Below are 55,135 nucleotides of genomic sequence, written 5' to 3' on the forward strand. Positions count from 1 at the left end.
AGATGTGTATAAGAGACAGGCCCGACCGCGTCTGCCGCGGTCGCACGACTTGCCGCTCACGTCCGCCGTGGTTCCGCTATCGCGGGATCTCGACGCGCGAGATGCGCGAATTCCGGAACCTGGGGGGAGGGGGGGACGGCTCAGACGGACGCGCGCCAGTCCTCGTCGTCCTCGTCCTCGCCGTCGAGCGGCAGCGCGATCGACGACGTCGGCGGGTTGATGAGCGTGCGCTCGTCCCGCCGGTGCCGCAGCACGTCGTTGATGTAGGCGGTCGTGGCCTCGGGGAGCGACACCGAGCGCTCCTCCTGCTGCGACATGAACCAGCGGTGCTCGAGCAACTCGTGGAACACCTCGGCGGGTTCGAGCCGGCCGCGCAGGTCCCGCGGGATCGCCCGCACGACGGGCTCGAACACCCGCGAGACCCACTCGTGCGCGACCATCTCCTCGTCGAGCTCCTCGCGGCCGTTGCGGGCACGGTACGCGTCCAGGTCGTTGAGCAGTCGTCGGGCCTGGTTCTCCTCGGCGTCGAGGCCGGTCAGACGCAGCAGACGGCGCTGGTGGTGTCCGGCGTCGACGACCTTCGGCTGAATGCGGACCTGTGCGCCGGACTCCGCGGTGCGGATCGACAGCTCCTCGATGTCGAAGCCGAGTGCGTTGAGCCGCTCCACGCGGTCGTTGATGCGCCAGCGCTCCGCCGCGTCGAACTGCTCGGTGCCGGTGAGCTCCGTCCAGAGGGTCCGGTACTGCGCCACGATGCGGTTCGACACGTCCACGGGGTCGGCGTTCTCGTCGAGACGTCCGCCGGCCTCCAGGTCGAGGAGCTCGCCGGCGATGTTGACGCGCGCGACCTCGAGGTCGTTCTCCCGCTGCCCGTTCGACAGCCCGCCCGGGTAGAGCTTCCCGGTCTCGGCGTCCACCAGGTACGCGGCGAACGAGCCGGCGTCGCGGCGGAACAGCGTGTTCGAGAGCGAGACGTCGCCCCAGTAGAAGCCGATGACGTGCAGCCGGACGAGCAGGAGCGCCAGGGCGTCCACCAGGCGGGTGGCCGTGTCCGGGCGCAGCGTCTGCGAGTACAGCGCGCGGTAGGGCAGCGAGAAGCGGAGGTGGCGGGTGACGAGGACGGGCTGGAGCTCCTCGCCCTCGCGGCCGACGCGGTTCGTGATGACCGCGACGGGGTCCACGCACGGCACGTCCATGCGCTGCAGGGTCCGGAGCATGTCGTACTCGGAGCGCGCGAGTTCGGCGCTCGTCTCCTTGACCGCGACGACGTAGCCGCTGAGGTGCACGAACCGCACCAGGTGCCGCGAGATGCCCTTCGGCAGCGCGACGATCGTCTCGTCGGGCCAGGCCTCGAGCGGCAGGTCCCAGGGAAGGTCGAGCAGGCCGGGGTCGACGGTGGCGGCGGTGATGGTCATGGAGTCGGGCACGACGGGTCCTCAGGTGCTCGGCGGTGGGTCTGGAGGACGGGAGGCTCGGTGCGGGCCCGCACCGAGCCTCCCGTCCCGCAGGTGGGAACGACGGGAGCCCGCCAGGCGCCGGTGACGGCGGATGACGGGCTCCCGGGGGTGGTGATCAGGCGCTGACGACGGCCTTGTCGTCGAGGCGCTCGCCCGACTCGGCGTCGAACACGTGCACGTGACCCTGCTTCGGGCTCACGACGATCGTGTCACCGATCGAGGGGTGGTTGCGACCGTCGACGCGCGTGACGATGTCGGTGCGCGTGCCGTTCACGTCGGCGTGGCCGTAGAGGTAGCCGTCCGCGCCGAGCTCCTCGACGACGTCGACCGTCACGGGCAGGCCCTCGCCGGACTGGGACACGATGATGTCCTCGGGGCGGACGCCCACCGTGACGGCACCCGAGCGGGCGTTCGACAGGGTGTCGCGGTCGATCGGGTGGTTGAGCGACCCGAAGCTGATGCCGCCTTCGAGCACCGACGCCGGCAGGAGGTTCATGGCCGGCGAGCCGATGAAGCCGGCGACGAACACGTTGTTCGGCTTCTCGTAGAGGTCGCGGGGGGTGCCGACCTGCTGCAGGATGCCGTCCTTGAGCACCGCGATGCGGTCGCCCATCGTCAGTGCCTCGGTCTGGTCGTGCGTGACGTAGACCGTGGTGACGCCGAGACGACGCTGCAGCGACGCGATCTGGGTACGGGTCTGGACGCGGAGCTTGGCGTCGAGGTTCGACAGCGGCTCGTCCATGAGGAACACCTGCGGCTGACGGACGATCGCACGGCCCATCGCGACGCGCTGACGCTGACCACCGGAGAGCGCCTTCGGCTTGCGACCGAGGTACTGCTCGAGGTCGAGGAGCTTGGCGGCCTCCTGCACGCGGGTGGCGCGCTCCTCCTTGCCGACGCCGGCGATCTTGAGCGCGAAGCCCATGTTCTCGGCGACGGTCATGTGCGGGTACAGCGCGTAGTTCTGGAACACCATCGCGATGTCGCGGTCCTTCGGCGGGACGTCGGTGACGTCACGGTCGCCGATGCGGATGGCGCCGGAGTTGACCTCTTCGAGGCCGGCGAGCATGCGCAGGGACGTGGACTTGCCACAGCCCGACGGGCCGACGAGGACGAGGAACTCGCCGTCGGCGACGTCCAGGTCGAGGGAGTCCACCGCGGGGCGGTTGCCCCCGGGGTAGAGACGGGTTGCCTTGTCATAGGTGACGGACGCCATGAGCGTTCGGTCCTCTCCACCGGCAGGTACGTGCCGGACGATCCGTGGTGAAGCGGCGGCCCAGTCGGGCCCCGGACGGTCGCCGTCGACCGTCACGCCTCATACAACACGAGTTCTCCGGCTGGCGCCAGTGCGGGGGGCACGCGGGCTCCGGGCGTCGTCTGCTGGTTGGCTGGTTCCCATCGGCCGCCACTACAATCGCCGGGTCCGTCCGCCGACCGGGGGGAGGCCGGCGGACACCGACCAGGAGGACGACCGCACGATGACCAACCGCCCCGAAGGCGACGCCCGCGCCGAGCGCAACGCGCGTCGTGCCGCCGCGCGCGAGCGAGCTCAGCGAACCCGTACCCAGCAGAAGCGACGCCAGCGGGGTGTCCGCATCGGGCTCCAGGTCGGACTGGGCGTCGTGCTGATCGCCGCCGCCACCATCGTCACGCTGGTGCTCGTGAACTCCTCGCGTCCGGCCGGCCCCGGGCCGGACACCATGGCTGACGGCGGGATCACGATCGGCGCCGGGCTGAAGGCCGTCGAGCCCGGCGCTGCGTCCACGCCGTCGCCGAGCTCGACCGCCTCGGCCGAACAGGTCCGGATCACCCTCTACGTGGACTACCTCTGCCCGATCTGCGGTTCGTTCGAGCAGACGAACAGCGAGTACATCGAGGGGCTCGTCGACTCCGGTGCCGCGACCCTCGACGTGCACCCCGTCGCGATCCTGACGAACCGCTCCCAGGGCACGAAGTACTCCCTCCGTGCCGCGAACGCGGCGGCCTGCGTCGCGCAGGAGTCCCCGGACTCGTTCTTCGCCGTGAACCGCGCACTGTTCGCCGCGCAGCCGGAGGAAGGCACGCCGGGCCTCACCGACGAGCAGCTCGCCGACGTCGTCACGACCGTGCCCGGTGTGCGCAAGGGCTCGACGATCGAGCAGTGCATCGAGGACCAGCGGTACGGCAAGTGGGTCGACGAGCGCACCACCGCCGTGACGGGCGGGGACATCCCCGGCTCGGAGCTCACGACCTTCCCGGGGACCCCGCTCGTGCTCGTCAACGGCCAGCAGTACCCGTACTCCACCGCCTCGACGAACGACGAGTTCCGGACCTTCGTCGTCAGCGCCGCGGGCAGCACCGAGACGACCCCCACGCCGACCCCGAGCGCGACCCCCACCGCGTCCGCGACGCCGTCCGGGTCCGCGTCGCCCACCGCCGGCTGACACCGCACACGAGCTGACCAGCACGACCGACCACGTGTCGGACGCGCACGACGGCCGGGACGCCTCCACGAGACATCCCGGCCGTCGCCGTTCAGAGGGCCGACGCGGGCACGGTGAGCGTGTCGCAGCTCGTCGCACCCCGTTCGTAGCCCCGCTCGAACCAGTCCTGACGCTGCTCGCTCGTGCCGTGCGTGAACGAGTCGGGGTCGACCCGGCCGGTGGCGCGCTCCTGGATGCTGTCGTCGCCGACCGCGCTCGCCGCCGACAGCGCGTCCGCGACCTGGGCGCGGGTGACGGGCTCGAAGAACGTCTCCCCGTTCGCAGACTCCGTGGTCGCCGCGTCACCGACCCAGGCGCCGGCGTAGCAGTCCGCCTGGAGCTCGACGCGGACGCTGTCCGACGCGGCCCCGCTGCCGCTGCGGTCGGTCTCGGCGAAGGTGCCCTCGAGCTGCTGGACGTGGTGGCCCCACTCGTGCGCGACGACGTACATCTCGGCGAGCGGTCCGCCGGACGCCCCGTACGTGGAGCGGAGCTCGTCGTAGAAGTCCGTGTCGACGTAGAGGGCACGGTCGGGCGGACAGTAGAACGGCCCCGTCGACGCCGAGGCCGTCCCGCACCCGGTGTCGGTCGACCCGGTGAACAGGAAGAACTCCGGCGTCGAGTAGCTGACCCCGAGATGCTCGGCCTCGGCGGACCAGTACGCGTCGAGGGACTCCGCAGCGCCCTCCATGCGGCAGTCGATGCTCGCGTTCGCGTCGCGACCGGTGCGGCACTCGGCGACCGGCGAGGCCTCCGCGCCGCCCTGCTGGATGGTCGTCAGTCCGCCGCCACCGCCGACGACGCCGCTGAGGTCGACCCCGGTGAACTGTGCGATGAGGAACACCACGATCACGGTGCCGATGGACCCGCCACCGATCGCCACACCACGACCGGGGCCGCGCCGCTTGACCTTGCCGCCACTGAGCTGCGAGTCGTCGTTGAACGTCATGGCGTCGAACCTACGGACGTGCAGCGGGGGACGTGTGCACCGGCGCGACCGCCGGGCGTGGCGCGAGTAGACCGGGGGCATGCCGATCCTCGACGAGACCCACCCCCTGTTCCTGCTCGCGATGGACCAACGGTCCTCGCTCCTCGAGCACACCTACGACGAGGACTCCGGAGAGCCCGCGGACGAGGCCGAGGCCCAGCGCGTCCGTGCCGGCAAACAGCTCGTCTACCGTGGCCTGCTCACCGCCCTCGCCGCCGGTGCAGCGCGCGAGCACACGGGTGTCCTCGTCGACGAGCGGTACGGCGCCGACGTGGCCCGGCTCGTCAAGGAGGCCGGGCTGCAGCTCGCGATGCCGGTCGAGCGCTCCGGCCGCGAGTGGTTCGAGCTCGAGTACGGCGACGACTGGGTCGCCCACGTCGACACGTTCGACCCGGACTGGGTGAAGGTGCTCGTGCGGGACAACCCGGCGTTCGACGCCGAGCACCGCGCGCAGCAGGCCGCCGCGCTCGCCGACGTCGCGGCGACCCTGCACGACGCGGGCCGTCCGTTCCTCGTGGAACTGCTCGTCCCGGCGACCGACGAGCAGCGCGACGCGGTGGAGGACTACGACCGCGACCTCCGCCCGGACCTCGTCGTGCAGGTCCTCGAGTACCTGCAGGACCACGGCGTCGAAGCCGACGTGTGGAAGCTCGAGGGGCTCGACCGCACCGAGGACGCCGAGCGCGTCGTCGCCGCCGCCCGCCGCGGTGGTCGGGACGCCGTCCGGTGCATCGTCCTCGGGCGGGACGCCCCCGAGGAGCAGCTCGACCACTGGCTGCGCACCGCGGCGCCGGTCGACGGGTTCGTCGGCTTCGCGATCGGACGGAGCAACTGGGAGGAGGCGCTCGAGGACGTCGTCCGCGAGCACCTCGACACCGAGGCCGCCGAACAGCTCATCGCGGCCAACTACCGCCACTTCGTCGACACCTGGCTCGAGGCCCGCGGAGGGGTCGAGCACGGTGTGGACGCGGGCGCCGTCTGAGCTGACCGGACCCGGCCGGTCGACGCGGGTCAGGTGCGGACCAGCGGCTCCACGGACGCCAGGTCCGCGCCGATCCCGACGTCCACCAGTTCGATGCGCCCGGCGAGCGTCGCCGCCGGGCCGCGGAGGAGCCCGGCCTTCACCCCGCCGAACGTCACGGTGACGTCGGCGTGGAGCACGTGGTCGTCCGCGATGCCGCCGGTGTCCACGTCGATGCCGCTCGGCACGTCGACGGCCACGACGAACGGGGCCCGCTGTTCGCGGGCGAGCTCCCGGAGCGCCGCGACGACGTCGCGCGCGGGGGAACGCAGCGGTCCTCCACCGCCGATCCCCAGGATCCCGTCGAGCACCAGGTCGGCCTCGAGCGCCGCCTCCCGCGCGGCCGACGCGAGCCGTTCCCCCGCCGGGGGCGTCGCCGCACGCAGGATGTCGGCGGCCCCCGCCGCGGACGGGACCGGGCCGCCGTCCGCGGGGTCGTCCAGGAGGCGCGCCCCGGCCTCCCGGGCTGCGGCCAGGCCCGCCTCGTGGACACGGGAGCCGACGCGGAGGACCGTCACGTGCCTCCCGGCCGCCGCCAGCCGCGCAGCGGCGAAGAGCGCGTCACCGCCGTTGTCACCGCTGCCGACCAGGACGAGGACGGAGCCGGGGCCGTCCCCCGGGCGGATCGCGGGGTCGTCGAGCAGGTCCGCGACGATCGCGGCGAGCCCGTCCGCGGCCCGCTGCATGAGCGGCTCACCCGCCTCGAGGTGGGGGCGTTCCGCCGCTCGGATCTGGTCGCCGCCGTAGCCGTCCATACCGGCCACTGTGGCCCCACTACCCTGGACGGGCCATGTCACTCGTCCCCGAAGCGCCCCGTCCCCGCGTCGTGATGTCCCCGGACGGTCTGCCGCTCGCCACCTACGACTTCGGCGATCCCGACGCGCCCGCGGTCCTCGCCGTGCACGGCTTCGCGTCCGGGGCCGTCCTCAACTGGCACGCCTCCGGCTGGACCCGCGACCTCGTCCGCGCCGGCCACCGCGTCCTCGCGTTCGACCAGCGCGGCCACGGCGCCAGCGGGAAGCCGCACGAGCCGCACAGCTACTCCATGGACCTGCTCGTCGACGACGTCACGGCGGTGGTGGACACCTACCTGCTCGACGACGTCGCGTTCCTGGGGTACTCCCTCGGCGCCCGGGTCGGGTGGCACGCCGCCGAGCGGATGTCGGACAGGATCTCGCGCGCGGTGCTCGGCGGGATCCCGGACGCGGACCCCATGCGGCGCGTCCGCGTCGACCAGGCGTGGGCGTTCATCACCGACGGCACCCCGGTCGAGGACCGCGTCACGAACGGGTACCTCACGATGGCGGCGAACGTCGAGGGCAACGACCTCCGCGCGCTCGTCGCGATGGTGGAGGGGATGCGCGACAGCGTCGAGCCGACGCCGGCGAACGCGCCGACGCAGCCGCTGCTGCTGGCCGCCGGCAGCGAGGACGGGATCAAGGACAGCGCGCTCCGGCTCGCCGAGACAGCGCCGCACGCGACCTTCGTCGAGATCCCGGGGCGGAACCACTTCAATGCCCCCACGTCGCGGCACTTCCGGGAGGCGGCGATCGCGTTCCTGGGGCAAGGGTGGTAGCGGGGCGCTCGCGTCTGCAGACCGTTGACCGGTACTCGTGGACCCTCCCGCCGTCGAGGGGGCGCGGCGTAGCGTCCGCCGCATGGACTACAGACTCCTCGGCAACAGCGGGACAGTGGTGTCGTCGCTGACCCTCGGCACCATGACGTTCGGCAGCGAAGCCGACGAACCGACCTCCCACGCCATCATCGACGCCTTCGTCGCGGGCGGTGGCACGTTCATCGACACCGCCGACGTGTACTCGGGCAACGAGTCCGAGCGCATCATCGGACGGTGGCTCCGCGACCACCCCACCGACGCGCAGCAGGTGGTGCTCACCACGAAGGGCCGCTTCCCGCAGGGCGACGGCCCGAACGACCTCGGCCTCTCGCGCCGGCACCTCCGCGTTGCCCTCGACGCCTCGCTGGAGCGGCTCGGCGTCGACCACATCGACCTCTACCAGATGCACGCGTGGGACGCCCTCACCCCGATCGAGGAGACCCTGCGCTTCCTCGACGACGCCGTGTCGGCCGGCAAGATCGGCTCCTACGGGTTCTCGAACTACCTCGGCTACCAGGTCACGAAGGCGGTCTACGAGGCCCGCCTGCACAACTGGGCACCCCCGGTCACGCTCCAGCCGCAGTACAACCTGCTCGTCCGCGACATCGAGCACGAGGTCGTGCCCGCCTGCCTCGACGCCGGGATCGGACTGCTCCCGTGGTCGCCGCTCGCCGGTGGCTGGCTCTCCGGTAAGTACCAGCGCGACGAGGCCCCGACCGGGTCGACCCGACTCGGTGAGGACCCGAAGCGCGGCATGGAGGCGTGGGAGGCCCGCAACGCCGACGAGCGCACGTGGAAGGTGCTCGACGCGGTGTCCGCCGTCGCGGACGCGCACGGCGCCTCGCGCTCCCAGGTCGCCCTGGCCTGGCTCCTCGCCCGGCCGGCGGTGACGAGCGTCATCCTCGGCGCACGGACCGTCGAGCAGCTGCAGGACAACCTCGGCGCCGCGGACCTCGTGCTCGACCAGGCCGAGCTGCAGACGCTCACCGAGGCGAGCGCTCCCCGCATCGACGACTACCCGTACGGCACGGCCGGCGTCGCCCAGCGCGAGCGGAAGACCACCGGCGGTCGCTGACGGCGCCACGCGGTCGCCGGGGCCCCGCCTTCGCGGCGTGCCCCGGTGACGCGTGGGGCCTACCGCCGCACCGGGCCGCCGCGCCGCGGCATGCCAGGTGGGGCCGCCGTGCCGGGGTCGGGCCGCCGTGACGGGCCCTGGCCGCCGTGCTGCGCCGGGGTGTGGCCGCCACGCCGCCGCCCGGCCTCCTCGGCGGGAGACGCCCGGGGGCTGCGTAGGATCTCGGGGTGCCCAGTCGCCGCGCCCCCTGGTCCCCGGACCGCCGGTCGGTCGACGACCCCGACGCGGCACGAACGCTGACCGACCACCGCGCCACGGAGGTTCCGGTGCAGCACCGCGGAGCGCCGCACCGCGGGGGCGCGGTCCGGCGAGCGCTCGACCGCGGCGTGCTCGACCGGGTGTGGCTGCGCGTCACGGCCCTCGTGCTGCTCGCGGTCGCGGCCGCCTACCAGTGCTTCTGGCGCATCGGCGCCGGCAACATCGGTGGGGACGAGGCCACCTACGTCAAGGCCGGCCTCGCGTACGTGCACGGGGCGTTCGACCAGAACCGCGAGCACCCACCGACCGCCAAGTACCTGTTCGGCCTCGCGCAGCTGGTCGGTGGGCCGGGCGCCGTCGCACCCCGGGTCCTGGTCGCGTCGCTCGTCGTCCTCGGTGCGGCGGTCATGTTCGTCTGGCTGCGCGCGGAGGTCGGCTTCTGGACCGGGTTCGCGGCCGCCGCGCTCTGGACCCTCACCCCTCGCGGCGGTGCCGGTGCCCGCCTGGACCGGGTGGCGCTGCTCGACCCGGTGATGGTGTTCTTCGCCCTGGCGGCACTCTTCGCTATCTGGGTGTGGATCCGTACCGACCGCTGGTGGTGGGTGCCCGTGTCCGCGGTGCTCATGGCGGCGTCGGTCACGTCGAAGGCGTCGACCCTCGTGCTGCTGCCGGTCTTCGTCCTGGCCCCGGTGCTGTTCGGCCGGTGGCGTGCGCTCGTCGTCGGCGGAGCGGTGTGGGCGGCCACGTTCGTCGTCGCCGTCGTCGCGCTCTACGCCCCGATGGGGATGCGCTCCGCGGTGCAGTACATGCTCACCTTCCAGTCCGGACAGAACGAGCACGGACACCTCATCTCGATCGCCGGCCACACGTACCAGTTCGCTCCGTGGTGGGCGAACTGGTGGTTCCTGCTCCGCGGGGTCGGCACGCCCGTCGTGGTGGTGCTCGCCGTCGCCGTGGTGCTCGCGGTGGTCGTGCGTCCGGGCAGGCTCGTGGTGTTCCTCCTCGCGCCGCTGGTCCTGCTCGTGGCGTTCTACTCGCTCGCCGCCGAGATCGCGCTGCCGACCTACTACGCGGCGTGGATGCCGTTCATCGTGATGCTCGCCGCCGTGGGGCTCGGGCAGCTCAGCCGCGTGCGACCACGGTGGCTGACGAGCAGCATCGCCGTCGTGCTCGTCCTGGTGGCACTGGTCGGGAGCATCCCGACCGCCCGGACGATCTGGGAGGCACGTGCCACCGGCGTCGCCCGGCTGCTCCCGCTCCTGCGGCACGAGGGCATCCGGGACGGTCAGGTCTTCTTCGGCGCGATCACCCCGAGCGACTACGACCAGTACGTCGGGGACCGCGGGGTCCGTGACGTGGTCGATGCACCGTTCGTCGCGATCGTCGTCGGCCGGGACCGTCGCTTCCCGCTGCCGCCGGAGGTGCAGGATCTGCTGACGTCCGAGCGGTCGTCGTTCGAGCGGGTGCGACTCGACCGCGTCGTGGCGTGGATCCCGGACGGGGAGATCGTCCGGACGTCCGACGGCGGGCTGACCGTCCGGCACTGACCGTCGGGCGCCCCGGTGTGGGTGGCCGTGAGCGACGGCTCCGCCTTCGGCTGCACGGGAAGCCGTGATCTGGGGCCGGCAGCGGGACTTGAACCCGCAACCCCCGTATTACAAGTACGGTGCGCTACCAATTGCGCCATGCCGGCTGACCCGCCCATCGTACCGGGCGGACACGACGACGGCGCCCGGGCCGCAGCCCGAGCGCCGTCACACCCGCCTACTCCTGCGCCGAGAAGTTGAGCGAGATCGAGTTCATGCAGTAGCGGTCGCCCGTGGGCGTCCCGAAGCCGTCCGGGAACACGTGGCCGAGGTGGCCGCCGCAGTTCGCGCAGCGGACCTCGGTGCGAGCCATGCCGAGCGAGTTGTCCTCGATGAGCTGCACCGCGTCGGGATCGACCGACTCGTAGAACGACGGCCAGCCGCAGCCGGAGTCGAACTTCGTGCCGCTCTTGAACAGCTCCGCACCACACGCGGCACACGTGTAGACGCCGGCACGCTCCTCGTCGAGGAGTTCACCGGTCCACGGGCGCTCCGTCCCGGCCTGGCGCAGCACGGCGTACTGGTCAGGGGAGAGCTCCTCGCGCCACTGGGCGTCGGACTTGTCGACCTTGTAAGCCATGTGCGTACCTCCTGGTTCCGACCGGGGCTCGTGCCCGCCGGTCATCGTGCGTCACACCAGTAAACTCCGACCGATGTCCGAGCATTCCGTCCGCCGTGCCCGCTGGGAGCACCTGACGACCGACGAACTGTACGACATCGTGCGGCTCCGGAACCGGGTGTTCGCCCTCGAACAGCGGGTCTCGGCCGAGGACTTCGACGGCCGTGACCGCGACCCGGACACCGAGCACTGGTGGGTCGGGGGCGCGGACGGACCGGTCGTCGGGTACCTCCGCCTGGTCCGGTCGGCCCCGGACGAGCCGCACCCCGCGGGGACCGCTGTGCCGACCCGCGTGATCGGCCGTGTCGCCACCCACCCCGACCACCGCGGCCAGGGCATCGCCGGCGGCCTGGTGGCGGCGGTGCTCGGGTCGCACGGCGCCGAGCCGTTCGTCCTGCACGCCCAGCAGTACGTCGCCGGACTGTACGAACGGCACGGGTTCGTCCGCTTCGGCGCCCCCTACGACGAGGCCGGCATCACCCACGTCGGCATGTACCGCCCCGGGGCCTGATGGACACGCGGGACCGCTACCGCGCCTACGCCGACCGGATCGACGGGGTCTCCCCGACGTACGCCGCCTGGGCGCGCTCGGTCGAGGGTCCGCTCGTCGACCTGCTCGACGCCGTGCCGGAGCCGAAGCGCCAGCCCGAGCTCCTGTTCGCGGTCGCGCGACGGCTGGGTGCCGACCCTGCTGACCCGGCAGCGCTCCGCGCACTCGGCCGGGAGGCCGGCCCCGCCCTCGTCGCGGCCCTCACCACCGCCACGGTGCAGGCCAACGACCCGCGACGGCTCGCCCCCGTCGTCCCGGTGCTCGCCGCGCTCTCGGCGGCCTCGGCGCGACCCCTCGGTCTGCTCGACGTCGGAGCGGCGGCCGGACTCTGCTCGATCCCGGACCGCGTGACGCTCGACCACCGGCTCGTCGACCGTGCGCGTCCGGCCGGTCCGGTCCCGGGCGGTCCGGTCCCGTCCGGTCTGTTCCCGTCCGGCCCGGGGCCAACGCAGCGCGGACGACGGAGCGCGACGGCGGGCGACCTCGTCCGGGTGCACACGGCGGTCGAGGGGCCCGCGGTGCACCTCGTCGCCGAGGTCGTGGGGACACCACCCGCTCCCGCGACGACCCCGATCCGGATCGGTGCCCGCGTCGCCCTCGACCCGAACCCGATCGACCCCGCGGCGCCGGACGCGTTCGCCCGACTCGCCGAGGCCGTCCCGCCCGAGGCGACGGACCGGACCGCCCTGATGCGGGACGCGCTGCGGGCGACGCTGGTCGAGCCTCCCGTCCGGGTCCGCGGCAGCGTGCCGGACGACCTCGACCGGGCCCTCGACGCCCTGCCGGACGACTGCGAGCCGGTCGTCATGACCACGGGGACGCTCGTCTACGTGCCGGGCGCTGGGCGGCAGCGCTTCGTCGACCGGCTCCGCGAGCGGGGCGTCCGCTGGGTGGCGCTCGAACGCACCGGTGTCCTCACCGGGGTCGCGGCGACCCTGCCGGAGGACGTCGACCCCGCGGACCCGGACGCCTTCGCGACGCTCTCGCTCGACGGCCGGGCGCTCGCCGTGTCCGACGCCTTCGGCACCCGCGTCCGGTGGTCCGCCCCGCCCGAGGTGCTGGCGGAGACCGTGGGGTGAGCGGGTTCCGCGACAGTCCAGCACCGTGCCAGGGTCGACATGCCGCGCACCCCTACGATGTGCGAGACCTGCAACCCGTTCGCGATCGGACCAACCTGTGACCGCCCTCCCCGCCGACGAGCTCACCGAGCTCGCCAAGCACGTGCTCGCGTTCGAGCACGACCGGGCGCGGCACGACCGGACCAAGGAAGCGGAGATCCGGGTCGAGTTCGACATGTCGCCGACGCGGTACTACCAGGTGCTCAACCGCGTGATCGACACACCGGCCGCCCTCGCGTACGACCCGCAGCTCGTCACCCGGCTGCAGCGGCTCCGCAGCGCCCGGACGAGCGCACGCGCTGCCCGCAGTTTCGTCGCGCCCCCGGCCGACCCCGAAGGACGTGAAGAGGAACGATGACGAGATTCCCGCGAGACCGGTTCGACGACGTCGCAGACGGCCCCCGGGTCGGCGCCCACCGTGGTGCTGCCCGCCGGGGTGGCGGGTGGGTCGTGTTCGCGTGGGCCGCACTCGCGACCGGCGTGCTGGTCGGCATCGGGGTCCTCGTCCTCGCCCTGCTGAACGGCAGCGTGCAGTTCACGGAGGGGAGCGGTGGGTCGACGGCGTCCGCGACCTCGACGCCCTCGGCCAGCGCATCCTCGGACTCGGACTCGGACTCGGACGCCGGCGCCGACGCGGACTCCGGGGCGGACGACGGCGGAGCGACGCAGTCGCCGTCGGCAGCGGCCGGCGCATCTGCTGCCGACCAGGGTACGACGACGCTCGTCGTGCTGAACGGGACCTCGACGACCGGTCTGGCCGCGAACGCCTCGACGCGGCTCGGGACCGCCGGGTGGACCGTGAGCTCGACCGGGGACGCCGGGACGACCGGGGCGACGCAGACGATCGTCTACTACCAGCAGGAGTCGCAGGCGGCCGTCGCACAGGGCGTCGCGCAGGCGCTCGGGGTCAGCGCGGTGCAGCAGTCGGCGGCGTTCCCGAACGCGGACGTCTCGGTCGTGCTCGGCTCCGACTACACGGGCTGACCGGGGTCCGCGGCGGTCCTCCGTGGTCGTCGTGTTTCCGTCACGTTGCGGATCGGGGTGCTCCGCGTGAAATGCGTGTCACACCCCTTGCCGAAATGCCGTCCTTCGGTCAGAGTCACCAGTGGTCACCCCGTGATCGCGACGACGCCTCATGTTGCCGTCCGGGAGCGGGTGAGTCGACATGCGCTCGGACCCGGCGGCCACCTCGCGCGAGGGGGCCGTCGTTCGCAACAGCAGTACCGCAGGGAGCAAGGATCATGGCCAACGGAACCGTGAAGTGGTTCAACGCCGAGAAGGGCTTCGGCTTCATCACCGTGGATGGAGGGGGCCAGGACGTGTTCGTGCACTACTCGGCCATCGACATGAGCGGCTACAAGGTCCTCGAGGAGGGCCAGGCGGTGACGTTCGACGTCGGCACCGGGTCGAAGGGCCCGCAGGCCGAGTCGGTCCGTCCCGCGTAGTCGTCCGGAACCACTCGCGAACGCGCCGTCCCCTCGGGGGCGGCGCGTTCGTCGTCCGCCGGGACGCGGTGGGTCGACCTGTGGAGTGGGGCAGAGCCTCCCCACTGTGTTGCACTCTCGGGTGGCGAGTGCCAGAATCGGGCTTGGCACTCGGCCAGGCTGAGTGCCAGAACGACCCCGATGACGACGTCCGGGAGGGACGAAGAACTCACATGGCAAAGATCATTGCTTTCAACGAAGAGGCCCGACGCGGCCTCGAGCGCGGCCTCAACCAGCTGGCCGACGCCGTGAAGGTGACGCTCGGCCCGCGCGGCCGCAACGTCGTCCTCGAGAAGAAGTGGGGCGCCCCCACGATCACGAACGACGGTGTCTCCATCGCCAAGGAGATCGAGCTCGACGACCCGTACGAGAAGATCGGTGCGGAGCTCGTCAAGGAGGTCGCCAAGAAGACCGACGACGTCGCCGGTGACGGTACGACCACCGCGACCGTCCTCGCCCAGGCCCTCGTCCGCGAAGGCCTTCGCAACGTCGCCGCCGGCGCCGACCCCATCTCCCTGAAGCGCGGCATCGAGAAGGCCGTCGCGGCCGTCTCCGAGCAGCTGCTCGCCGACGCCAAGGAGATCGAGACCAAGGACCAGATCGCCGCCACCGCGTCGATCTCGGCCGCTGACCCGACCATCGGCGCGCTCATCGCCGAGGCAATCGACAAGGTCGGCAAGGAAGGCGTCGTCACCGTCGAGGAGTCGAACACCTTCGGCACCGAGCTCGAGCTCACCGAGGGCATGCGCTTCGACAAGGGCTACCTGTCGCAGTACTTCGTCACCGACCCCGAGCGCCAGGAAGCCGTCTTCGAGGACGCGTACGTCCTGATCGTCAACTCGAAGATCTCGAACATCAAGGACCTCCTGCCGGTCGTCGACAAGGTGATCCAGGCGGGCAAGCAGCTCCTGATCATCGCCGAGGACGTCGACGGCGAGGCCCTGGCCACGCTCGTCGTGAACAAGATCCGCGGCATCTTCAAGTCCGTCGCCGTCAAGGCCCCGGGCTTCGGCGACCGCCGCAAGGCCATGCTGCAGGACATCGCGATCCTCACCGGCGGCCAGGTCATCTCGGAAGAGGTCGGCCTCAAGCTCGAGAACGCGACGCTCGACCTGCTCGGTCGTGCCCGCAAGGTCGTCATCACCAAGGACGAGACCACGATCGTCGAGGGTGCCGGCGACGCCGACCAGATCGCGGGCCGCGTCAAGCAGATCCGCGCCGAGATCGAGGCGACCGACTCCGACTACGACCGCGAGAAGCTCCAGGAGCGCCTCGCGAAGCTCGCCGGTGGCGTCGCCGTCATCAAGGCGGGTGCCGCGACCGAGGTCGAGCTCAAGGAGCGCAAGCACCGCATCGAGGACGCCGTCCGCAACGCGAAGGCCGCCGTCGAAGAGGGCATCGTCGCCGGTGGTGGCGTCGCCCTCATCCAGGCCGGCAAGGTCGCGCTCGACGGTCTCTCGCTCGAGGGTGACGAGGCCACGGGTGCGAACATCGTGCGCGTCGCCATCGACGCCCCGCTCAAGCAGATCGCGTTGAACGCCGGTCTCGAGCCGGGTGTCGTCGCCGCTCGTGTCCGCGAGCTCGAGGCCGGCCACGGCCTCAACGCTGCGACGGGTGAGTACGTCGACCTCATCGCCGCGGGCATCATCGACCCGGCCAAGGTCACGCGCTCGGCGCTGCAGAACGCCGCGTCGATCGCCGGTCTGTTCCTCACGACCGAGGCCGTCGTCGCCGACAAGCCGGAGAAGACCCCGGCCATGCCGGCCGGCGACCCCACGGGTGGCATGGACTTCTAGTCCGTCCTGCCGGCAAGGGCCCTCGTACGCTGCGCGTGCGGGGGCCCTTCCGCGTGCGCGGCCGTGTTACGGCCGATGCTGTGTCGCCGAGGTCGCACGAAGTGCCGCCTGCCTGCCTGCGGCGCGGCACATCGTGCGACCTCGGTGACGCCAGCGCGGCGTGTCGTGCGACTTCAAACGGGTCATCAGGACCCCTTGCAGCCATCGCTCACGCCTGCCCTGCACTGGAGGCACGGAGGCAGCTTCCGTCCACAAGCTCGGGACACAGGCGGAGCACCGGACGCGGCTGCCCGATGCTGCGGTGATGGTGGAACCACGACCGCTGCCCGCGCCGTTCTCCGACGGCCCGTTCAGAGTCCGGGACGCTCTCGCGTCGGGGCTCGACCCGGGTCGGCTCCGCCGGATGGACCTGCAACGTCCCGTCCACGGCGTCCGGGTGGTACGCGGGAGCGACGCCACCATGGTCGACGTGCTCACGCCGCTCCTCCGGCCCGACCAGTTCTTCAGTCACACCACGGCTGCTGCCCTGTGGGGAGCACCACTCCCGCGACGCGTCCGAGCGGAGGTCCACGTCACCACCGCGGGGACCGCCGCCTTGATGCGGCGCCCCGGCATCACCGCGCATCGTGCTCGACCCGACGTTCCCACCGTCACCGCGTTCGGAACCCGTCTCAGCACGCCCGAGCGGAGTTGGTGGGAGTGCGCGAGCGTCCTGACCGTCAGGGAACTCGTCGCGGTGGGCGATGCCCTCGTCGGCAGGAGGTCGCTGACGACGTTCGACCGCCTCGCGGCTGCCATCCGTCCGGGACATCGCCACGTCAGGGTGGCGCGAGCAGCGCTGGAACTCGTGCGGGTCGGAGCGGAATCACCGATGGAGACGTGGTTCCGTCTTGCGATCGTCGACGCGGGGTTCCCGGAGCCCGACTTGAACGTCGAGGTCTTCGACGCAGGTGGAGTCTTCCTCGGCCGGGTCGACATGGCCTGGCCTGAGCAACGCATCGCCTTCGAGTACGACGGTGACCATCATCGCGACCGGGACGTCTTCCACCACGACCACCGGCGTGACAACGGGTTCGTCGTCAACGACTGGTTGGTGGTGCACGCCACAGCGGTGGATGCAGCACGTCCGGCTCTGGTCTTCGAGCGACTCCGGCAGGCGTTCGCCGCTCGGAGTCGTGGCGCTTGATGTCGGCGCCCAGGCCATGCCGTCCGTTCCCCCCGGCTACCGTTTTCCTGAAGTCGCAGGACATGCCGCGGCCGATGCGCCGAGGTCGCGCGGACTGCCGCCGCACGGTCGGTGAGCAGGCAGTTCGTGCGACCTCGGCGGGGATTCGCCGCCGCCGCCGGGCGACGGCGCCCGGCGCGCGCGTCAGGACAGGGTGGGGGCCGCGGGGTCGGCGTCGCGGGGCAGGAGCGGGAGCCAGACGCGGAAGGTCGCGCCACCGCCCGGGGTGTCGAACACCTCGACCGACCCGTGGTGCGCGTGCACGATGCCCGACACGATCGCGAGACCGAGCCCCGAGCCGCCGGTGTCCCGCGCGCGCGAGGTGTCGGCCCGCCAGAAGCGCTGGAAGATCTTGTCGCGCAGCTGCGGCGGGATGCCCTCGCCGTGGTCGATGACGTCGATGTGCGCCATGCCGCGGTCGTCGTCCACGCCGATGCCGATCTCGATCGGGTCGTCGTGCTCGGTGAACCGCATCGCGTTGCCCATCAGGTTCGTGATGACCTGCCGGATCTTGTTCTCCTCGGCCAGGACGATCGGCGGACGCTTCGGCAGCACGATCGTCGGCAGCGGGGTGGTCTCGTCCGTCGGCTTCGCGTCGACGTTCATGGCCCGGGTCCGTCGAGCACGCAGTCTGGCGATCGTCTGCCGCGAGAACGCGATCGGCCCGGTGGTGTTGAGCGACGGCGACACCGGGGCGGGACCACCGGCCTCGCCGTCGGCTGCCGGCCCGAAGGAGCTGGCGGGGCGGACGGCCTGTGGGACGTTCTCGCCGGTCACGGCGTCCTCGACGAGGACCTGGATCTCGCGGTCCGGGTTCGAGGCCATCGTGTCGAGGGCCGAGTCGCGGGCGATGGCGACGAGGTCGACGGGACCGAGTTCGAGGGGCTTCGACTCGTCGATGCGGGCGAGCTGGAGCAGGTCCTGCACGAGCAGGCCCATGCGCTGGGCTTCCTTCTCGATCCGGTCCATGGCCTGGGCGACGTCCTCCTCCTTGCGGAGGGCGCCCATCCGGTAGAGCTCGGCGTACCCGCGGAGCGACACGAGCGGCGTCCGGAGTTCGTGGGAGGCGTCACCGACGAAGCGGCGCATCTGGTCGATGGTGCGCTGCCGGTCCTCGAAGGCGTCGTCGATGCGTTCGAGCATGGCGTTCAGGGACCGGTTGAGGCGCCCGACCTCGGTGTTCGGGGTGTCGGCGTCGAGGCGCTGGTTGAAGTCGCCGGCGGCGAAGCGGGCGGCCGTGTCCTCGACGTTGCGGAGCGGGTCGAACGTCGCCGTCACGAGGAGGCGCGTGAGCATCGCGCCGAGCAGGATCACCGCGATGCCGAAGAACAGGAAGATGACGGTGAACCGGAGGATGGTCTGGTCGGTGTCCGCGCTGGACACGGCGACGAGGACGTACCCGGTCTCGGTGGCGCCGTTCGACAGGTTCTGCAGGTTCGCGGGGATGACCTGGGCGCGCCACTCGTGGCTGTGCTGCCGGTCGTACAGGCTGAACGGATGCGCAGCCGACGCAGCGGCCGTGAAGTCCACGCGGGAGATGTCCGGCTGGGACGAGGACTGGGTGTCGCAGATCTGCTCGCCGTTGCCGTCGTACGCGGCCACGTACGAGCTCTTCTCGAGGACGACGGACAGGTTGCAGTACTGCTCGCCGTCGCTGACGTTCTGCCCCTCGAGCTGCGAGCTCGTGGTCTCGACCTGCGTGTCGAGTCGCAGGTTGAGGTAGGTGCTCAGGACGGTCATCGTGCCGAGGCCGGCGACGAGCAGGCCGAGGGCGACCAGGAGGACGGTGATCCCGGTGATCTTGGTGCGGAGGGAGATCCCGTCCCACCAGTGGCTCATTCGCTCGTGCATGCTTCCCCAACAGTAAGCGGCGGCCGTCGGGAAGATCCCGACGGCCGCCGACAGTCAGCTGTGCGACCTGCGCGGTCCGACGCTCAGGAGGCCTTGGTCGCCTTGAGCATGTAGCCGAACCCGCGCTTGGTCTGGATGATCGGCTCGGCCGAGTACTGGTCGAGCTTGCGGCGCAGGTAGGAGATGTAGGACTCGACGATCCCGGCGTCGCCGTTGAAGTCGTACTCCCACACGTGGTCGAGGATCTGCGCCTTCGAGAGCACGCGGTTCGGGTTGAGCATGAGGTAGCGGAGGAGCTTGAACTCGGTGGGGGAGAGTTCGATCTGCGCGTCGCCGATGGTGACCTCGTGCGTGTCCTGGTCCATCGTGAGTTCACCCGCGCGGATGATCGCGTCCTCTTCGTCGTTCATCGTGCGACGGAGGATCGCCTTGATGCGGGCGACGATCTCGTCGAGCGAGAACGGCTTGGTGACGTAGTCGTCACCTCCGACCGTGAGACCGGTGATCTTGTCCTCGGTGTCGTCCTTCGCCGTGAGGAAGAGGATCGGCGAGGTGTAGCCCGACGAGCGGAGGCGCTTGGTCACGCCGAACCCGTTCATGTCGGGGAGCATGACGTCGAGGATGATGAGGTCCGGCTCCTCCTCGAGCACGGCGGAGATCGCCTGTGCGCCGTTCCCGACCGCACGCACCGCGAATCCGGCGAAGCGCAGCGAGGTCGTGAGGAGATCGCGGATGTTCGGCTCGTCGTCGACGATGAGGATCTTGGGTCCGTCGGTCATGCGACCATCCTCTGACTGTTCCCTGGTCGCTTCCTGGGAGCAGTTCGTGCGTTGGCCAGAGGTGGTCGGGAGTCCGGGTACTACGCCACGGCCGGAGCGATCTGGTCCGCGTCGAGGATCGTGTACGAGTACCCCTGCTCCGCGAGGAACCGCTGCCGGTTCTGCGCGAAGTCCTGGTCGACCGTGTCCCGCGTGACGAGCGTGTAGAACGACGCCGGGACGCCGTCCTTGTTCGGGCGGAGGAGGCGGCCGAGCCGCTGTGCTTCTTCTTGGCGGGACCCGAACGAGCCCGACACCTGGATCGCCACGGTCGCGTCCGGCAGGTCGACCGAGAAGTTCGCGACCTTGGACACCACGAGCACGTCGATCGAGCCCTCGCGGAACGCCTGGTACAACCGCTCCCGTTCCTCCACCGGCGTCGCGCCCGTGATCTCGGCGGCGTCCAGGGAGGCCGCGAGCTCGTCGAGCTGGTCGATGTACTGGCCGATCACCAGGATCTGCTCACCGTGGTGCTTCTCGATGAGGTCCCGCACGACCGGGGTCTTGGCCGGTGAGGTCGCCGCGAGCCGGTACCGCTCGTCGTCGCTGGACGCCGCGTACTCCAGCCGGTCTTCGTGTGCGAGGTCGATCCGGACCTCGTAGCACTCGGCGGGGGAGATGTAGCCCTGGGCCTCGATCTCCTTCCACGGTGCGTCGTAGCGCTTCGGCCCGATCAGGGAGAACACGTCCCCTTCGCGCCCGTCCTCGCGCACGAGCGTCGCGGTGAGCCCGAGACGACGACGTGCCTGGAGGTCGGCCGTCAGCTTGAACACCGGGGCGGGGAGCAGGTGCACCTCGTCGTAGACCACGAGCCCCCAGTCGAGGGCGTCGAGCAGCGACAGGTGCGTGTACGCGCCCTTCCGTCGGGCGGTGAGGATCTGGTAGGTCGCGATCGTGACCGGCCGGATCTCCTTGACGCTGCCCGAGTACTCGCCGATCTCGTCCTCGGTGAGGGTCGTCCGCTTGAGCAGCTCGGTCCGCCACTGCCGGGCGGAGACGGTGTTCGTGACGAGGATGAGCGTCGTCGCCTTCACGGTCGCCATCGCTCCGGCACCGACCAGCGTCTTGCCGGCACCACAGGGCAGCACGACGACGCCGGACCCCTGCTGGAAGAAGCTGTCCACGGCGTCGTGCTGGTACGGCCGGAGGTCCCAGTCCGAGGTGTCGAGGTCGATGTCGTGCGGCTGACCGGGCGTGTAACCGGCGAGGTCCTCGGCGGGCCACCCGATCTTCACGAGCTCCTGCTTGACCTGCCCGCGGGCCCAGGCCTGCAGCTCGACGGCCGTGTCCGAGCGGCGCTCGCCGAGGAGCGGCTGGATGCGCTTGGACCGGGTGACCTCGGCCAGGAGCGCGGGGTCCGACGCGGTCAGCACGAGCGCGGGCTGCTGCTCGAGCTCCTCGGTCGGGGAGTTGGCGATGACGGGGGCGTCCTCGCGCTCCTCGCGCCGGATCACCAGACGGCCGTACCGGGAGACGGTGTCCTCGATGTCGACCGTGACGCTCTGCGGCACCGGGAACTTGGCGAACCGTTCGAGGGTGTCGACCATGGACGCGGCGTCGTGTCCGGCCGCCCGGGCGTTCCAGAGGCCGAGCCGCGTGATGCGGTACGTGTGCACGTGCTCGGGTGCCCGCTCGAGCTCGGCGAACACCGCGAGCGCGTGGCGGGCGTCCTCGGCGTCGGGGTGCGCGACCTCGAGCAGCACGGTGCGGTCACTCTGCACGATCAGCGGTCCGTTCATGACGGATCAGCCTAGGCGGCGCAGCTGGTGCGTCGCCCGGTTGTCCACAGGACGGCCGTCAGGCATCGCTCTCGATCGTGACCACGAGGGAGAGCGGGAGGGTCCGCTCGACGTCGACCGCGGTGTCCTTCCCCCGCACCCGACCGGCCGCGACCGAGGTCGGGACGATCGAGAACGGCTTCTCCGACCCGTCCGGCATCCGGACGGTCACGCGGATCGGGGTCCGGCCGCGCACGGCCATGTCGATCTGGCGGGCCATCCACTCCTGCTCCGGTTCCGCGTCGCCGCGTTCCGTCGTCAGTCGCAGCCGCTCCACCAGGGCGCGGGCCGCCTGCTCCGGTGAGCGGCTCGGCGTCCGCCGTCGGACGGGAGGCCCGGATCGCGTCTCCGGGCGGGCGTCGGCTGCGAGCACGGCCGGGTAGCGCTGGTCCTCGAGTGCACTGGCCACGACGTGCGGCGGGTACTTCGTCACGAGGGTCGTGAGGTCGGGCCGCTCCCACGCCAGCTGCCGGAGCTCGGCGTCGACCCCGACGAGGTCGAGCTGCTCGGGCGTCCCGTGCACGACCGACCCGAGGTCGCCCTCGCCACGACCGACGACGACACTGCCGTCCCGGGTCGCGACCTGGTCGATGAGGTACGTGAGGGGCTGCGGGACGTCCGTGGCGCCGAGCCGGGTGAAGAGCGCCACGACCTCGTCGCGGGTCCGTCCGGCCCGGAGCGCCCGGCGGAGCGAGTCCTCGGACACCCGGTACCGAGCGGCGAGCCCCGGTGCCTCGAGATCGGCGACGGCACGGAGGTCGTCGTCGTCGGCGGGCGACAGCGGACCCGGCGCGATGACCGTCAGGTCCGGCTGGAGGTACACTCCGTCGACCGTCCCCGGCAGGTCTGCGACGGCCGCGGCCAGGGCGGCGTCGCGGTCGTCGCCGAGCAGTGCGTGCCCGGTGGACGTCAGGCGCCCGGCCACCGCGAGCCCGAGGACACCCGCGGCGCCGGCCGCGTCGAGCAGGGCCGCGTCGAGCCAGCGCGAGCCGGCTGGGTACGCCCACCGGCCCAGCGCCACGAGGTCGGTGAGGTCGTCGTCCGCGAGCGTGAGGACCTCGACCACGGCGGGGGCGAGGGCGTCGCGCCAGTCGTGCACGAGCGATGCCCACCGCTCCGGCCACGTGGCGTGCAGCCAGGTCCGGCCGCGGTCCGAGACCGTCCAGGACCCGTCCACGGGGTGGGCGGCACCGATCCGGTCGAGCAGGGCGAGGCGGTCCGCGACCACGGCGGCGTCGGCCCCCGTGCGTTCGGCGAGCTGTCGGGCGAGGGGCGCTCCGATCCCGCCCTTCGCGAGCTCGCGGACGGCGCCGTCGTCGGCCGCGCGGAGGAGCTCCGCGAGCACCGTGAGCGTCTCGAAGGCGTGCTCCGCTCCGGTCGCGCGGGCGCGGGCGTCGTCGGTGCCGCCGTCGGCACCCTGCTGGGCGGCGGCTGCGGGGCGGACCGGAGCCGGGCCTCCCGGGCCGTCGGGGACGAGGTCCGGGCGGGCCGCGAGCCGGGAGGTGACCGCGTCGTCGACGGCGCCGTCGTGACCGACGAGCCCGAGTGCGACGGCCGGCGCGAGGTCCTCGGCGGGGCCCCCGTCGCGGAGTGCGACGAGCGTGCGGCGCGGGAGCCGTTCGACGGCGGCGTCCACCGCGTCGTCGGTGCGGAGCGCCTCGGCGAGGTCGAAGAAGTCCGCGATGTGCTGTGGTCCGGACTCGCCGAGCGCGGCGGTGGGGAGGGCGCGCGCGAGCACGAGCTGCTCGAGTGCGTCGTCGGGGAGCTCGCGCAGGCGTGCGGCGAGGTCCGTCGTGGTCGTCATCGTCCTCGGCCGGCGTCCGTGGCGGACGTCAGCGGGCCTCTGCGCGGTGCTGCCGGGCCTTGCGGGTCCAGGTGAGGGCCAGGAGCGCCAGCATGAGGACGAAGGCGACCGGAGGGCCGAAGTAGACGACGCCGAGGGCGACCGGCCAGATGCCGTCCCCGGGGATCTGCTTCATCGTCAGCCACCCGGTGATCATGACGATGAAGCTCGCCAGGATGAGGAGGACGATCCCACCGACCATGAACGCGAGTGTGCGTTCGGTACGATTGGACGTCGCCGGGGGTTCCGCAGCAGTGCGGGGGTCCCCGGTGGATCGGGTCGGCTTGGCCATCGGCCCAGGATATCCGACGCACCGCGGCCGTCCATGTATCGAGGAGTCCCAGCATGCCCACCGGCAAGGTCAAGTTCTACGACGACCAGAAGGGCTTCGGCTTCATCACCGGAGACGACGGCGACCAGGTCTTCCTGCACGCCTCCTCCCTGCCCGACGGTGTGGCCACGGTGAAGGCCGGCACCAAGCTCGAGTACGGCGTGGTGCAGGGCAAGAAGGGTTCGCAGGCGCTGACCGTGCGGATCCTCGAAGCGCCGGCGTCGCTCTCCAAGATGACCCGTCGCTCCGCCGACGACATGGCCGTCATCGTCGAGGACCTGGTGAAGGAACTCGACCGCATCAGCGGTGACCTCAAGCGGGGCCGCTACCCGAAGAACGGTGAGCGGATCGCCACCATCCTGCGACACGTCGCCGACCAGTTGGACGCGTGAACATGACCACCGACCTCACCGAGCTCGCCCGCGGCGCACTGCTCGAGATCACCCCCGAAGCCACCGTCGGGAGCCCCGTCGGCACCGTCGACGAGGGCGACGGCGTCGTCTCCGTCCTCTTCGCCAACCGCATGCCGGGGTACCCGGGGTGGCGCTGGACCGTCAGCATCGCCCAGGTCGAGGGTGACGAGCCCACCGTGCTCGAGGTCGAACTGATGCCGGGTGACGGCTCGTTGCTCGCGCCGGAGTGGGTGCCGTGGTCGGAGCGACTGGCCGAGTACCGGGCCGCGCAGGACGACGAGGACGACTTCGACGACGAGTCTGATGACGACGAGTCGGACGACGACGAAGACGACGACGACTCCGACGACGGCGACGATGACTCCGACGACGGCGACGAGTCGGACGAGGACGAGGACGAGGACGACGACGAGGACGAGGACCAGCCGGCCGCCCCGCCAGCCCGCACCCGCGGCCGTCGCCGCACCCGCCGCGTCGGTCCCGTCGACCCGGACGACGACCTGGATCTGGACCAGCTCGACGCCGGCGAGACCGACCCCGGCTTCCACCGGTCCTGACCGGTCCCTCCGGTCCTGACCCGTCGGTCAGGTCCTGACCCGTCGGTCAGGTCCTGCCCGACCCACGCGACACGTCGACGCACGCGACGCGACGACCCACGCGACACGACGAGGGCGGTGCCCTGCAACGGAACACCGTTGCGTGACACCGCCCTCGTCGCGTCTCGCGGCGGCGGGGTCAGCTCGCCAGGGCAGCCACCACGTGGTCGATCGCCCGCGTGAGCTTGGTGACGTCGTCGGGGTCGATCGCCGTGAAGGTCGCGACACGGAGCTGGTTCCGGCCGAGCTTCCGGTACGGCTCCGTGTCGACGATGCCGTTCTGCCGGAGCGTCGCGGCCACGGCCTTGGCGTCGATCGAGTCGTCGAGGTCGATCGTCACGACGACCTGCGACCGGTGCGCCGGGTCGGTGACGAACGGCGTCGCGTAGTCGGAGGCCTCGGCCCAGTCGTAGAGCGTCGAGGACGACGTCTTCGTGCGGCCGTCGGCCCACGCCAGACCACCGGACTGGTTGATCCACCGCACCTGGTCATCGAGGAGCAGCAGGGTCGTGATCGCCGGGGTGTTCAGCGTCTGGTCCAACCGGGAGTTGTCCACGGCGTTCTTCAGCGAGAGGAACTCCGGGATGTAGCGGTCGGACGCGGCGATCCGCTCGACACGCTCGATCGCCGCGGGGGAGAACAGCGCGAGCCAGAGCCCGCCGTCCGAGGCGAAGTTCTTCTGCGGGGCGAAGTAGTAGACGTCGGTCTGGTCGACGTCGAACGCGGCACCACCGGCAGCGCTCGTGGCGTCGACGACGGTCAGTGCGCCGGGGTCGCCCGCGGCCCGCACGACCGGGGCCATGACGCCGGTCGAGGTCTCGTTGTGCGGGTAGGCGTAGACGTCGACACCCTCGACGATCTCGAGTTCGGCGCGGGACCCGCCCGGGGCCTCCACGACGTGCGGTGCCTCGAGCCACGGGGCGGCGGCGGCCTTGGCGAACTTCGACCCGAACTCACCGAAGGACAGGTTCTCCGCCCGGCGCTCGATGAGACCGAAGGCGGCGGCGTCCCAGAACGCGGTCGACCCGCCGTTGCCGAGCACGACCTCGTAGCCGTCCGGCACCTGGAACAGGTCGGCGAGGCCCTGCCGGACGGAGCCGACCAGGTCCTTGACGGGCTTCTGGCGGTGCGAGGTCCCGAGGACGGTCGCGCCGCGGGTGACGAGGGTCTCGAGCTGCGCTCCGCGGATCTTCGACGGACCACATCCGAAGCGGCCGTCGGTGGGGAGGAGGTCGGCTGGGATGACGATGTCTGCCATGGGCCGATCCTACCGACGGCCCTGCGGTCGCCCCCGTGGACCGGCCGGACGGGGCGGGGCCGGGACGGGCCTCCCGGCCGGCGTCCGCGCAGAGCGCACGGTGTCGGTCCCGGTGCGTCGGCGCCAGCAAGTAGTGTGGGTCGGGCTGGGTCCACATCAGGAGAGGCGGAGGCGTGACCGATCTCGTCGACACCACGGAGATGTACCTCCGCACCATCCTCGACCTCGAAGAAGAGGGCATCGTCCCGCTGCGCGCCCGGATCTCGGAGCGCCTCGGGCACTCGGGCCCCACGGTCTCGCAGACGATCGCCCGCATGGAGCGCGACGGCCTCGTCGTCGTCTCGGGCGATCGGCACCTGGAACTCACCGACACCGGTCGGTCCCGCGCCACGCACGTGATGCGCAAGCACCGTCTGGCCGAGCGGTTGCTCGCCGACGTGATCGGCCTCGACTGGGCCTTCGTCCACGACGAGGCCTGTCGGTGGGAGCACGTGATGAGCGAGCAGGTGGAGGTCCGCCTGCTCGAGATGCTCGGGAACCCGACGGAGTCCCCGTACGGCAACCCGATCCCCGGCCTCGCGGAGATCGGTGGACCCACGGCGGCCGGCTTCCTCGACGGGGTGCGCAACATCGTGGTCGCCACCGACGACACCGACGCGATCGCGACCGGCGTCATCCGCCGTCTGGGCGAGCCGGTGCAGTTCGAGCCGGAGCTGCTGCACCAGCTCCGCGCCGCCGGGGTCATGCCCGGACGCACGGCCAGCGTGCAGCGCGCGGGCGCCTACGTGGCGGTCCGCGTGGACGGCGAGGACGCCGGGATCGAGCTGCCGACCGAGGTCGCGCAGCACGTCTACATCAGCACCGACTGACGTCTCCTCGCCCGCCGCACCCAGGGGCAGGAACGGTCTGCCCTGTCCGGGCGTGCCCGTCCGTTCCCTGGACGCCCGTCGGACGCGGGTCATCGTCGGCGAGGACGTGCCGATGGCAGGACCGGACGGGCGGCGGGTGAAGGACGTGGTGGGCTCGCTCGAGATCAGCGGCAGGGACGACGTGCTCGGAGCGCCGTGCTCCGGCGATCGGAGCGGCGGTCCTGCTCACCGGCACACCGGTGAGCAGGACTGCGTCGCGGGGGAACTGCAACGCCGACCGGGGGAGGCACAGTGACGGACATCGAGTTCGACGCAGGCGACGCGAAGGCGGTCGCACTGGGGTCCGCCGGCCTGTCGAACGCGGTCGACTCGGCCGGCAAGGTGCACGCCGAGCACGTCTACGTCGGCCAGGCACGGAACGTCCTCCCCGACGAGGCCGGACAGGGCGACCACCTCGCAGCGCTCGGACGCACGGCACCCGGGCACCACGTGGATCCGTCCCGAGAGGCCTTCGGTGCGACGGTCTTCGTGACGGACTCGAACCCCGCCGACGCGGCGGACCGCAGGCCGGTCCTCGACCACGACCCGCTCACCGGTGACAGGTCCGGCTACCTGGACGCCGACGCCGAGTCCGTGTACAACGTGGGGCGGGTGACGACGGGGCACGAGGACGATGCGACCGCGTACCACCCGGAACCACCGACGAAGCGAGACCAGGACCTGATCGACGGGAGGCCCTGGTGGATGGCGGGACGATGACGACGACGACCACCGCTCGATGGACCACGGCGAGGCGCGCCGTCGCGGGCGTCCTCGTCATGACGGCCACCACCACTGTGCTCGCAGGGTGTGTCCTGCGGGGACCCGACACCGCAGCACCAGGACGAACGGAGCCGACCGTGGACGCCGACACCGCGAAGCAGCAGATGATCGAAGCCGTCGACGACGCCACCGAGCGACTCGGTGGGGAGTGGAAGGCGCGCACCGGCCCGGACTACCCGGAAGACTGCGAACTCGAGGACGGCACGGGAGGGGCGCAGTGGCGCTACCTGACCGGGAGCACGCTCGAGGGGTCGCCCGACGAGGACGCCACGCGCATGGAGGAGCACTGGAAGTCCCAGGGGATGCAGGTCGTCCGCCGCGAGTCGAGCGACGGTCCCGCGGTCATCGGCAGCGGTGGCGGGAAGATCGCGTCGATCAGCGCGTACGCGTACCCCGGGAACTACACCGTGCAGGCGGTCTCGCTGTGCTTCCCCGGCAACGCCGACGACATCGCCGAGGACCTCTCCGGCGAGTGACCTGTCGCCCGCCGACACAGCCCGGGCCAGGCGCTGCGTCGGGGTGCACCGGAGCCCGCGCTCCGGGGTACCTGCATCCCGTCCTCGTTCGCTGCGATCGCTCGGTGCAGGTGCCGGGCGTCACAGCATGAGGGTCCGTTGGTGGACCGGGATCGCCGCGGTGAGCTCGCGCCTGGGTCCTCGTGGTGGGCGAACCATAGGGGGTACGGCCCCGGGGGACAAGACCTGAGTGGACGTACAAGAAGCAGCAGGCCATCGTGGTGACCGATTCCTTCGCTCTGACCAGGGGTTCTTCACCGATCCGTTACCAGGTCACGGTTTCGTCTCGACATGTCCGCGGTGCGCCCGTACACTCGTCGAGTCCCGCGAGCAGCGATCTCGGGACCCGTGGCAGGACGTCTCGTGACCCGTCTCCTGCCTCGATCGGAAACGATGACGAACGGATGGGGTTGCACGCGACCGTCCTCGACCGGGCGCGTGTCACGAGGCGCCGGAGACCCACTTGACCTACACCGGAACCGCCGCGGACGACCCGACCGCGAACCCGACGACCACCGGTGACACCGTCGCAGCTCCCCTGACCCGCAGGGCAGCACGCGAAGCAGCCGAGCGTGCCGCACGTCGCCCGCTCGCCCGCACGGCGTCCGCCCCGACCGCACCCCGTACGAGCGCAGCCCGTCCGGCAGCCGCCCGGACGCCCGCCACCCGCGCTGCCGCGACCCGTGACGGCCGCGCCCTCGGCGTCACCCGCGCGGCCGCTCCGTCAGCGTCGTCCCGCAAGCGCCGGTTCATGGCTCCCGTCGTCCTGGCCGTCGCGGCGGGGATGTTCGGCACGATGGCCGTCCCGGCCGCCTTCGCGACCACCTCCACGTCGCAGGCCGGAGCCGCGCAGACCGACGCGGCCTCCGATCTCGCGGTGCAGGCGCAGCAGTTCGACGTGTCCGCCGCGGCCGGCGCAGCCGACACCTCGCGCGACGGCTTCAGCGCCACCTCGACCGCGACCCTCGAGGCGCAGGCCGCCGCGAAGGCAGCGGCGAAGGCCGCCGCCGAGCTCGAGGCCGCTCGTGCCGCGAAGGCAGCGGAGTACGCCTACGACGGCAAGACGGCCGAGGACTACCTCGCCGACGACACGACCGGAGCGGCCACGACCGCCTCGGCCGCCGACGCCGCGAACGCCGCCGCGACGAGTGCGGCACCTGCCGCGGGGACCCCGTTCTCGCTGCCGGCCGTCGTCGCCACGGCGAAGCAGTACATCGGGACGCCCTACGTGTTCGGCGGCGCCACCCCCGCCGGGTTCGACTGCTCGGGCTACGTCATTTACGTCTACGCGCAGCACGGCATCAGCCTCGCCCACTCGGTCACGCTGCAGGACCAGGTCGGCACCACGATCCCCGAGTCGGAAGCGCAGCCGGGCGACGTGGTCGTCTTCAACGACGACTCGCACGACGGCTTCTACATGGGCAACGGCATGATCATGGACGCCCCGAAGCCCGGCGGCTCGGTCTCGATCCGCCCGATCTGGTCGAGCAACTACCACATCGTCCGCTTCGGGATCTGACGACCCGGAACGACACCCTGCGGGCGCGCATGTGAACAGCGTCCGAACCGGCCCCGCACCCCTCGTGCGGGGCCGGTTTCTGGGTTAGCCTGCACGCATCGGATCGCCTCGACCCGAACGGGAGACCACATGTCGACGTCACGCACGACCCGCACCATGGGTCGGCGCGCGCATGTCGACATACGGACGACCACAGCCTGCGAGCCGCAACTCGCGCGCGACTGACCGGAGCACCGCCCTGACGGGTGGTGCTCTTCGTGTATCCGGCCCTCATCGACGGTGGGACCGCCCCGCTCCGGCAGGACGGCCCGCTCCGACGGCGTGGGCCGGCCGGACCCGCCCTCGGGCCCGGAGGCCGTGACCACCCGTTCCACGCCGACCGACCCGGTGCCCGCACCGCCTGGAAGCCGTCCAGGCACGTCGGAAGGGAACCCATGCGCACTCTCGTCCTCAACGCCGGTTACGAGCCCCTCGCGGTGATCTCGTTCCGTCGAGCCCTGGTCCTCGTCATGAACCAGAAGGCCTCCGTCGTCGCCGCCGACACCCTGCACCCCGTCACCGGTGCCGCCGTCAGCTACGACCGTCCGTCCGTCATCATCCTGACCCGGTACGTGCGCATCCCGCAGTCCCGGCTGATCCCGGTGTCCCGGCGCGGTGTGCTCCGCCGAGACGCCAACCGGTGCGCCTACTGCGGCCGGAACGCGACCACGATCGACCACGTCCAGCCGAAGTCCCGTGGCGGTCGAGACTCGTGGGAGAACCTCGTCGCCTGCTGCCTCGCCTGCAACAACGTCAAGGGCGACCGCACCCCGCGCGAGATGGGGTGGACGCTGCGGTTCCCGCCGAAGGCCCCGCACGGTTCGGCCTGGGTCGTCCGCGGCATCGAGCGGCCGCAGCCGGACTGGGACGAGTACCTGGTCGCCGCGTAGGTGGGGCCGGACGGGAGGCCTCGGGTACGCCCGCCCCACGCCTCTCGTCCGGCGCGTCCCGGCTCCCGCTAGAGTGGTCGGGCCGGCCTCTGTAGCTCAATGGAAGAGCAGTTCCGTCCTAAGGAAAGGGTTGGGGGTTCGAGTCCCTCCAGGGGCACCTCGGTGGTCCGTCCGGTCCCGTCCTCAGGAAAGGGTTGGGGGTTCGAGTCCCTCCAGGGGCACCTCGGTGGTCCGTCCGGTCCCGTCCTCAGGAAAGGGTTGGGGGTTCGAGTCCCTCCAGGGGCACCTCGATGGTCCGTTCGCTCCCGTCCTCAGGAACGCGAACCAGCCCGGGTGTTCGTCGGCGCGACCGCCAGGACGACGAGCACGATCGCGATCACGCCCAGCCCGGCCCACCCGACCGCGGTGAGCCGCTCGCCGACCACCAGCACCGCGAGCACGGCAGCGACCGCCGGTTCGGTGAGGGTGACGGTGGTGGCGGTGCTCGCCGGGATCCTCGCCAGTCCGTACCCGAACAGCAGGTACCCGAGGAACATCGGCACGATCGCCATGTACACGCCGACCGCGGCGTTCTGCGGCGACGCGAGCAGGGGCGCTCCGGTGACGGCGAGCACCGGCATGAGGAGCAGCCCACCGCCGCCGAACACGGCACCCATCGCGGCCGCGCGGGGGACCCCGTCGACCATGAGCCGACGGGACGCCCACGAGTAGACCGCGTACATGGCCCCGGCCACGAGGCCGAGCACGACCCCGAGGACCGTCGACCCAGGCGACCCGACGCCGGCCGGGTCCGCCGACCCCGCCAGGCTGGACAGGCAGAGCAGCACGCTCCCGACGACGCCGAGCGCCGCGGCGAGCACCCACCACCGGCTGAGCGGCCGCCGGTCGACGACCCGCTCCAGAACCCCGGACGCCAGGGGAGCGGACGCCAACGACACCACGGAGCCGACGGCCACCCCGGCGGTGTGCATCGAGCTGTAGAACGCGAGCGGGTACACCGCGACGGCGACCGCGCCGACGAGGACGAGTGCGCGGCTCCGCACGAGCAATGGAGCAGCCGCTCGAAGGGCCCGCGCGCCGACGACCGCCTGCAGGATCCCGCCGACGCCGAGCGCCGCGGCACCGATCGCGAGCGGGCCGACGTCGGGCGCGAAGGTCGCGGCGGTGCCGGTGGTGCCCCAGAGCAAGGCGGTGACGGTGACGGCGAGCAGTCCGGCGCGGCGCTCGTCCCTCACGATCGACCTCCGTCGTCCTCGGTGCGGGTGCGGCTCCGACCGGTGTGCCCGCCACTCTAATGAGCACCTCCACGGTGTCCGTGCGCCCGGCGCGGCTCGGGCGGATACTGGGTGCGTGCGAGAACTCCAAGCCGCCATCGCCGCGGACCTCAACGTCCAGCCGACCATCGACCCGGAGCAGGAGATCGCCCGACGCGTGGGCTTCCTGCGTGACTACCTGCTGACCACCGGCGCGAACGGCTACGTCCTCGCCGTCAGCGGCGGGCAGGACTCCACGCTCGCCGGCCGCCTGACGCAGCTCGCGGTCGAGTCGCTCCGCTCCGAGGGGCACGCCGCCGAGTTCGTCACCGTGCGGATGCCCTACCGGGTGCAGGCCGACGAGGACGACGCGCAGCTCGCCCTGCAGTTCATCGCCGCGGACCCCGGCATCGTCGTGAACATCGAGCACGGGGTGGACGGCGTGGTGCAGGACACCGCGGAGGCCGGCGTCGCCCTGAGCGACTTCGTGAAGGGCAACGTGAAGGCCCGCATGCGCATGGTCGCGCAGTACGCCGTCGCCGGGCAGCGCGGGCTCCTGGTCGTCGGCACCGACCACGCGGCCGAGGCCGTGACCGGCTTCTTCACGAAGTACGGCGACGGCGGCGTCGACCTCACGCCGCTGACCGGTCTGACGAAGAGCCAGGGGCGCCAGCTGCTCGAGCACCTCGGTGCGCCGGCCCGCCTGTACGAGAAGGCGCCGACCGCGGACCTGCTCGACGACCTGCCCGGCCAGACCGACGAGGCGAACCTCGGCCTCACCTACGCCGAGCTCGACGCCTACCTGCAGGGACACGACGTCCCGGTCGAGGTCGCCGAGGCGATCGAGGCGCGGTACCGCGCGACCGAGCACAAGCGCCAGGTACCCGCGTCGCCGTTCGACGAGTGGTGGCGTCGCTGACGTCACTCCGGGGCCCGGGGACACACGGGAGGCCCGTCACCAGCTGGTGACGGGCCTCCCGTGTGTCCGTGGTCCGGAGTCAGGCGGAGTGGCGGCCGTCCTGGTCGTCGCGCCCGATGTCCTGTCGCCCGATGTCGTGGGGCCCGGCGTCCTCGCGCTCCTCGGTGAGGCGCTCCTGCCAGACGATGCTCCGCGCGGCGCCCTCGAGGACGTCGTCGACGCTGTTGCCGGTCCGGGCGGCGAGCGCGCCACTGAGCCCGGCGGTCAGGGTCCCGCCGGCCTGCGCGAGCCGCTCCACGACCTCCTCCTGGCGCTCGGTCAGGGGGACGTCCACGAGTTCGTCGACGGTCTCGCGGATGTTCGCCTCGCTTGCGTCCATCGCGGCTTCGTCGCCGGACTGCAGCGCGGCGGCCTCACCGACCACGACGAGGCCGAGCCGTGCTGCGTCCTGCTCCGGGCGACGGGTGTCGTTCGCATCAGTCATGTCGTGGACCGTACGCCGGCCGCCTGCGCGCGTTCCGGACTTCCGGGGCACAGGACGACGGGAGGCCCGGTACCAGCTGGTACCGGGCCTCCCGTCGTGTGGTCAGCGCGTCAGCGCAGGGCGCGCCGTCAGCGACGGTTGGCACCCCGACCCGCGAAGCGCGTGTAGAGGAACAGCACGATGACGGCACCGATGATCGACCCGATGATGCCGGCCGGCTGGAAGAAGCCGTCCTGCGGGTCGTGCTGGAAGATCAGGAACCCGAGCAGACCACCGACGAACGATCCGACGATCCCGAGGACGATGGTCATCAGGATGGACATGTGCTGCTTGCCGGGGATGATGAGGCGGGCGAGGGCGCCGGCGATGAGCCCGACGATGATGAGGCTGATGATGAGACCGATCACGGTGTCCTCCTTGTTCTGCGGCCGGTCCGAGGCCTCGGCGGTGCACCGAGCTCAGGGCCGACGCCCGAGTGAACACGCCTCCGGCTCAGCACGTTCCCAGGTTCGTCGGACGGACGGTCAGACCACGCCCGACGACTCCAGCTCCGCCTGCAGCTCGGCGTCGGACGGCTCGACGAAGTGCTTGCCGTCCGGCAGCACCACGACGGGGATGTTCTTCCGGCCACTGATCGCCTGCGCGCGGTCGGCGGCGGACAGGTCGGCCTCGACGTCCACGTACTCGTAGTCCACGCCCAGTCGGTCCAGCAGCGCCTTGGAGCGGCGGCAGTCGCGGCACCAGTCCGCGCCGAACACGGTCACCTTGTCGAACGTCTCATCGGTCATGCGGGGGACTACGCGAACCGCGTCATCCGTATTCCCGGAGACCCTCGGCATGCGGCGCGGAGCACGATGAGGCACATGACGCTCGAGACCGCGCACGTCGGCGCGCACCCCCACCACCGGCACGGCTGGTGGTGGAAGACCCTCCTCAGCGGGTTCCTGCTGTGGGTCGTGACGATCATCGTCACCGTCGCCACGCAGAACACGAACCTGGTGCCGACCATCATCCTGCTCGGCAGCTTCCTCGTGCCCTTCACCGTGGTGCTGTTCGTCATCGAACGGGTCACCGGCACGGTGAGCACGATGCAGCTGGTCACGGCGTTCTTCGTCGGCGGGGTCCTCGGGGTGCTCGGGGCGTCCCTGCTCGAGTCCGACCTGCGCCCCGGGGCGACCCTGTACCTGCTCGTCGGCTTCGCCGAGGAACTCGTGAAGGGCCTGCTGCTGGTCGTGGTCGGCTGGCGGGTCCGACCGAAGACGGCACGGCAGGGCGCACTGCTCGGGGCGACGGTGGGTGCCGGGTTCTCGGCGTTCGAGTCAGCCGGGTACGCGTTCAACGCGGCGATCACCACCCGCGGCATCGACCTCGTGTCGCTCCTGCAGACCGAGGTGGCCCGCGCCGTGCTCTCGCCGGTGGGGCACGTGCTGTGGACGGCGATCCTCGGGGCGGTGCTCTTCGGGGCGGCGCACGGTCGTCCCCGGTTCCGGTGGACGTGGTCGGTGCTGGTCGCCTACGTCGTGGTGTCGGTGCTGCACGGGCTGTGGGACTCGAACTCGACGATCTCGACCCTGCTCGCGTTCGTGATCACCGGGACGCCGTTCTCGGCGGCGCAGGACGGGACCGTGCCCCCCGCGCTCGCCGGTGTCGTGACGACGCTGTACGTCGCCGGCCTCGCCGTCGTGAGCGTGATCGGCGTCGCCGTCCTGGTCGGGGTGCTCCTGCACCACCGACGGCTGACGCGGCGGATCGAGGCGCAGCAGGTGCCGGCCGTCGGTTCGTGGCAGGTCCCCGCCGGACCGTGGGGTGTCCCCGACGACGGTGCCGAGCAGGTCTGGCACCGGACGCCGCCGCCGCACGTGCTCTGACCGTGCGGGCCCGGCGCGCCCGTGCGCCACGGCCAGCCTCGACCGCCGGCACCGCCGGGCCACCGGCCCGCCCTACGATGTCCCCATGCCGCGCGCCGACCCGACCCGCGCCGATCCGACCCGCGCAGACCCGACTCGCGCTGACCTCGCAACGTCGGCCTGGGCGTCCGCTGCGGTCCGGCACACCGCCCGCGTGACGAACACGCTCCTCGCCGCTCGGCGCTTCCGCGTCGTCGGCGGTGATCCCCGGGACGCCGCCGCCCTGCACGCATCGCTCGTCGGGCTCGGAGCCCGACCCGCGGACGCCGGTGACGGCGCGGCCGTCGACCAGCTCTGGTGTCTCGGCACGCCCGAACAGAGCGCCGCCGCCGTGGAGGACGCCACCGCGGACCGTCCCCGCGGCGCGCTGCTGCTCGTGGTCGATGCCGGCCGCCACGTCCCCGCCGTCGACGAGGACGCCTTCGGCCCGACCGTGCTCGCCCGCCCCGGCGTCCTCGGCGTGCCGACGCTCTCCGACGACGTGTTCCTCGTGTCGACCGGCCGCGAGCCCGAGGACGACCCTGCCGCCGAGGCCCGCATCCGCTGGGCCCGCCGCTCCATGCCGGTGTCCCGTGCCGTCGCCGACGAGCTCCGGCAGGGCGGCCTGCTCCGGGGCACCCGCGTCGGGGTGAGCCTGTTCCTCGAGCCGAAGACCGCCGTGCTGTCCCTCCTGCTGCAGGACGCCGGCGCCGAGGTGGTCGTCTACGCACATGCCGACGAGACGGACGACGCCGTCGCCGCGGTCCTCCGCCGGGCCGGCGTCCCCGTGCACGCGAGCAGCACCGCGACCGTGGCGGAACAGCGCGCGCTCGCGCTCGCGATGCTCGACACCCGGCCACACGTGCTCGTCGACGACGGGTCGCACGTCATCCGGCTCGTGCACCAGGAGCGCCCCGACCTGCTGCCGACGATGCTCGGAGCCGCCGAGGAGACCACGAGCGGCCTCCGCCCGCTGCGCGTGATGGCGGCCCGCGGCCAGCTCGGGATCCCGGTCGTCGCGGTGAACGACGCCCGCACCAAGACGTTCTTCGACAACCGGTACGGCACGGGGCAGTCGACGGTGTTCGCGACACTCGACCTGGTCGACGCGCTCGACCCCGGCGTCCGGCCCGACCTGACGGGAGGCCGGGCGGTCGTCGCCGGGTTCGGTCACGTGGGGGAGGGGGTCGCCCTGGTCCTCCGGGCGCTCGGGTTCCGGGTCACCGTCGCCGACACCGACCCGGTCCGGGCGCTGCAGGCCGTGTTCGCCGGGTACGAGGTCGCTCCGCTCGTCGACGCCGTCCGCACCGCCGACCTGGTGGTGAGCGCGACCGGGGTGGCGGACACGGTCAGCCTGACGGTGCTCCGTGCGTGCGCTCCCGGAGCGGTCCTGTCGGTCGCGGGCGGGGTGGACCAGGAGATCGCGGTCGAGGACGCCGTCGCAGCGGGGGCCGAGCGGGCGACGGTGGGTCGACGGGTCGAGCGCCTCACGCTCCCGGACGGTCCCGGCGTGCTGCTGCTCGACGGCGGCGGGTGCATCAACATCACCGCGGCCGAGGGCAACCCGATCGAGGTGATGGACCTGTCCTTCGCGGCGCAGCTCGGTGCCGTGCGGATGCTCGTCGAGCGGGGCGACGAGCTGGACCGCGCCGTCGTGCCGATCGACCCCGAGGTGGACGAGGCGACCGCCCGCGTGGCGCTCGCCGCGTTCGGGGCGCGGGGCGGGCCTCCCGGCGGTGGTACCGACGTGGGCGGCACGTCCGCCGCGACGCTCGCCGCGCAGCCCGTGGACCGCGAGCCGGACGTCCGGACCCGACGGTTCGGGGACCCGACGTGACGGGCCGGCGGCCGGCGGCACCCGGGCAGACGACGGTGCACTCCGCGCGGATCGTCGTGCCGATGACCGCGCCGCCGATCGCGGACGGCGCCGTCGCGGTGCGCGACGGCCGGATCCTGCACGTCGGCGAACGCTCCTGGGTGGTGGACCAGCTCGACGGCACCCCCGTGACCGAGCGGCGGTGGCGGGGTGCGCTCCTCCCGGGACTCGTCAACGCGCACACGCACCTGCAGTACACAGGCATGGCCGGTGTCGGGCGCGGCCGGTACGCCGGATTCGAGGACTGGGCCGCCGCGTTCAACGCCGTCTACGCGCAGCCACACGACTGGCGGGCCGAGGCCGCGGCCGGTGCGGCACAGTCGGTGGCGGCCGGGGTGACGAGCATCGCCGACGTGGTGACCGACATCGAGGCGGTGACCGCGCTCGAGGACGCCGGTCTCGGCGGGATCGCCTACTGGGAGGTGATGGACTGGGAGAACGCCGCCTGGCAGGAGCACGGGCGCGACCAAGTCCTCGCCGAACTCGAGCGGGTCCCGACCACCCCCGGCGCCGGGCTCTCGCCGCACGCGCCGTACTCGCTCGACGTCGCGCCGCTGCTCGAACTGCCCGACATCGTCCGGCAGCGCGGACTCCGCCTGCACCTGCACCTCGGCGAAGCGGCCTTCGAGGGCGAGCGCACCGCCGTCGAACCGGTCCCCGGCTTCGAGGGCGTCGTCGGCGTCGGCCACGGTGCGGACTGGCACCTGGCGAACGTGCCGTCCTTCCGGGCCATGCGCGCGCTCGGGTTCGGCGCGAGTGCGACCTCGTTCGTGGACCGCCTCGGCGTGCTCGGGCCGGACTGCCACATCGCGCACGGCGTCTACATGACCGCCGCCGACCGGGCCCTGCTCCGCGCGCGCGGCACCGCGGTCGCGCTCTGCCCGCGCTCGAACGCCGTCATCGGGCTCGACCCGCCGCCGGTCGCCGACTACCTGAGAGAGGGCAGCCCGATCGCCGTGGGAACCGACTCGCTGTCGTCCTCGCCGTCGCTCGACCCGATGGCGGACGTCACCGCACTGCACCGCATCGCCCGCGCACAGGGCTACAGCGGACGCGACCTGCACGAGCGGCTGCTCGCGGCGGTGACCCTCGGTGGCGCCCACGCGATGGGACTCGCGGTCGGACCGGACCGGATCGGACACCTGGCCGTTGGAGCCCGCGCCGACCTCGCGGTGTTCGACGTCGACGGCCGGACCGTGCCGGACGCGCTCGCCGAACTCGTGGAGGACGGAGCCGGGCGTGCGGTGGCGACCGTCGTCCGCGGGGTGGTCCGGACCGCCGACGCTGCTGCCCGTGTCCCCCTGACCCCGTCCGCCGCAGGCGCGGCACCCACCCCGAGCAAGGAGTCCCGATGACCGACACCGCACCCCGCCCCGGCATGGCCGCTCGCCGCACCGTCGCCGGCGACGTCGTCGAGTGGCTCGACGTCCCGCAGCGCGCCGCCGCGCTCGGCATGGAGCCGCACCCCGAGGGAGGTTGGTACGTCCGCACGTGGACGTCGCCGGCGACCGTTAGCACGCCCGCCGGTGAGCGCCCCGCCGCGACGCTCATCCACTTCCTCCTGCCGCCGGGCGAGGCCTCCGCGTGGCACCGCGTGACGAGCGACGAGATCTGGATGTGGCACGGGCCGGACGCCGTCGAGCTCGAACTCGGTGGGTCCGGCGACCAGCCGGAGCCCGGCGCACGCATCACCCTCGGCCCGGACGCCGGCCGTGACCGCGTGAACGACGCACAGGCGTTCGTCCGCGGCGGCATGTGGCAGCGGACGCTCCCGGGTGACGGCGAGGTGCTCCTCAGCTGCCTGGTGTCGCCCGGGTTCTCGTTCGACGACTTCGAGATGCTCGACTGATGTACTGTACTTGACCCCGTGAAGGAGGCGGTCCTACGTTGGCATCGCTGGCCGTCCGGCCAGGATCACAACGGGAGGAACCGCCCATGGCACGACTTCGAACCGGTGCTGCAGCCGTCGCTGCTGCGGCGCTGATCGCCGCTGTCGGCCTGCTGCTCCGGCTCCCGGTCGCACTCCCGGTGAGCGCGTCGTTGGTCGCGGTCAGCGTTGCCGTCATGACCACCCCGCCGACGTCCGGCCGTTGGGTCGTAGGACTCGCGGCGAGTGCGGCGATGTTCCTGTCGATCATCTACACCGGCGCGGCGATCAACGAGCGTCGGCGCCGCTGACACCAGCCGAGCGTCGGCAGGGCAGGAACCGCGTCGACCGGTCGTTGGTATCCCACGGCCCAGTACACTCGGGTCCTGCCCTGTTCCCCCTGACGAAGGCCAGACCGTGACCCGTCCCCTCCGCCTGACCATCGCCGTCGCGACCACCGCCGTCGCCGCGCTCGCCCTCGCCGCATGCTCCGCAGGGGGCAGCAGCGACAACGCCGAGGGCACCGTCACCGACGGCAAGCTCACGATCGCCACCGGCGACCCGGCGTACTCGCCCTGGGTCGAGGACAACCAGCCCGAGTCCGGCAAGGGCTTCGAGTCCGCCGTGGCGTACGCCGTCGCGAAGGAGATGGGCTACGCGAAGAGCGACGTCGTGTGGGAGCGCAGCACCTTCGACAGCGCGATCGCCCCGGGCGCGAAGGACTGGGACCTCAACATCCAGCAGTTCTCGATCGACGCCAAGCGCAAGAAGGCCGTCGACATGTCGACGCCGTACTACACGACCACGCAGGCCGTCGTGACGACCACCGGGTCGAAGGCAGCCGGTGACACGACGATCGCCGCGCTGAAGCAGGACACGATCGGCGTCGCCGCCGGGTCGACGAGCATCCAGAGCGTCAAGTCCGTGCTCGGCGTCACCCCGCAGGTGTTCAACTCGAACGACGACGCCGTGCTCGCGCTCAAGTCGGCCCAGATCGACGCGATCGTCACCGACCTGCCGACCGCCTTCTACATGTCCGCCGCCCAGCTCGACGACGGCACCGTGTCGGCGCAGTTCCCGTCCGACGACGCGGGCGACCAGTTCGGCTTCGTCCTGCCGAAGGACTCGGCGTTGACGAGCAAGGTCGACGACGCCCTCGAGTCGCTCGAGGAGGACGGCACGCTCGAGCAGCTGCAGATGAAGTGGCTCTCCTCCGAGACGAACACCCCGGTCCTGAAGTGACGCGGGCATGACCCTGCCCGCCGGTGCGGGCGGTCCGGCGGGCGTGGGCGCGCCCGTCGCCGCCCCGGCACCCAGCCAGGTCGAACGCGAGCGGCAGCTCTACCGCCAGCAGCGCGGCCGCCGTTCCGTCGTGGTGTCCGTCGTCTCGACGCTCGTGGTCGTCGCGCTCGTCTGGGTCGGCGTGGTCAGCACCCCCGGGTGGGCCGCGGTGCAGCGGTCGTTCTTCGACCCGCAGGTGGCGTGGGAGACCCTGCCCGACATCCTGCTCGGGCTCTGGCTGAACGTCCGGATCCTGTTCGCCGCCAGCATCGGCGTCGCCGTGCTCGGCACCCTGCTCGCGGTCGTCCGCGGCCTGCGGAGCCCGGTGTTCTTCCCGCTCCGGATGCTCGCGACCGGGTACACGGACCTGTTCCGCGGCCTGCCGCTCATCATCGTGCTGTACCTGGTCGGGTTCGGCCTGCCCGGGCTCGGGGTCTTCCCGCGGCTGGCGCCCGAGTTCTGGGGCACCATCGCGATCGTGCTGACCTACTCGTCGTACGTCGCCGAAGTGCTCCGCGCCGGCATGGAGGCGGTGCACCCGTCCCAGCGCCTGGCCGCCCGGTCGCTCGGCCTGTCCCACGCGCAGACGCTGCGGCTCGTCGTGCTGCCGCAGGCGATCCGCAAGGTCACGCCGGCGCTCATGAACGACTTCGTGTCGATGCAGAAGGACGTCGGGCTCGTCTCGATCCTCGGGGCCGTCGACGCCGTCCGCAGCGCCCAGATCGCGCAGGCGGAGCAGACGAACTTCACGCCCTACCTGGTCGCCGGCCTGCTCTTCGTCCTCATCAGCCTGCCGCTCATCCGGGTCACGGACGCCGTCGCTCGGAAGCAGCAGCAGCGTGAACAGATCGGAGGCACGGTGTGACCGAGCAGACCGTTCCCGTCCTCGAACTGCGTGGATTGCGCAAGTCCTTCGGCGACCGCCCTGTCCTGCGCGGGATCGACCTGACCGTGCACCGACACGAGGTGATCTGCGTCATCGGGGCGTCCGGCTCCGGCAAGTCGACGTTGCTCAAGACCGTGAACCTGCTCGAGGGCATCGACGACGGGCAGGTCCTCCTCCAGGGCGAGGACGTCTCGGACCCCCGCGTCGACGTCGACGCCACCCGCGCGCGGATCGGCGTCGTCTTCCAGCAGTTCAACCTGTTCCCGCACATGAGCGTCCTCGACAACGTGACCCTCGCATCGCGGAAGGTGCACCGGGCCTCCCGTGCGGACGCCGAGGCGACGGCTCGCCGCCTGCTCGACCGGATCGGGCTCGGTGACTTCGCCGGTTCGTACCCGGACCGTTTGTCGGGTGGGCAGCAGCAGCGCGTCGCGATCGTCCGGGCCGTCGCGTCGGACCCGGAGCTGCTCCTGCTCGACGAGGTGACGAGCGCCCTCGACCCGCAGCTCGTCGGCGAGGTGCTCGACCTCGTCACCGAGCTCAAGCAGCAGGGGTCGACGATCCTCATGACGACGCACGAGATGCACTTCGCCCGGAACGTCGCCGACCGGATCGTCTTCCTGCACGAGGGCGAGGTCGTCGAGCAGGGCGCTCCCGCGACCGTCCTCGACGCCCCGCAGCACCCGGCGCTCCGGGCGTTCCTGGCGCGCGTGCACGCGTAGCGGCGGCACGGCCGTCGACGGTGTGACCGACGCCGGCGCCGCTACACGGCGAGCAGCAGCTTCCCGACGACGTCGCCGGACGCCAGACGCCGGTGCGCCTCGGCCGCGTCGGCGAGGGGCAGCACGGTGTCCACGACCGGACGGACACGGCCGTCCTCGACGAACGGCCACACGTCCCGCCGCACGGCAGCGACGATCTCGGCCTTCTCGGCAGCCGGTCGTGCCCGCAGGGTCGTGCCGCTGACCGAAGCGCGCTTCCGCATGAGCTGGCCGATCGGCAGGGTCGCGTCCGGCCCGGACCCGGCGGCGATGATCGCGAGGTGCCCGTTCGGCGCGAGGACCTCGAGATTGCGGTGCAGGTACGACGGACCGACGACGTCGAGGACGACGTCCACGCCGACACCGCCCGTGAAGGCCAGGGCACGCTCGACGAAGTCCTCCTCGCGGTGGTCGACGACCAGGTCCGCGCCGAGCTCGCGGGAGGCCGCGACCTTCCGCGCGCCACCGCTCGTCGCGACCACCCGGGCGCCGAGGGCCTTCGCCCAGAGCACTGCGTGCGATCCCATGCCCCCGGTCCCACCGTGGACGAGCAGGGTCTGCCCCGGCCGGAGTCCGGCGAGCATCCCGATGTTCGAGTACACCGTGCAGGCCGCTTCGGGGAGCGCGGCGGCGGACACCAGGTCCAGCCCGTCCGGCACCGGCAGGAGCTGTGCCACCGGCACCACGGCGAGCGACGCGTACCCACCGCCGCTGAGGAGCGCACACACGCGGTCTCCGACGGACCAGCCCGTCACGCCGGTGCCGAGCGCACGGATCGACCCGGACACCTCGAGCCCGAGCACGTCGGACGCTCCGGGCGGCGGCGGGTAGTTCCCCTGGCGCTGCTGCAGGTCCGCGTTGTTGACGCCGGCCGCCGCGACCTCGACGAGGACCTCGCCCTCGCCGGGCACCGGGTCGGGGAGCTCACCGAGGGACATGACGTCGACGTCGCCGGGCTGGGAGATGGTGATGGCACGCATCCCTCGACCGTACGCGCGTCCCCGGTCGGGACGGGGCGGACGGGGCTGGGCGGACGGGGGTGGCCGTCCCGCACTCCCTGAGCATCCGATCAGTACTGTCGGGGCGGAACGGGGCCTCCGGTCGGCGGCCCCACACCGACCAGGGGGGATCCCATGTCCACGAAGCACGTCTCCGTCCTCGCGACCGCAGCGCTCGCCGCGGTCCTGCTCGCCGGTTGCTCCTCGGGCGGCAGCACGACGGCCGAGGGGACCCAGGGTCAGGGCGCCACGAGCGGGTCCTCGAGCGCACCGTCGAAGGCCGCCGAGGAGCAGTCGGGCTCGCAGTCCAAGGCCGACGCGTGCGCCGCCTTCGAGAGCAAGGTGCGGTCGGCGGCCGAGGGGCTGCAGTCCGAGGCCACGAAGCTGCAGTCCGACCCCGACGCCGCGGTCGCCAAGCTCAAGGAGCTCGACGCGGACATCGACGCCGGTGTCGACGCGGTGAGCAACACCGAGGTCAAGGGCAAGGCCGAGGCGTTCCAGAGCGCCTACGGCGACATGGTGACGCGACTCGAGGCGATCACGAAGGACCCGCAGTCGGCCGACCTCGGCGCGTTCCAGGACTCGGCCACGGCGGTCCAGACCGCAGGGACCGACTTCGACTCGACCTGCGCGTCCTGAGCGGCGCCGTCCGCTGACGGACGCACCACGGGCCTCCCGTCGTCCGGACGGGAGGCCCGTGGTGCGCGATCCGGTCGGCTCGCCGCGGCGCGCGGTGGACCTACGCGGCCTGCTCCGGACGCGACGCGTCGAGACGCTCGACCTCTTCCGGACGGAGCTTCACGGTCGCGGCCGTCACGGAGTCGAGGATCGACTGCGGGCGGGACGCTCCCGGGATCGGGATGACGACGTCGCTCTTCGCGAGCTCCCACGCGAGCGCGATGACCTGCGGGGTGACGTCCCGCTCCTGGGCGAGGACGGCGAAGTCCTCGGCGGTGGTGCCGAGGTCGGCCGCACCGGCGATGCCGCCGAGCGGGCTCCACGGCAGGAACGCGATGCCGAGCTCGTCGCAGAGCTCGAGTTCCGGCTCGCTGGACCGGAAGACCGGGGAGAACCGGTTCTGCACCGATGCGAGACGGCCGCCGAGGACCTCGTTCGCCTGCCGGATCTGGTCGACCGTGGCGTTCGAGATGCCCGCCATGCGGATGACGCCCTCGTCGAGCAGTTCGGCGAGCGCACCGACCGAGTCCGCGTACGGGACGGCCGGGTCCGGGCGGTGGAACTGGTAGAGGCCGATCGCCTCGACGCCGAGACGCTTCGCCGAGGCCTTCGCGGCCTCCTTGAGGTAGGCCGGGTCGCCGTTCTGTGCCCAGGCCCCGGGTTCCGGCCGCAGGTGGCCGCCCTTCGTGGCGATGAGCACCTCCGACGTGTCCCCGCCGTACTCGCGGACGGCCCGGGCGATGAGCTCCTCGTTGTGGCCGACCTCGTCGTGGGCGGCCAGGTGGTACGCGTCGGCGGTGTCGATGAGGGTGACACCGGCTTCGAGGGCGGCGTGGACGGTGGCGACGGAGCGCGCTTCGTCCGGCCGGCCCTCGATGGACATCGGCATGCCGCCGAGTCCGATGGCGCTGACGGACGTGTCTCCGATGACTCGTTGCTTCATGGGCCCAGCATGCGCCGCGCTGGTCGGCGGACGTCCAGCCGTGGACGCAGGGCGGCTCAGGGGACGGGGAGCTGTGCGGTGTCGAAGCCGCGCCCCGGGCCGACGCCCTGCTCGTCGAGCGCCTGCACGACGAGCACCGTCCCCCACGTGACGACGGCGACGGTCAGGACGAAGCCGATCCCGGCGATCCACCACGACGTCCGTCGCCGGATCCAGGCGCGGATCGCGAACACGAGCGTGACGACCCCGATGACGAACGCTCCGCCGACCGCGATCGCCGCACCGCCGACGGTCCCGCCGGGGGAGCAGCCGTCGTCGGCGCCGCAGGACGCGGTCGTGGAGGCCACGACGATCACGCCCGCGACGGCGGCGATCGCGGTGAGGACCGCGCCGGCCGCCAGGAGCAGGACGGTGGACACCCGGTCCGCGATCTTCGCCGGCGGGAACAGCGACGTCGCACCCTGCTCCCACGCGACACGCTCGGCCTCGCTGTGCTGCCGGGCGCCCGGGTGCTGCTGCGGTCCGGATCCGGGGACGTTCGACCAGGTCATGGCACCGTTCCTACCGCGCCTCCACCCCGAACGCCTGGGCGAGGCGCTGGATCTTCTGCGCCCGTCCGAGTCGCGGCAGGTCCGACCCGTCGCGGATCACGCGTCCGCGCGCCTCGAAGTCGTCGAGGAAGTCCTGCGCCCAGGCGACGTCGGTCGGGGTCGGCGAGATGACCTCGTTGATGACGGGGAGCTGCTCGGTGTCCAGGCAGAGCTTGCCGGTCAGTCCGAGCGACACCGCGACCTGTGACTGCTCGCGCAGGATCGGGTGCGAAGAACCGACGGTGGGGCCGTCGATGGGTCCGGGCAGGTCGCCGACACGGGACGCCACCACCAGGCGGGACCGCGGGTACGCCATCGCGAGGGTGTCCGCGCTCGTGCCGGTGTCGCGGCGGTAGTCGCCGCTCCCGAAGGCCAGGCGGAACGCCCCCTGCGCGCGGGCGATCGACACCGCTTCCTCGATGCCCAGCGCCGATTCGACCAGCGCGATCACGGGGGTGTGTCCGCCGAGCCGGTGCCACGTGTCGGTGACCTGCGCCGGGGACTCCGTCTTCGCGAGCATCACACCCTGCAGCCCGGGCAGGCCGCGGAGCTCCTCGACGTCGTCCTCCCAGAACTCGGTCGTGACGTCGTTGATCCGCACCCAGGCCTCGCCGCCACCGGCCAGCCAGGCGGCGACGGTGGTGCGGGCGGACGGCTTCGCGGCGGGGTCGACGGCGTCCTCGATGTCCAGGATCACCTGGTCGGCACGGGAGCGGGTGGCCCGCTCGAAGCGCTCGGCGGCGGTGCCGGCGACGAGGAGCCAGGAACGCGAGATCTCGGCGGGGACCGATCGACGCCGGGACACGGCAGGGGTGGGCGGAGCAGGACGGTCGTCGGTGGCCATGCACCGTTGGTACCACACCCGCGCCTCCCGGCCCCGGCGCGGCGGCGGGGCGGCCCACCACAGCGCATCCGGGTCGGGTGAAACGCCGAAACAGCGGGCTCATTGCCAGAGTGCCGCAGCGCTTCCGCCTACAGTGGGCGGGTGTGGAGAGTGGACAGGGCGACCGACGATGAGGACGACGTGAACGACGACGCCCCCGTCGAGGGCACCGACCTGCCCGACGAGCAGTCTCCGCTGCGCCCCGAGCTCCAGGTCACGAGCCCGCACGCGATCAGTCTCGGCGACCCGCGGCTGACCGCGGGCAACGCGGCCGAGCCCGCGTGGGACGCGTGGCGCGAGCAGCTCGCCGGCGTCGGTGGGACGAGCCCGCTCGTGCACTTCGCCGACCACCCCCGCGCGCGCATCGAACTCTCGACGACGCATCCGGGCGGTCTGGCCCAGTTCATCACCGGCAAGACCACGCTGCTCTCGAGCCTGATCCGCGACGAGGTCGCGCTGCGGGCCGCCCGCGTCGCCGCCGGACACGTCGAGGCGAAGGGCACCGAGCTCGCCACCGTCCGCGGGATCGACGCCGTCAAGCTCGGCATCGGCATCGCGGACTGGGAGCACGGCGACGAGCACCACCGGGGCCCGGTCCTGCTCCGCCCGCTCGCGATCCGGCGTCACGGCCGCGACTTCGAGGTCCGGCTGCTCGGTGAACCGGTGCTCAACCCGGGCCTGGCCGACGCGCTCCGCGAGCAGTTCGGCATCACCCTCGACGCGCAGTCGTTCGTCGCCCTCGCCCAGCAGGACGGCTCCTTCACCCCGAACCCGGTGATCGACCGGCTCCGCGGCCTGACGGCGCACATCCCCGGCTTCTCGGTGCACGCCCGCCTCGTCGTGTCGACGTTCGCCGAGGTCGCGACCGGTCTCGTCGAGGACACGAAGGACCTCGCGCACCCGGTGCTCGACGCCCTCGCCGGCAACCCGAGCGCCAAGTGGCAGGTCGAGCAGTCGTACCACCCGGTCGAGCAGACGCCGTCGGACGAGCGCAGCCCGGAGACGGACACCCTGCTGCTCGACGCCGACGACGAGCAGGAGAACGTGATCGCGCAGATCACGGCCGGCAACTCCATCGTCGTGAAGACGCTCCCCGGCACCGGCGGCACGCAGACGATCGTGAACGCCCTCGGCGGCCTGGTCGCCGCGAACAAGCGCGTCCTCGTCGTCAGCCCGCGCCGTGCAACGCTCCGTGGCATCGCGGCCCGCTTCGGCGAGGTGCACCTGCCCGGCGTCGCCGTCACCCCGGCGACGCTCCGCCGTGACGTGGTCCGTGCGATCGCCCGCAACGAGAAGGCGAGCCGGCCGAACCTCCGCGAGGTCGACGACGCCCTGGTGCGGCTCCGCAAGGTCCTCACCGACTACCGCGGTGCCCTCACCCGCACCGACCCCGACTTCGGGGTCAGCGTGCTCGACTGCCTGGTCGAGCTCTCCCGCCTGTCCCTGCTGCCGGTCGCCCCGTCCACTACGGCCCGGCTGTCGAAGCAGTCCGTCGTCTCGATGGTCACCGGTCGCGCCCGCGTCGCCGAGACCATGGTCAGCGCCGCGAACCTCGGCGAGTTCCGCTACGGCCCCGACGACTCGCCCTGGTACGGCGCGAGGTTCACCTCGAGCGACGGCGCCCAGCGGGCCCACGCGACCGCGCGGGAACTCGACGGCGGCGCACTGCCGGCCCTCCTGCAGCGCGCACACGACCTCGTGGCGTCGACCCACATGCGGCAGTTCACGACGATCAACGAGCTCGGCATCTACCTCCGTCTGCTCACCGAGATCCGGGACACCCTCGACCGCTTCCTGCCGATCGTGTTCGACCGGTCGGTGTCCGAACTCGTCGCCGCGACCGCTCCCCGGGGCGAGGGCGCGCCGATGTCGAGCACGAACCGCCGTCGGCTCAAGAAGCTCGCCCGCGAGTACGTCCGTCCCGGCGTGCACGTGTCCGACCTGCACGAGGCCCTCACCCGCGTCCAGCAGCAGCGCGTCCTCTGGCAGCGCTACGTGGCCGCGGGCGTGAACCCCGAGGTCCCCACCGGCATCGCCGACGTCCAGGTGCTGTTCTCGAACGTCGTCGAGGACCTGGCCCGACTGGACGAGCCGCTCGGTCGCACCAGCCGCGACCAGCAGCTCGCGAACCTGCCGATCGACGAGCTCGTCCCGACGATCGCCGAACTGGCCGCCGAGTCCGACGTCCTGCACAACCTGCAGGAGCGCACCGAGCTCATGCAGACGCTCCGCGACCTGCAGCTCGAGCCGCTGCTCACCGACCTGGCGAACCGGCACGTGCCGGACGTGCAGGTGCCCGCCGAGCTCGAGCTGGCCTGGTGGCAGTCCGCGCTCGAGACGATGCTCGAGTCCGACCGGGCCCTGCTCGGTGCGAACACGGACATGCTCGACCGGGTCGAGGCCGACTTCCGACTCGTGGACGACGCGCACGCGGCCGGGGTGTCCCAGGGCCTGGCGTGGCAGCTCGCCGAGAACTGGAAGGTCGGGCTCGTCGACTGGCCGGAGGAGTCCTCCGCGCTGAAGACGCAGCTCAAGGAGGGCGCGATCACGTCGCGTCTGCTCCACGACTCCGCACCGCACCTGTCCCGCGCCATCGCCCCGGTCTGGCTCGCCTCCCCGTACGAGGTCGCGCAGATCGCCGACACGATGCCGTTCGACACCGTGATCCTCGTCGACGCCGGTGCCGTGACGATCGCCGAGACCGTCGGTGCCGTCCGTCGCGCCCGGCAGACCGTCGTGTTCGGTGACCCGGTCACGCAGACGCCGTCGCCGTTCCGCATCGCCGTCGACCCGGACCACCGCGCGCTGCAGGTGGACGAGGAGACGCTCGACGCCCTGCACGCCGACTCGGCCCTCGCGAAGCTGTCCACGCTCCTGCCCACCCTGTCGCTGACCCGGTCGTACCGGGCCGGCGGCGAGGACCTGGCGGAGCTGGTCAACCGTCGCTTCTACGGCGGACGGATCGAGTCGCTGCCCTGGGCCGGCTCGTTCCTCGGCCACGGCTCGATCGCGCTCGACTACGTCAGTGAAGGCAAGGCCGTGCCGGACCCCGAGTCCGGTGCCGTCGAGAGCGTCGACGCCGAGGTGGACCGGGTCGTCCGGCACGTCATCGAGCACGCCCGCACCCGTCCGACCGAGTCGCTCATGGTCATCACGGCCTCGGCGAAGCACGCGGTCCGGGTCGAGCAGGCCGTGCTCGCTGCCGCGCAGGGCCACAAGGACCTCACCGAGTTCGTCATCGGTGACCGTCCGGAGCCGTTCATCGTCGCCACCCTCGAGCAGTCCGTGGCGCAGAGCCGCGACCGCGTCGTGTTCTCCATCGGCTACGGCCGGACCCCGCACGGTCGGGTCCTCCGCGACTTCGGTCCCCTCGGCAAGCCCGGGGGTGAGCGGCTGCTCGCGGTCGCGATGACCCGTGCCCGTCGGTCGATGGTCATCGTCACGTGCTTCCAGCCGTCCGACATCGAGGCCGAGCGCATGGGGCACGGCACGGTCGCCCTCGCCGAGATCCTGGCCGAGGTCCGCGCCCGGACCACCGCTGAGTACGTGCCGGACGACTCCGACCCGCTGCTCGTCGACCTGGCCCGGCGGCTCGAGATGCGCGGCATCCCGGTCGCGCTCGGCCACCGCGGCAAGCTCGGCCTGGTCGCCGCGCACGGCGGGGTCTGCGTCACCATCGAGACCGATGCGTCGCTCGTCAAGGGGTCGCTGCGTGAGTCGCTCCGGCTCCGTCCCGAGGTGCTCCGTCGTCTCGGCTGGCACTACGTCCGCGTGCACGCGTTCCAGCTGTTCTCCGACCCGGACCGGGTGGCGAACACGGTGGCGCAGGTGCTCGGGGTCGACCGCGGTGCGACGCAGGAGATCTCGATCCCGCCGGTGCCCGCGCGCCGATGACCGCCAGGGTTCCACGCCGGGCCTCGCGACAGGCAGGACCGGTGACCTCGTCGACGGACCACCTGACGGGGACGTGGACACCGGACGCGGGTGCGTCCCGGGCAGGAGACGCGTCGGGGGCGGACACCGACCCCGCGGCGACCCCGGCATCCGCCGTGCCGCGGTCGACCGGGCCGGGAGGCACGTCCCGCTCCGGCAGGCGCGTCACGACCCGTGCGGTCCCCGGCAGCGACCCGACACCGGCGCCGGAACCGGCGCGCCACGGCACGGGCGAGAACGACGACCGGCTCCTCCGCGACCGGCCGCCGCACTGGGGATGACCGTCCCGGCTGACGGAGGACGGCCTGCCGCCGGTCGGGTGCGACCGACGAGTGCACGGGTCGGACCGGTACCCTTGCAGTGACCCACCCCGAACGGAAGCGTGTGATGACGGAGCCCTCCCGGCGGACCCGGCCCGACTGGCAGACGCTGCCGAACCTCATCACGCTGGTGCGCTTCGCCCTCATCCCGGTCTACGTCGGGCTGGTCGTCGCCGGACACCCGGGATGGGCGTTGGCCTCCCTGGTGGTCCTCGGCGTGAGCGACTGGGCCGACGGGTTCCTGGCGCGACGACTCCACCAGGAGTCCCAGCTCGGCAAGACGCTCGACCCGATCGCCGACCGGTTGGCGATCGTGGCGATCGTGCTGTCGCTCGTGCTCGTCGGGCTGCTGCCGTGGATCATCGTCGTGGTCGTGGTGGCCGTCGACCTGGCGCTCCTGGCGCTCTCGAGCGCGTGGTTCCGCGGCAACCCGGACCTCCGCGTGACGTGGACGGGCAAGATCCGGTCCGCGCTGCTGTTCGTCGGGCTGCCGGTCCTGCTGTTCTCGTCGACGTCGGTCGCCGCCGACCACCACTGGGTCCGGGACGTCGGTCTCGTCTTCGTCTGGCTCGGCACGGTCGGGCACGTCCTCGCCGGGCTGCAGTACGCGGGGGAGATGGCCCGGAAGCACCGGGCGCAGCGCGCTCCGGCGTAGGCCGACCCTCCCGGCGCTAGCACCGGCGCCGCGCCCGCCTACAGCTTCGTCGTTCCGGCGATGCCGGCGCCCTCGGGTGCGTCCGCCGGAGCGACGTGCGCCCCGTGCCCGCCGACACCCGGCTCGGCACCCTGCTGGGCGCGCAGCAGGTCGCGGATCTCGAGGAGCACCTCGACGTCCGCCGGCGGGACGTCCGCGGGCGGTTGCTCCTCGTCGTGCTTCGTCCGGTCGAACGCGACCTTCTTGAGGTGGTTCACCGGCACGACGAGCGCGAAGTAGACGACCGCGGCGACGATCACGAAGTTCAGGACGGCGCCGAGCACCTTGCCGAACAGCAGCTCGGTGTCGCCACCGGACACGGTCGGGAACGACACGATCAGGGCCTTGTCCAAGCTGGAGGCGTTGAAGACCGCACCGATGAGCGGGTTGATCAACGCCGTCACGACCGCCGTCACGATGGCGGTGAACGCGGCACCGATGACGACCGCCACCGCGAGGTCGATGACGTTCCCGCGGAGCAGGAACTCCCTGAAGCCCTTCACGCGAGCCCCCTTCTGTCGTGGACGGCCACCGCGCGGTGGCCCGGTCCAACCTATCCAGCAGGCGCGGGGCCGGTCAGGACGCGGACGACCCCGACCCGGAGGACGACCCGGACCCGGAGGACGACCCGGACCCGGAGGACGACCCCGACCCGGAGGACGACCCGGAGCCGGACGAGGACCCGGAGGAGCCGGACGACCCCGACGACGAGCCCGACCCCGACGACGAGCCGGAACCAGACGACGAGCCGGATCCCGACCCCGACGGCGTCGCGCGCGAGTCGGTCCGGTAGAAGCCACCACCGTTGAAGGTCACACCGACGGGCGAGAACACCTTCCGCAGGACCCCGCCGCACACCGGGCACTCGGTGAGCGTGGCGTCGGAGAAGGCCTGCTTGATGTCGAACGCGTTGCCGCACTCGGTGCAGCGGTACGAGTAGGTGGGCACGTCAGCTCCGGAACGTGATGATGCGCGACGGCGTGATGATGCCGTCGACGGGTTCGTCGTGGGGTTCGCGCGGGACCTCGTCGAGGTACTCCGTGTCGAACACCACAGCATAGACGGGCGGGCGGTTGGCCATGGACCCGAGGGTCTTGTCGTAGTACCCGCGTCCCCACCCCATCCGGACGCCGTCGTGCCCCACGGCGGCGGCCGGCGTGATGATCACGTCGACGTCGTTGATCGCCAGGGGGGAGAGCACCTCGCCGACGACCTCCGGCATGCCGAACGGTCCCTCGCGCTCCGCGGACCCGTCGCCGACCGCCCAGTCGAGCAGCCCGTCCTCGCGGGTGATCGGCAGGAGCACCCGGATGCCCCGCTCGAACGCCCAGGCCAGGAAGGGACGGACGTCGGGTTCGTCGGGCGCCGACAGGTAGAGCGCGACCGAGGTGATCTGGCGTTCCTCGACGAAGCGCTGCAGCGTGGCGGTCAGGGCGAGGGAGTCGGCGTCGCGGACGGTCGAGGTCCGGCTGCGTCGCCGCTGCCGGAGGTCGGCTCGGAGGGCGCGCTTCTCGTTCCCGAGATCGGCGGTCATGGCGAAGAGTGTAGCGAGCGCCGGTGCTGCGGCTTCCCGCTGATCTGCCTGTCCTCCTATCAGTTGACATGCCCGCGAAATGCGTTTCGGATACGGTCTGTCCATGGGCTTCCAGATTTCGAAGGCAGTGATCCCCGCCGCAGGGCTGGGCACGCGCTTCCTCCCCGCGACCAAGGCGATGCCGAAGGAGATGCTCCCCGTCGTCGACAAGCCGGCCATCCAGTACGTGGTGGAGGAGGCGGTCGACGCCGGACTCACCGACGTGCTGATGATCACCGGGCGCAACAAGAACGCGCTCGAGAACCACTTCGACCACGTGTCGGAGCTCGAGGAGACCCTCAAGAAGAAGGGCGACCACGAGAAGCTGCAGAAGGTCAACCAGTCCACGGACCTGGCCGACATGCACTACGTGCGTCAGGGTGACCCGCTCGGCCTCGGTCACGCCGTGCTCCGCGCGAAGATGCACGTCGGCCGCGAGCCGTTCGCCGTGCTCCTCGGTGACGACATCATCGACGCCCGCGACCCGCTGCTCAAGCGCATGATCGAGGTCCAGGGCGAGAAGAAGGCCACGGTCGTCGCCCTGCTCGAGGTCCCGGCGTCGCAGACGCACCTCTACGGCATCGCGACCGTCGAGGAGACCGACACCGACGACGTCGTGAAGATCACCGGCCTGGTCGAGAAGCCGGCCCAGGGTGAGGCCCCGTCGAACCTGGCGATCATCGGCCGCTACGTCATCCGCCCCGAGGTCTTCGACGTCCTCGAGAAGCAGGAGCCCGGCAAGGGCGGCGAGATCCAGCTCACCGACGCGCTCATGAAGATGGCGAGCGCCGAGGAATGGACAGGTGGCGTGTACGGCGTCGTCTTCCGTGGACGCCGCTACGACACCGGTGACAAACTCGACTACATCAAGGCGATCGTGCAGCTCGCCTCGGACCGCGAGGACCTCGGCCCGGACCTCAAGTCCTGGCTCAAGGAGTTCAACGCGGGCGAATGAGTCGACCCATCCCGCACGGGTCCGGTGACCCCGGCCCCGTGCGGGACACCCGTCCCGCCGAGCGCGGGACCCCGGAGGAACCAGAAGCGATGACGACGATCCCGACCCTCACCCACGGGCGGGTCACCATCCGCCCCCTCCGGATCCGCGACGCCCGTGAGCTCGACCTGGCGTTGGCCGGCAACCGCTCGTGGCTCCGCACGTGGGAGGCGACGAACCCCTCCGGGTTCGCGTCCGCCGACGTCAAGGGGAGCATCCGCGCGCTGCAGGCCAACGCCCGGGCCGGGTTGGGCCTCCCGTTCGCGATGGAACTGGACGGACGCTTCGTGGGCCAGCTGAACGTCTCCGGGATCACGTACGGGTCGCTCGCGAGCGCCTCCATCGGGTACTGGGTGGTGCAGGACGCCGCCGGCCACAACGTGACGCCGACCGCGGTCGCGCTGGCGACCGACCACTGCTTCCGCTCCGTCGGCATCCACCGTCTCGAGATCTGCATCCGTCCCGAGAACGCCCCGAGCCTCCGCGTCGTGGAGAAGCTCGGTTTCCGGTACGAGGGCCTGCGCCGCCGGTACATCCACATCAACGGCGATTGGCGCGACCACTTCTGCTTCGGCCTCGTCGCGGAGGAGATCCGCGAGGGCGTCCTCGACCGCTGGGTCCGCGGGCAGGTGCCGCACGGTGCCGGCCGCGTGCCGCAGGAGGCCTGGGACGAGGCGGGCGTGCCGCTGCCCGTCTCGCCGCGCGGCTGACGACCCACGGGACGGGTCGCGTCGCGGCCCGGTGACCCCGGCGTGGCCGGGAGGCCCGCCGAGCCGCCGACGGATCCGTCACGACTCGCTCGACACGCTCCCGGCAATGGGCGTCCGGGCGGCGCGCTCCCCCTACCGTTGCCCCCATGGGAATCGGGACCTGGGGCGGCGGCGTCGTGCTGCTCGTGGCGGCCGTGCTCTGGGTCGTGTACCTGATGCCCGCGTGGGCGGCCCGTCGTGAGTACCTCGCCACCGAGCGGAACGCGATCCGACTGCAGCAGACCCTCCGCATCCTGGCGCAGACCGCCGAGCTGCCGGACGAGGTGCGCGTCGAACTGAACGCGAAGTCCCTCGCCGAGGCGCAGCGCGTCGCCCGGTCCGAGGAGGCGAAGCGTGCCGCGATCGTCCGCGCCCACGAGGCCGCACGGCAGCGGGAGATCACCCGTCGCCTCGCCGCCCAGGCGCCCGTGCTCGAGAAGGCGTCCTCGGTGCCCGCCCTGACCGCGATGCGCATGCGTCGCTCACGTCTCGGTGCCACGACGCTCGGCACGCTCGGGCTCGTGCTCGCGGTGGTCGTGCTCGTCGTCGCCCCCGGCGCCTGGTTGCTCGCGGTGGCCGGACTCGTCGCGGCCGGTGGTTCCGCGGCCGTGCTCGCACAGCTGCACCAGGTCGCGACCGCGCGCCGTCGACGGGCCGCGGCCGGTGCGGCGGAGCAGACCCGGGCCTCCCGGCCGACCACCGCGTGGACGGACCCGGCGCCGCCGCTCTCCACCGACCAGCCGACGGCCGCGCCCGCGGACCGCACCTGGA

General features: G+C 72.1%; 57 protein-coding genes, 2 tRNA genes and 1 pseudogene (1 of these 60 cut by a window edge). 37 read left to right on the forward strand and 23 right to left on the reverse strand.

Annotated elements, in window-relative coordinates; all coding sequences use genetic code 11:
* Window positions 1-140: 140 nt before the first annotated feature.
* A complete protein-coding gene (locus DEI84_RS11765) occupies window positions 141-1,427 on the reverse strand; it encodes a DUF4032 domain-containing protein (RefSeq protein WP_110890963.1) in 1,287 nt (428 codons plus the stop codon).
* A gap of 145 nt (window positions 1,428-1,572) precedes the next feature.
* On the reverse strand, window positions 1,573-2,673 hold the full coding sequence (locus DEI84_RS11770) for an ABC transporter ATP-binding protein (RefSeq protein WP_110890964.1): 1,101 nt from the start codon (window positions 2,671-2,673) through the stop codon (window positions 1,573-1,575).
* A 262-nt stretch (window positions 2,674-2,935) separates the two neighbouring features.
* Here DEI84_RS11770 and DEI84_RS11775 point away from each other — a divergent pair, with 262 nt between their 5' ends.
* A complete protein-coding gene (locus DEI84_RS11775) occupies window positions 2,936-3,880 on the forward strand; it encodes a thioredoxin domain-containing protein (RefSeq protein ID WP_181420437.1) in 945 nt (314 codons plus the stop codon).
* 91 nt (window positions 3,881-3,971) lie between these two features.
* Here DEI84_RS11775 and DEI84_RS11780 read toward each other — a convergent pair whose 3' ends face one another.
* On the reverse strand, window positions 3,972-4,868 hold the full coding sequence (locus DEI84_RS11780) for a neutral zinc metallopeptidase (protein ID WP_110890966.1): 897 nt from the start codon (window positions 4,866-4,868) through the stop codon (window positions 3,972-3,974).
* A gap of 79 nt (window positions 4,869-4,947) precedes the next feature.
* Here DEI84_RS11780 and DEI84_RS11785 point away from each other — a divergent pair, with 79 nt between their 5' ends.
* Complete coding sequence (locus tag DEI84_RS11785; protein ID WP_110890967.1) at window positions 4,948-5,889, forward strand: 2-deoxy-5-keto-D-gluconate 6-phosphate aldolase domain-containing protein; 942 nt, start codon at window positions 4,948-4,950, stop codon at window positions 5,887-5,889.
* Between the two features lie 29 nt (window positions 5,890-5,918).
* On the opposite strand, the gene DEI84_RS11790 is transcribed toward DEI84_RS11785, so the two are convergent.
* On the reverse strand, window positions 5,919-6,683 hold the full coding sequence (locus tag DEI84_RS11790; protein WP_110890968.1) for an NAD(P)H-hydrate epimerase: 765 nt from the start codon (window positions 6,681-6,683) through the stop codon (window positions 5,919-5,921).
* A gap of 35 nt (window positions 6,684-6,718) precedes the next feature.
* Between DEI84_RS11790 and DEI84_RS11795 the strand changes: the two genes are divergently transcribed.
* The 3 genes from DEI84_RS11795 (at window position 6,719) to DEI84_RS11805 (ending at window position 10,423) form a co-directional block, all read left to right on the forward strand.
* On the forward strand, window positions 6,719-7,504 hold the full coding sequence (locus tag DEI84_RS11795; protein ID WP_110890969.1) for an alpha/beta fold hydrolase: 786 nt from the start codon (window positions 6,719-6,721) through the stop codon (window positions 7,502-7,504).
* An 82-nt stretch (window positions 7,505-7,586) separates the two neighbouring features.
* Window positions 7,587-8,618, forward strand: coding sequence for an aldo/keto reductase (locus tag DEI84_RS11800; protein WP_110890970.1), 1,032 nt, complete (start codon window positions 7,587-7,589; stop codon window positions 8,616-8,618).
* 227 nt (window positions 8,619-8,845) lie between these two features.
* Window positions 8,846-10,423: a glycosyltransferase family 39 protein gene (locus DEI84_RS11805; protein ID WP_110890971.1), complete on the forward strand. Its 1,578-nt coding sequence runs from the start codon at window positions 8,846-8,848 to the stop codon at window positions 10,421-10,423.
* A 70-nt stretch (window positions 10,424-10,493) separates the two neighbouring features.
* On the opposite strand, the gene DEI84_RS11810 is transcribed toward DEI84_RS11805, so the two are convergent.
* A tRNA-Thr gene (locus DEI84_RS11810) sits at window positions 10,494-10,569 on the reverse strand.
* 71 nt (window positions 10,570-10,640) lie between these two features.
* Window positions 10,641-11,042 (reverse strand): peptide-methionine (R)-S-oxide reductase MsrB, encoded by a 402-nt coding sequence (msrB, locus tag DEI84_RS11815; protein WP_110824098.1) that lies wholly within the window; start codon window positions 11,040-11,042, stop codon window positions 10,641-10,643.
* Window positions 11,043-11,115: 73 nt separating this feature from the next.
* Between msrB and DEI84_RS11820 the strand changes: the two genes are divergently transcribed.
* The 7 genes from DEI84_RS11820 to DEI84_RS11850 all read left to right on the forward strand — a co-directional run bounded on the left by DEI84_RS11820 (window position 11,116) and on the right by DEI84_RS11850 (window position 17,215).
* Window positions 11,116-11,592, forward strand: a complete 477-nt coding sequence (locus DEI84_RS11820; protein WP_181420438.1) for a GNAT family N-acetyltransferase — start codon at window positions 11,116-11,118, stop codon at window positions 11,590-11,592.
* A complete protein-coding gene (locus DEI84_RS11825) occupies window positions 11,592-12,710 on the forward strand; it encodes a DUF2332 family protein (RefSeq protein WP_110890973.1) in 1,119 nt (372 codons plus the stop codon). The genes DEI84_RS11820 and DEI84_RS11825 overlap by 1 nt, the downstream gene beginning before the upstream one ends.
* Before the next feature lie 97 nt (window positions 12,711-12,807).
* Window positions 12,808-13,107, forward strand: a complete 300-nt coding sequence (locus DEI84_RS11830) for a DUF3263 domain-containing protein (protein WP_220032726.1) — start codon at window positions 12,808-12,810, stop codon at window positions 13,105-13,107.
* A complete protein-coding gene (locus DEI84_RS11835) occupies window positions 13,104-13,733 on the forward strand; it encodes a LytR C-terminal domain-containing protein (protein ID WP_110890975.1) in 630 nt (209 codons plus the stop codon). The genes DEI84_RS11830 and DEI84_RS11835 overlap by 4 nt, the downstream gene beginning before the upstream one ends.
* Before the next feature lie 257 nt (window positions 13,734-13,990).
* A complete protein-coding gene (locus DEI84_RS11840; RefSeq protein WP_022903461.1) occupies window positions 13,991-14,194 on the forward strand; it encodes a cold-shock protein in 204 nt (67 codons plus the stop codon).
* Window positions 14,195-14,406: 212 nt separating this feature from the next.
* Entirely contained in the window at window positions 14,407-16,029 is a 1,623-nt protein-coding gene (gene groL, locus DEI84_RS11845) for a chaperonin GroEL (protein ID WP_110824093.1), read from the forward strand.
* A 460-nt stretch (window positions 16,030-16,489) separates the two neighbouring features.
* Window positions 16,490-17,215: a hypothetical protein gene (locus DEI84_RS11850; protein WP_146236358.1), complete on the forward strand. Its 726-nt coding sequence runs from the start codon at window positions 16,490-16,492 to the stop codon at window positions 17,213-17,215.
* Between the two features lie 183 nt (window positions 17,216-17,398).
* On the opposite strand, the gene DEI84_RS11855 is transcribed toward DEI84_RS11850, so the two are convergent.
* The 5 genes from DEI84_RS11855 to DEI84_RS11875 form a co-directional block, all read right to left on the reverse strand.
* The gene (locus DEI84_RS11855) at window positions 17,399-19,105 is read right to left on the reverse strand and encodes a cell wall metabolism sensor histidine kinase WalK (protein ID WP_110824091.1); all 1,707 of its coding nucleotides are present in this window, start codon (window positions 19,103-19,105) and stop codon (window positions 17,399-17,401) included.
* An 83-nt stretch (window positions 19,106-19,188) separates the two neighbouring features.
* On the reverse strand, window positions 19,189-19,884 hold the full coding sequence (locus DEI84_RS11860; protein ID WP_110824090.1) for a response regulator transcription factor: 696 nt from the start codon (window positions 19,882-19,884) through the stop codon (window positions 19,189-19,191).
* A gap of 80 nt (window positions 19,885-19,964) precedes the next feature.
* Window positions 19,965-21,662, reverse strand: coding sequence for a DNA repair helicase XPB (locus tag DEI84_RS11865; RefSeq protein ID WP_110824089.1), 1,698 nt, complete (start codon window positions 21,660-21,662; stop codon window positions 19,965-19,967).
* A 58-nt stretch (window positions 21,663-21,720) separates the two neighbouring features.
* On the reverse strand, window positions 21,721-23,505 hold the full coding sequence (locus tag DEI84_RS11870; protein WP_110890977.1) for a helicase-associated domain-containing protein: 1,785 nt from the start codon (window positions 23,503-23,505) through the stop codon (window positions 21,721-21,723).
* 28 nt (window positions 23,506-23,533) lie between these two features.
* Window positions 23,534-23,746, reverse strand: a complete 213-nt coding sequence (locus tag DEI84_RS11875; RefSeq protein ID WP_110824087.1) for a hypothetical protein — start codon at window positions 23,744-23,746, stop codon at window positions 23,534-23,536.
* A 143-nt stretch (window positions 23,747-23,889) separates the two neighbouring features.
* Between DEI84_RS11875 and DEI84_RS11880 the strand changes: the two genes are divergently transcribed.
* Both DEI84_RS11880 and DEI84_RS11885 read left to right on the forward strand, forming a co-directional pair.
* Window positions 23,890-24,267: a cold-shock protein gene (locus DEI84_RS11880; protein WP_110824086.1), complete on the forward strand. Its 378-nt coding sequence runs from the start codon at window positions 23,890-23,892 to the stop codon at window positions 24,265-24,267.
* 2 nt (window positions 24,268-24,269) lie between these two features.
* Window positions 24,270-24,845 carry a DUF3027 domain-containing protein gene (locus DEI84_RS11885; protein WP_110890978.1) on the forward strand — a complete coding sequence of 192 codons (576 nt, stop codon included), beginning with the start codon at window positions 24,270-24,272 and terminating at the stop codon, window positions 24,843-24,845.
* Between the two features lie 178 nt (window positions 24,846-25,023).
* On the opposite strand, the gene serC is transcribed toward DEI84_RS11885, so the two are convergent.
* A complete protein-coding gene (gene serC, locus DEI84_RS11890; RefSeq protein ID WP_110890979.1) occupies window positions 25,024-26,142 on the reverse strand; it encodes a phosphoserine transaminase in 1,119 nt (372 codons plus the stop codon).
* A 173-nt stretch (window positions 26,143-26,315) separates the two neighbouring features.
* Here serC and DEI84_RS11895 point away from each other — a divergent pair, with 173 nt between their 5' ends.
* The 7 genes from DEI84_RS11895 to DEI84_RS11925 all read left to right on the forward strand — a co-directional run bounded on the left by DEI84_RS11895 (window position 26,316) and on the right by DEI84_RS11925 (window position 30,953).
* Window positions 26,316-27,011 (forward strand): metal-dependent transcriptional regulator, encoded by a 696-nt coding sequence (locus DEI84_RS11895; protein WP_110824083.1) that lies wholly within the window; start codon window positions 26,316-26,318, stop codon window positions 27,009-27,011.
* A 52-nt stretch (window positions 27,012-27,063) separates the two neighbouring features.
* Entirely contained in the window at window positions 27,064-27,306 is a 243-nt protein-coding gene (locus tag DEI84_RS11900; RefSeq protein ID WP_110890980.1) for a hypothetical protein, read from the forward strand.
* A complete protein-coding gene (locus DEI84_RS11905) occupies window positions 27,303-27,770 on the forward strand; it encodes a hypothetical protein (protein ID WP_110890981.1) in 468 nt (155 codons plus the stop codon). The genes DEI84_RS11900 and DEI84_RS11905 overlap by 4 nt, the downstream gene beginning before the upstream one ends.
* A 140-nt stretch (window positions 27,771-27,910) precedes the next feature.
* Window positions 27,911-28,309, forward strand: a complete 399-nt coding sequence (locus DEI84_RS11910) for a hypothetical protein (RefSeq protein ID WP_146232907.1) — start codon at window positions 27,911-27,913, stop codon at window positions 28,307-28,309.
* 502 nt (window positions 28,310-28,811) lie between these two features.
* On the forward strand, window positions 28,812-29,867 hold the full coding sequence (locus DEI84_RS16030) for a C40 family peptidase (protein ID WP_110890982.1): 1,056 nt from the start codon (window positions 28,812-28,814) through the stop codon (window positions 29,865-29,867).
* Between the two features lie 434 nt (window positions 29,868-30,301).
* The gene (locus DEI84_RS11920; RefSeq protein ID WP_110824428.1) at window positions 30,302-30,796 is read left to right on the forward strand and encodes an HNH endonuclease; all 495 of its coding nucleotides are present in this window, start codon (window positions 30,302-30,304) and stop codon (window positions 30,794-30,796) included.
* An 85-nt stretch (window positions 30,797-30,881) separates the two neighbouring features.
* A tRNA-Arg gene (locus DEI84_RS11925) sits at window positions 30,882-30,953 on the forward strand.
* A gap of 154 nt (window positions 30,954-31,107) precedes the next feature.
* On the opposite strand, the gene DEI84_RS11930 is transcribed toward DEI84_RS11925, so the two are convergent.
* On the reverse strand, window positions 31,108-32,031 hold the full coding sequence (locus tag DEI84_RS11930) for a DMT family transporter (protein ID WP_258371771.1): 924 nt from the start codon (window positions 32,029-32,031) through the stop codon (window positions 31,108-31,110).
* A 115-nt stretch (window positions 32,032-32,146) separates the two neighbouring features.
* On the opposite strand from DEI84_RS11930, the gene nadE reads away from it, so the two are divergent.
* On the forward strand, window positions 32,147-32,968 hold the full coding sequence (gene nadE / locus DEI84_RS11935) for an ammonia-dependent NAD(+) synthetase (protein ID WP_110824078.1): 822 nt from the start codon (window positions 32,147-32,149) through the stop codon (window positions 32,966-32,968).
* Between the two features lie 79 nt (window positions 32,969-33,047).
* Here the strand turns inward: nadE and DEI84_RS11940 are convergent, their stop codons facing one another.
* From DEI84_RS11940 to DEI84_RS11950, 3 genes are all read right to left on the reverse strand, one after another.
* A complete protein-coding gene (locus tag DEI84_RS11940) occupies window positions 33,048-33,452 on the reverse strand; it encodes a hypothetical protein (protein WP_110890983.1) in 405 nt (134 codons plus the stop codon).
* Window positions 33,453-33,580: 128 nt separating this feature from the next.
* On the reverse strand, window positions 33,581-33,859 hold the full coding sequence (locus DEI84_RS11945; RefSeq protein WP_110824076.1) for a GlsB/YeaQ/YmgE family stress response membrane protein: 279 nt from the start codon (window positions 33,857-33,859) through the stop codon (window positions 33,581-33,583).
* A gap of 117 nt (window positions 33,860-33,976) precedes the next feature.
* Window positions 33,977-34,240, reverse strand: coding sequence for a glutaredoxin domain-containing protein (locus tag DEI84_RS11950; RefSeq protein ID WP_110824075.1), 264 nt, complete (start codon window positions 34,238-34,240; stop codon window positions 33,977-33,979).
* A 75-nt stretch (window positions 34,241-34,315) separates the two neighbouring features.
* Here DEI84_RS11950 and DEI84_RS11955 point away from each other — a divergent pair, with 75 nt between their 5' ends.
* From DEI84_RS11955 to DEI84_RS11990, 8 genes are all read left to right on the forward strand, one after another.
* Window positions 34,316-35,320 carry a PrsW family intramembrane metalloprotease gene (locus DEI84_RS11955; protein WP_258366022.1) on the forward strand — a complete coding sequence of 335 codons (1,005 nt, stop codon included), beginning with the start codon at window positions 34,316-34,318 and terminating at the stop codon, window positions 35,318-35,320.
* A gap of 193 nt (window positions 35,321-35,513) precedes the next feature.
* Complete coding sequence (locus tag DEI84_RS11960; RefSeq protein ID WP_181420439.1) at window positions 35,514-37,175, forward strand: adenosylhomocysteinase; 1,662 nt, start codon at window positions 35,514-35,516, stop codon at window positions 37,173-37,175.
* A gap of 62 nt (window positions 37,176-37,237) precedes the next feature.
* Window positions 37,238-38,569 carry an amidohydrolase family protein gene (locus tag DEI84_RS11965; RefSeq protein ID WP_110891009.1) on the forward strand — a complete coding sequence of 444 codons (1,332 nt, stop codon included), beginning with the start codon at window positions 37,238-37,240 and terminating at the stop codon, window positions 38,567-38,569.
* The gene (locus DEI84_RS11970) at window positions 38,566-39,063 is read left to right on the forward strand and encodes a cupin domain-containing protein (protein WP_258371772.1); all 498 of its coding nucleotides are present in this window, start codon (window positions 38,566-38,568) and stop codon (window positions 39,061-39,063) included. Before DEI84_RS11965 ends, DEI84_RS11970 begins: the two co-directional genes overlap by 4 nt.
* Window positions 39,064-39,149: 86 nt before the next feature.
* Window positions 39,150-39,392 carry a hypothetical protein gene (locus DEI84_RS11975; protein ID WP_110890985.1) on the forward strand — a complete coding sequence of 81 codons (243 nt, stop codon included), beginning with the start codon at window positions 39,150-39,152 and terminating at the stop codon, window positions 39,390-39,392.
* Window positions 39,393-39,498: 106 nt separating this feature from the next.
* A complete protein-coding gene (locus DEI84_RS11980) occupies window positions 39,499-40,323 on the forward strand; it encodes an ABC transporter substrate-binding protein (RefSeq protein ID WP_110890986.1) in 825 nt (274 codons plus the stop codon).
* A gap of 7 nt (window positions 40,324-40,330) precedes the next feature.
* On the forward strand, window positions 40,331-41,227 hold the full coding sequence (locus DEI84_RS11985) for an amino acid ABC transporter permease (protein WP_110890987.1): 897 nt from the start codon (window positions 40,331-40,333) through the stop codon (window positions 41,225-41,227).
* Window positions 41,224-41,970 carry an amino acid ABC transporter ATP-binding protein gene (locus DEI84_RS11990; protein ID WP_110890988.1) on the forward strand — a complete coding sequence of 249 codons (747 nt, stop codon included), beginning with the start codon at window positions 41,224-41,226 and terminating at the stop codon, window positions 41,968-41,970. The genes DEI84_RS11985 and DEI84_RS11990 overlap by 4 nt, the downstream gene beginning before the upstream one ends.
* A 41-nt stretch (window positions 41,971-42,011) precedes the next feature.
* Here DEI84_RS11990 and DEI84_RS11995 read toward each other — a convergent pair whose 3' ends face one another.
* Window positions 42,012-42,989 (reverse strand): NAD(P)H-quinone oxidoreductase, encoded by a 978-nt coding sequence (locus DEI84_RS11995; protein ID WP_110890989.1) that lies wholly within the window; start codon window positions 42,987-42,989, stop codon window positions 42,012-42,014.
* Between the two features lie 153 nt (window positions 42,990-43,142).
* On the opposite strand from DEI84_RS11995, the gene DEI84_RS12000 reads away from it, so the two are divergent.
* Entirely contained in the window at window positions 43,143-43,646 is a 504-nt protein-coding gene (locus DEI84_RS12000; protein WP_110824067.1) for a hypothetical protein, read from the forward strand.
* A 100-nt stretch (window positions 43,647-43,746) separates the two neighbouring features.
* Here DEI84_RS12000 and DEI84_RS12005 read toward each other — a convergent pair whose 3' ends face one another.
* Genes DEI84_RS12005 through DEI84_RS12015 form a run of 3 tightly spaced genes read right to left on the reverse strand, consistent with a single transcriptional unit; the run spans window position 43,747 to window position 46,062 of the window.
* Window positions 43,747-44,628 carry an aldo/keto reductase gene (locus DEI84_RS12005; protein ID WP_110890990.1) on the reverse strand — a complete coding sequence of 294 codons (882 nt, stop codon included), beginning with the start codon at window positions 44,626-44,628 and terminating at the stop codon, window positions 43,747-43,749.
* A 56-nt stretch (window positions 44,629-44,684) separates the two neighbouring features.
* On the reverse strand, window positions 44,685-45,179 hold the full coding sequence (locus tag DEI84_RS12010) for a DUF6264 family protein (RefSeq protein ID WP_110890991.1): 495 nt from the start codon (window positions 45,177-45,179) through the stop codon (window positions 44,685-44,687).
* Between the two features lie 10 nt (window positions 45,180-45,189).
* Complete coding sequence (locus DEI84_RS12015; protein WP_181420440.1) at window positions 45,190-46,062, reverse strand: CoA ester lyase; 873 nt, start codon at window positions 46,060-46,062, stop codon at window positions 45,190-45,192.
* A 180-nt stretch (window positions 46,063-46,242) separates the two neighbouring features.
* On the opposite strand from DEI84_RS12015, the gene DEI84_RS12020 reads away from it, so the two are divergent.
* Both DEI84_RS12020 and DEI84_RS12030 read left to right on the forward strand, forming a co-directional pair.
* Window positions 46,243-49,995, forward strand: coding sequence for an AAA family ATPase (locus tag DEI84_RS12020; protein WP_375342315.1), 3,753 nt, complete (start codon window positions 46,243-46,245; stop codon window positions 49,993-49,995).
* 426 nt (window positions 49,996-50,421) lie between these two features.
* Entirely contained in the window at window positions 50,422-51,009 is a 588-nt protein-coding gene (locus DEI84_RS12030) for a CDP-alcohol phosphatidyltransferase family protein (RefSeq protein ID WP_110858063.1), read from the forward strand.
* A 38-nt stretch (window positions 51,010-51,047) separates the two neighbouring features.
* On the opposite strand, the gene mscL is transcribed toward DEI84_RS12030, so the two are convergent.
* A complete protein-coding gene (mscL, locus tag DEI84_RS12035; RefSeq protein ID WP_110890994.1) occupies window positions 51,048-51,551 on the reverse strand; it encodes a large conductance mechanosensitive channel protein MscL in 504 nt (167 codons plus the stop codon).
* A gap of 17 nt (window positions 51,552-51,568) precedes the next feature.
* Between mscL and DEI84_RS16035 the strand changes: the two genes are divergently transcribed.
* Window positions 51,569-51,841 (forward strand): hypothetical protein, encoded by a 273-nt coding sequence (locus tag DEI84_RS16035; RefSeq protein WP_309146390.1) that lies wholly within the window; start codon window positions 51,569-51,571, stop codon window positions 51,839-51,841.
* 62 nt (window positions 51,842-51,903) lie between these two features.
* On the opposite strand, the pseudogene DEI84_RS16040 reads toward DEI84_RS16035, so the two are convergent.
* A pseudogene (locus DEI84_RS16040) lies at window positions 51,904-51,996 on the reverse strand (FmdB family zinc ribbon protein); the annotation flags it as partial.
* 1 nt (window position 51,997) lies between these two features.
* Window positions 51,998-52,582: a 5-formyltetrahydrofolate cyclo-ligase gene (locus tag DEI84_RS12045; RefSeq protein WP_110890995.1), complete on the reverse strand. Its 585-nt coding sequence runs from the start codon at window positions 52,580-52,582 to the stop codon at window positions 51,998-52,000.
* 103 nt (window positions 52,583-52,685) lie between these two features.
* Between DEI84_RS12045 and galU the strand changes: the two genes are divergently transcribed.
* The 3 genes from galU to DEI84_RS12060 all read left to right on the forward strand — a co-directional run.
* Window positions 52,686-53,576, forward strand: a complete 891-nt coding sequence (gene galU / locus DEI84_RS12050; RefSeq protein ID WP_110890996.1) for a UTP--glucose-1-phosphate uridylyltransferase GalU — start codon at window positions 52,686-52,688, stop codon at window positions 53,574-53,576.
* Between the two features lie 89 nt (window positions 53,577-53,665).
* Window positions 53,666-54,325: a GNAT family N-acetyltransferase gene (locus DEI84_RS12055; protein ID WP_110824056.1), complete on the forward strand. Its 660-nt coding sequence runs from the start codon at window positions 53,666-53,668 to the stop codon at window positions 54,323-54,325.
* Between the two features lie 146 nt (window positions 54,326-54,471).
* Window positions 54,472-55,135: the 5' portion of a hypothetical protein gene (locus DEI84_RS12060; RefSeq protein ID WP_110890997.1), read on the forward strand. 485 nt of this gene lie beyond the right edge of the window; 664 of the gene's 1,149 nt are visible here — the first part of the coding sequence; the start codon lies at window positions 54,472-54,474; its stop codon lies beyond the right edge, outside the window.

The organism is Curtobacterium sp. MCBD17_023, from assembly GCF_003224415.1.
Classification (GTDB): domain Bacteria; phylum Actinomycetota; class Actinomycetes; order Actinomycetales; family Microbacteriaceae; genus Curtobacterium.

What these genes read in the sequence shown, in the direction of transcription:
- DEI84_RS11975 (WP_110890985.1), top strand. Translation starts at nt 39,150, where the DNA reads ATGGCACGACTTCGAACCGGTGCTGCAGCCGTCGCTGCTGCGGCGCTG.
- galU (WP_110890996.1), top strand. Translation starts at nt 52,686, where the DNA reads ATGGGCTTCCAGATTTCGAAGGCAGTGATCCCCGCCGCAGGGCTGGGC.
- msrB (WP_110824098.1), bottom strand. Translation starts at nt 11,042, where the DNA reads ATGGCTTACAAGGTCGACAAGTCCGACGCCCAGTGGCGCGAGGAGCTC.
- DEI84_RS11780 (WP_110890966.1), bottom strand. Translation starts at nt 4,868, where the DNA reads ATGACGTTCAACGACGACTCGCAGCTCAGTGGCGGCAAGGTCAAGCGG.
- DEI84_RS12055 (WP_110824056.1), top strand. Translation starts at nt 53,666, where the DNA reads ATGACGACGATCCCGACCCTCACCCACGGGCGGGTCACCATCCGCCCC.
- DEI84_RS11955 (WP_258366022.1), top strand. Translation starts at nt 34,316, where the DNA reads ATGACGCTCGAGACCGCGCACGTCGGCGCGCACCCCCACCACCGGCAC.
- DEI84_RS11835 (WP_110890975.1), top strand. Translation starts at nt 13,104, where the DNA reads ATGACGAGATTCCCGCGAGACCGGTTCGACGACGTCGCAGACGGCCCC.
- DEI84_RS11880 (WP_110824086.1), top strand. Translation starts at nt 23,890, where the DNA reads ATGCCCACCGGCAAGGTCAAGTTCTACGACGACCAGAAGGGCTTCGGC.
- DEI84_RS12005 (WP_110890990.1), bottom strand. Translation starts at nt 44,628, where the DNA reads ATGAAGCAACGAGTCATCGGAGACACGTCCGTCAGCGCCATCGGACTC.
- DEI84_RS11770 (WP_110890964.1), bottom strand. Translation starts at nt 2,673, where the DNA reads ATGGCGTCCGTCACCTATGACAAGGCAACCCGTCTCTACCCCGGGGGC.
- DEI84_RS11820 (WP_181420438.1), top strand. Translation starts at nt 11,116, where the DNA reads ATGTCCGAGCATTCCGTCCGCCGTGCCCGCTGGGAGCACCTGACGACC.
- DEI84_RS11940 (WP_110890983.1), bottom strand. Translation starts at nt 33,452, where the DNA reads ATGACTGATGCGAACGACACCCGTCGCCCGGAGCAGGACGCAGCACGG.
- DEI84_RS11840 (WP_022903461.1), top strand. Translation starts at nt 13,991, where the DNA reads ATGGCCAACGGAACCGTGAAGTGGTTCAACGCCGAGAAGGGCTTCGGC.
- DEI84_RS11885 (WP_110890978.1), top strand. Translation starts at nt 24,270, where the DNA reads ATGACCACCGACCTCACCGAGCTCGCCCGCGGCGCACTGCTCGAGATC.
- DEI84_RS11795 (WP_110890969.1), top strand. Translation starts at nt 6,719, where the DNA reads ATGTCACTCGTCCCCGAAGCGCCCCGTCCCCGCGTCGTGATGTCCCCG.
- DEI84_RS11870 (WP_110890977.1), bottom strand. Translation starts at nt 23,505, where the DNA reads ATGACGACCACGACGGACCTCGCCGCACGCCTGCGCGAGCTCCCCGAC.
- DEI84_RS11985 (WP_110890987.1), top strand. Translation starts at nt 40,331, where the DNA reads ATGACCCTGCCCGCCGGTGCGGGCGGTCCGGCGGGCGTGGGCGCGCCC.
- DEI84_RS12045 (WP_110890995.1), bottom strand. Translation starts at nt 52,582, where the DNA reads ATGACCGCCGATCTCGGGAACGAGAAGCGCGCCCTCCGAGCCGACCTC.
- DEI84_RS11855 (WP_110824091.1), bottom strand. Translation starts at nt 19,105, where the DNA reads ATGCACGAGCGAATGAGCCACTGGTGGGACGGGATCTCCCTCCGCACC.
- DEI84_RS11950 (WP_110824075.1), bottom strand. Translation starts at nt 34,240, where the DNA reads ATGACCGATGAGACGTTCGACAAGGTGACCGTGTTCGGCGCGGACTGG.
- DEI84_RS11775 (WP_181420437.1), top strand. Translation starts at nt 2,936, where the DNA reads ATGACCAACCGCCCCGAAGGCGACGCCCGCGCCGAGCGCAACGCGCGT.
- DEI84_RS12015 (WP_181420440.1), bottom strand. Translation starts at nt 46,062, where the DNA reads ATGGCCACCGACGACCGTCCTGCTCCGCCCACCCCTGCCGTGTCCCGG.
- DEI84_RS11875 (WP_110824087.1), bottom strand. Translation starts at nt 23,746, where the DNA reads ATGGTCGGTGGGATCGTCCTCCTCATCCTGGCGAGCTTCATCGTCATG.
- groL (WP_110824093.1), top strand. Translation starts at nt 14,407, where the DNA reads ATGGCAAAGATCATTGCTTTCAACGAAGAGGCCCGACGCGGCCTCGAG.
- DEI84_RS11785 (WP_110890967.1), top strand. Translation starts at nt 4,948, where the DNA reads ATGCCGATCCTCGACGAGACCCACCCCCTGTTCCTGCTCGCGATGGAC.
- DEI84_RS11860 (WP_110824090.1), bottom strand. Translation starts at nt 19,884, where the DNA reads ATGACCGACGGACCCAAGATCCTCATCGTCGACGACGAGCCGAACATC.
- DEI84_RS11965 (WP_110891009.1), top strand. Translation starts at nt 37,238, where the DNA reads ATGACCGCGCCGCCGATCGCGGACGGCGCCGTCGCGGTGCGCGACGGC.
- DEI84_RS11800 (WP_110890970.1), top strand. Translation starts at nt 7,587, where the DNA reads ATGGACTACAGACTCCTCGGCAACAGCGGGACAGTGGTGTCGTCGCTG.
- DEI84_RS12030 (WP_110858063.1), top strand. Translation starts at nt 50,422, where the DNA reads ATGACGGAGCCCTCCCGGCGGACCCGGCCCGACTGGCAGACGCTGCCG.
- DEI84_RS12010 (WP_110890991.1), bottom strand. Translation starts at nt 45,179, where the DNA reads ATGACCTGGTCGAACGTCCCCGGATCCGGACCGCAGCAGCACCCGGGC.
- DEI84_RS11825 (WP_110890973.1), top strand. Translation starts at nt 11,592, where the DNA reads ATGGACACGCGGGACCGCTACCGCGCCTACGCCGACCGGATCGACGGG.
- DEI84_RS11920 (WP_110824428.1), top strand. Translation starts at nt 30,302, where the DNA reads ATGCGCACTCTCGTCCTCAACGCCGGTTACGAGCCCCTCGCGGTGATC.
- DEI84_RS11970 (WP_258371772.1), top strand. Translation starts at nt 38,566, where the DNA reads ATGACCGACACCGCACCCCGCCCCGGCATGGCCGCTCGCCGCACCGTC.
- DEI84_RS11995 (WP_110890989.1), bottom strand. Translation starts at nt 42,989, where the DNA reads ATGCGTGCCATCACCATCTCCCAGCCCGGCGACGTCGACGTCATGTCC.
- DEI84_RS11865 (WP_110824089.1), bottom strand. Translation starts at nt 21,662, where the DNA reads ATGAACGGACCGCTGATCGTGCAGAGTGACCGCACCGTGCTGCTCGAG.
- DEI84_RS12000 (WP_110824067.1), top strand. Translation starts at nt 43,143, where the DNA reads ATGTCCACGAAGCACGTCTCCGTCCTCGCGACCGCAGCGCTCGCCGCG.
- DEI84_RS11790 (WP_110890968.1), bottom strand. Translation starts at nt 6,683, where the DNA reads ATGGACGGCTACGGCGGCGACCAGATCCGAGCGGCGGAACGCCCCCAC.
- DEI84_RS11850 (WP_146236358.1), top strand. Translation starts at nt 16,490, where the DNA reads ATGGTCGACGTGCTCACGCCGCTCCTCCGGCCCGACCAGTTCTTCAGT.
- serC (WP_110890979.1), bottom strand. Translation starts at nt 26,142, where the DNA reads ATGGCAGACATCGTCATCCCAGCCGACCTCCTCCCCACCGACGGCCGC.